Genomic DNA, 57,671 nt, shown 5'->3' with positions numbered 1-57,671 from the left:
ATTTTCATCATTAGTATCGAGTAAAGACTGGAACTTGAAGTGGAATAAAGTTATATTCGCTGTGTCTCATTAATATCGATGAAGTATCTGGAGCTCGTTTATGAAACGAACGTTTTCCCTTACTCTGCTTGGAATGACCATCGCAGTGCTAGGCCTGTCTTTGCAGGAGACAAGTAAGGCCTATGCAGACAAGTCAGCCGACAAAAGCGCTGAGAGCCGATGGGCCAAGCTCGCATCACAGGTTACCATAGCCCGTGACGCATATGGTGTACCGCATGTTAACGGCAAGACAGATGCTGCTACGGTCTTTGGTTTCGTCTATGCCCAGGCTGAAGATTACTTCTGGCAAATTGAAGATAATTATCTCCGTGCCCTGGGAAGAGCATCGGAAGTCTATGGCGAAAAATCATTGCCTGATGACTTACTCAATCGTGCACTGGAACTGACTACCATTTCCAAAAAGGAATATGAACTTTCTTCTCCCAAAACGAAAGAAATGATTCAGGCATCGGCAGACGGTCTGAATTATTTCCTGGCAACGCATCCGAATGTCAAACCCCGGGTGATTACACAATTCGAACCCTGGCATGCTCTTGCCTTCCGACGATTCGCACTCTACCAACTGTTCATTTACAACAAATCCGGTTTGCGGTCAGTTGACGTGCTCCAGGCACTCAAGTCGTTCCAACCGGCGAAAGCATCCAACCTGGAATTGAAACCGGAAGTGATGGCTGCCATTGAAGCGGAGCAAAGCGAGGCTGCCTTGCATGCAACGCATGTTGGTTCGAATATGTGGGCCATCAGGCCGGAAAAGTCCGAAACGGGAAAACCGATGCTGTTCATCAACCCGCATCAACCCTTTTTTGGCGCCGGACAATGGTACGAAGGGCATTTGATGAGCGATGAAGGCTGGAATCTTCTTGGCGCATGCTTCTTTGGTTCCCCTTGCCCCACTATTGGGTACAACGGCCATATTGCCTGGAGTCACACGGTCAACGATCCAGATATTGTTGATCTGTATCAAATAACTTTGAAGCCCGATCAGCCTGATCATTACCAGTATGGTGATGGAAGCAAACCCATCCAGTTCTGGGAAGACACTGTATCGGTCAAGACAGGAACGGGCGTGACACAACAGAAGTTCCGCTTTGCCAAGACACATCACGGTCCGATTGTTGCCAGCAAGAACAACAAACTGCTGGCGGTGCGATTGGCGAAATTCGAAAGCAGTGGCGGGCTGGAAGAATGGTATAACATGGGCAAAGCCAAAAGTGTTGCCGAATTCAAGGAGGCCATGAAGCCTTGCGAAATCCCCATGTTCAATGCCATGGTGGCCGATAATGCCGGAAATATCTTTTATGTTTACAACGGAGCTATCCCCAAACGCTCTTTGAAGTTTGATTGGAGCAAACCCGTTGATGGATCTAACCCGGAAACGGAATGGCAAGGCTATCATGCCTTTGAAGAGTTGCCTCAACTGGAAAATCCCAAATGTGGCTTCCTGCAGAACTGTAATCAACAGCCTTTGACAACGACTCCCATTGCCAGTGAATTAGCAGCGGGAGAAGTTGATGAAAACCCCAAGAGCAATCAGTTCCCGCCATACATGATTCGCGAACGTGATCGCGACAATGGTCGGGCACGTATTTCCCGACGCATTCTCAAGAGCACGAATAAATTTGATTTTGAGTCATGGGCTAAAGCTGGTTTCAATACGAAAGTCATTGAAGCAGAAACACGAGTGCCTGAGGTCATCAAGGAATGGGAAACTCTGTTGAAAAATGAGCCTGAACGCGCTAACAAGCTGAAAGACGCCATTGATCAGCTCAAACAATGGAATTTCACCAGCACAATTGATTCCGTGCCCATGACGCTCTTTGCTTTGACTTATCAACGTGCCATGCAGATGGTACAAAAGGGAGACATGCTGAACTCTCCCCGTATCCGTGCTTTGGAATCAACGATCAGTGAACTGACCAGGAATTTCGGCACCTGGAAAGTTGCCTGGGGGGAAATCAATCGCCTGCAACGTATTCATGGCTCAGAAATCGATGGGCAGGGTAAAGGAGCTTTTCGTGACGATAAACCCAGCTTGCCAGTTGCTGGATCTCCGGGCACCTTCGGCATCGTCTTTAACTTCTATGCCTTACCGCAAGAAGGACAAAAACGGAATTATGGCGTAGCGGGACATTCCTATGTCAGCGTGGTTGAATTGAGTGAAGCGCCCAAAGCCCGAACGGTTTTGCAATTTGGTCAATCTGGAGATCCTGAATCGCCTCACTGGTTTGATCAAGCTCCACTTTACGCCAGGGGCGAATTCAAGCATTCCTGCTATTCTCATCAGGACATAGCCCATCATTGCAAAAGGCCTTATCATCCTGGTGGCGTTTCCGAGCAGAATGGCCAGGGTAAGTAGATTGCATTCGAAGCACTTGAATTAAGCTGGATGCAAGCATCCAGCTTTTTTGTTTTGTTTCTGCCAGTACCATTTCACATACCAGGGCAAATTCACCTGCTTCTGGAATGGCTGTTGAAGAATCCATTCTTCCGCCTGATTGAAAGCTTCCACCGAAGGCTGACTTTCCAGCATCAATCTAAGTTCAATCTGATCCCGCTCGATTTGATACGCTGAGTTTACAGGCATCCCAACTCGAAAAAGTCGCTCATGTCGCCACCAATAACAATCCGATGCGGGAAGATGTTGTGGCCAGGAGCCTATTTCTAAAGGCATTGCCACTGAAACAGGCTTGAAGATGGAAAGGCATGGGTTGGAAGTTGCAGTCGCCCAGTGCCTGCAACCCTTGGATGACAGTTCAGATACCCAGGAAGCTGTTGTTTGTGTTGCTGCCAGCATTCCGCCTGCATGTGCACAAGGACCTGACAGGGCGCCACTGATCCACGAATATTTTAAGCCATCATGGCCATGATCTCTCAGTATTGCAAAGAGATCATCTGTTTTGCTTACCTGCTGCCCCAAGTGACAGGTTCGACTCTGCCTGATGGCTGCCCGGGCAACTCTGGTACGGATTTTATCCTGATATTTCTGTGCAAAGGACGGAATACTCAAACCGTTTGAGATGGACCTGACGCCTTGAATCTTCTCTGATACCCACTTATCACCTGCAGTTTCCAACACAAAAGCTGTTTCCGTATCTGCAATCAGAAAACTGTTGTGATAGGTGAAGGCAGGGTGGTCGTATCCACAGCCCCCTCCCTGTCCATGTAGTTGCAATAACTGGATGATGACATCGAGCGCTTCCTGAGCGGTTCGGGATCGTTCCAATCCCAGCCTGACCAGATCCATACCCGTCAGACCTGTTGCTCGATAGGGCTGGTTAGTAAAGACCGCTTCATTACCAATGCACACGCCGTGTTCATTGGCCCCCATCTCCGCCCCCCACATCCAAAATGGCCTGCTTAACAAAACCGCATGTGTGTGGATGACTTGCGGAATGGAAATATGTGTGCACTGCAGTGTACTGCCAGGGGCATGATTTTGAGCTGGCTGCCAATCCAGGGCCTGCGCTTCATTAGGATCGCGGTCAGAATTCTTGGCGAACCACACTTTGTCCTTGCGGACAATCACCAGCGTATCGCACATCGCATTAGTTCCGTGGCTCTACAAGTGAGAGCATTTCCTGGCTCACTCGTTCAGCAGATTGCAGTGCCCCTTCCATATAGCCGAACCATTCCGTCGCAGTCTCGGTGCCAGCCCAGTGAATTCTACCGCAAGGCTTTCGCAGAGCATGGCCATATCTGCTCAATACATCCTTTTTCAATACTCCAGCATAGCAACCGCCACTCCATTCATCTTCAATCCAGTTTTTTTGTGCAAATGCAATGGGGTGCCCAGCTTGCGCACCAAGGCATCTGGATAGTTCCTTTAACACAGCCTGCTGACGATGCTCAGAACTCTTCTCTGTGAGCTCACATGCAACATTGCCATCGCTGAAAGTAACGAGTGCTGGCTGGCCATCCGAGCTTGTTGCATCAAAGGTAGTGGTGCATGGCCCTTCATCCATGAATACTTCTCCCGAATAGCCAGCATCCCTCCAGAATGCCTTTTCATACCGGGCAACGTATTTGATGACTGAACCCATGCAGAAATGGGAAATTAACTGTTTACGATCTTCTGGAAGTGACGGTGAGAAATGGATTTCATGAATCAGGCCAGGGGGCACAGTGACCACCACTCTTTGCGCGTTCCATGCACTATTTGAAGTTTTAACAGTTATTTCAGTGCTATTCTGAGTAATAGCCTTTACAGGAGAATTCAGAACGACCTGACGCACCAGCTTTGACTGTATGCGAGAACATAACTGTTGAGTGCCTTCTTGAAAACGCAGTTGCTGGGCACCTCCTGGAATACTGATGAGTGTATTGAGGTCAACTCCTGATCGCAGGTACATAAGAAAATACAAAAATGAAATCTGATCAGGCTCAGAGGTACAAACTGCACGTGCCACCAGATCGAGAAACATCCGGGCACCGGCAGTATTGAAGTTTTGATGCTTCCAGTCTTCCAGCGAAATGTTATCCCATTGCTGGGCCAGGGGACAAGACCAAGGTGTTTCCGGTGAAACTTCCCGGGATAATTTCCCCAAGGATCGTTGCATCTTCCAGATTTCAAACATGGCGAATGGAGACAACCATGGTATTTCCCCTCGAAACCAGTACAGCTTGTTTTTCCAGGATAATATTTTGGTTCCGTGGTGGAATTGTGGAAATGTGGCAACACCCAGAGTTTGTGCCAGGTTGAGCAGGCGATGCTGTTGTGGACCAGCCCATTGTCCACCCAGATCCACATTACAACCAGATACAGCTTCCGTGAATAACCTTCCACCCACTCGTTCACGGGCTTCGAGAACTTGAACTGCCAAACCTTCACGTTCCAGCAGAAAGGCAGTCTGCAAACCAGCCAGGCCGGCGCCAATAATCAAAACGTCGAGCTGATGATTCATGTCACCAGTTTGCTCATCGGTGCATGAAAATGCAAGAAAGACATGATGCAAAAATAATTGGATCGAGAGAGGTAGCCAGCCAAAGCCGTCGCCCAGTCAGCTTCAGTAGTCCAGCCTCTCTCGATCCATTCGAAATCTAGTTCGTCGTTTTGATCTGTCAAATGAATCAGCAAACTTCTTACATTCGGTAAGCTCGCAACATACAGAATTGGTTAACTTATGGCCTTGCAGGAATTTCCTTATTCAATTCTGCCTCAACTAAAGCCAGGGTGTTTTCATGATTCGGCGTACCGAAATGCCAGACATCTTCAAACCGATAATTGTCTGCTCCAGTTAATTCCACGCCAGGAAGAACTAAGCCACCATCGAGAATATGAATAATCTTTCCGACATAAGAAGGACGAGTTGATTCATTATCCATCAATGCGATACCTGCTGTATAGACAACTAAATCAACATTAATTTGATGCTTATCGTGGAGGGTGTTGACGACTCCGCTGGTTGTCAAAGTGCCTGCACTGAATCCCAGTATCATGATGCGTGCTTCAGGGCAGGTTGCCTTGGCAAGAAGGATATCGTCAACGACATCTTCACCATGGTAGAACTGTACCAGTTTGGTGTGCGAATATCCCAACTGTCTGAAATGGCGTTCAAGTCCGGCCATATCTGCAATGTCAAAAGGATCCAAACCATGAATAAAGTACAAATAGGTCTTATCTTTCAAATGATTGTGGGCAGGTGTGTAAAAGGTTTCGTGAATGGCAGCAGTCACTACCCTTTTCTCAACTGATTGACACCCATTCAAGGAACCTAGGCAAGTCAAAAGCAATATGAAGATCGGGAACCTGGCGAGAATACCGTTCACTTGAATCGCTCGATTGTTGAAGCCGTTTTAAAGAGGTTAACTTTTCATTCGGCTAAGTTCTGCTTCTACTGCAAACTTACACCGAGAGATTTGAGTAATCAGTTTGCTGAATTTCCTTCCATACTGATTGGAGAAGATAGCAATTATTTCGCAAATTCTTTACTAATTTTTCAATTTGCTCACAAATATGAATGCTGTCAAAAACCTGCAGAAGAACTACGATAGTTGAATGGGAAAACTCAACACAGCGACATTCACGGTTCGTCCTGCGGTAGCCAGCGATGTTCCAGCGGTTTACGACCTGATCAAATATCACGCCCAATTGGGACGAATGATTCTGCGCGGTTACGATGAGATCTACGCAGATCTGAGATCGTTTATGGTCGCTGAAGCAGAAGGTGATATTCTGGGCTGTGCATCAGTGCATATTTTCTGGAGTGATCTGGCGGAATTGAAATGCGTTGCGGTCAAAGAACATCAGCAGAGAAGAGGAATAGGGCGATCGGTTGTTGATGCCTGCCATAAGGACCTGAAGAGACTCGGTATCAAAAAAGCCTTCGCCTTGACCGGTGCGACAGACTTTTTCACCAAACTTGGATATCAGGTTGTTGAGAAAGAAAGTTTACCCCGGTTTATCTGGGGTGAATGTGTACGATGTCCATCGTTCCCGGTATGCAACGAACAGGCGCTGGTATTCAATTTGATCGTATAGACCACCAGAACATTATGGCAGTGGCAAATCTTCGAAGCTGAATGGAATCTGATAATTCATGGTAATCCAATCATAGTAGATCAATTTGGCAGGCACGCCGCTGAACTGGAATGTTCCATTGATGTTGTTATTGCCGTTCATTCCCCAACTGCCACCATAGTTCTGAAGTTTGTTTCCCTTCTCGTCAAATACTTCTATTCTCTGTTGAATGGAATTCATCCAGGAATAGTCACTGGGGTTATTGGCAGCACCTTCCGTCAGCGACATTTTAATACCGTTCTGTCCACGTTCAGAAGTAATGTCATCGATGCGCAGGGTACTCGTACCCTGCTTGAAAGTCTTGCCTTTTGCTTCAGATAATTTTTCTACCGTGATGACAGGCTTGGTTTGTGCAACGACAGTTACAGGAATCGTTCCTTTCAGGGATTTGATTCTGCGTGCAGAATTAGACGGTTTGAGTTGAGCATTGACCTGATGCATGAAAGATCGATAACCATGCTGATAGTAGGGTGTTCGCTGCGGATTAACAGGCAACAGCAAGTTCTCGTTTGTTTCAGTAATCGCATCGGTGAAGATCGGCTGTTTAACACTCAGTAAAGGCAGCCTGGGTTCGACAGTCACAGTTAGATTGGCCTGCAGGGATTCATTGGATGAGGACGAACCGCCCTGGGCGGTGAATTGCAGGCTCCGATTGTAATGAAATCCTGTTACCGTCACTCGAAATGGTCCTTCAAGATATCGATAGCTGTTGTTTGATTCGCCTGGCATGAGCCGTATGGTCACATTATCATTTCCATACCAGCCTTCCTGGAACATGAGTCCGTGCTGATCACAGAGCGAATGGAGAGCCTGCCAGAAATGGACTTTATCCCATTGCAGGCTCACAGTTACTTTATCCTGCTTGCCGCCCATCATTTCAATTTTGTACTTTGACTGTTTTTCGATCTCCTTGATCACATCAGCCAGTGGCATGTCTTTACAGGTCAGTGTCAGCGTGGTTGGTGACAGTGCCGCCATCTGCTCCAGGCCAGGAATCAGAGAATTCAATTGCCTGATGACTTCAGGATTCTTTTCTTTTGCCAGTGCAGATTGTAGATAGGGAAGTGCAATGGGTCCGAGTTGCTCCAACGTACTCCTGGCATTTTGCCGGATTTTGTATTGTTTATCCCCTAATTGTGTGACCAGCAGTTCAATCTGTGCCGGGGTCAGTGTCGTTGTTGGGCCATCTTTAGAGCCGGTCATGGGTCGCACTGGATCTGACTGAACTGGAGAAATCCAGCAAATGCAAATCAGAAGAGTGGATAAAGCTGCCAATCGAAACATGGATTTGACTCAGATGATGAAAGAACTCGATTTATCGATGATAGTCTGGCCAGCATGGCAATACAATAAAATGTTACAGAGATTTCCTCAAGGAATGCACTTCTGATGCATGCATTACCGCGACTATTGATTACCTTGGGGGATGTTGCCGGGATTGGGCCTGAAGTATTATTGAAAAGCTGGACAAAGTCTGAACTGTTTGCCTATTCTCAACCGGTAGTTGTGGGCGATGTTGAGTGGCTTGAACGATTAAATGAAAAATACAGCATAGGAATCAGGATTAATCCCATTACCGATTTGACATCGTGGCCAGCATCAAATCGAAACATCATGCCGTGTCTACAAGGCACACAGGTCAACTTATGCGAGGTAACCCCTGGTAAAGCACAAGCTGGAGCGGGACAAGCTGCTTTCGACTTTCTTCAACTTGCAATTCAACAGACTCAACAAAAGATTGCGGACGCGATTGTCACGCTCCCTCTGCATAAGGAGGGGTTGTATCTTGCAGGATTAGATTACCCTGGACATACAGAAATTCTCGCTGACGCCTGTCATGTCAAAGAATATGCCATGATGCTTTATGCCCCTGCGAGTAAGCATGACTTGGAGAATACACACCTCGGACTTGGAGTCGCACATGTTACCCTGCATCAAAGTCTGCGATCTATTTTTGACTATATCACGCCTGCCAATGTACTCGAAAAGATTGTACTTACAGCGAATATCATGAAAAAGCTGATTGGCTCTCAACCAAGAATTGGAGTCTGTGCATTGAATCCCCATGCCAGCGATGGTGGGATATTTGGCAACGAGGAAGAAAAGAACATCGCTCCTGCAGTGCTAAAGGCTCAGAGACAGGGCATAACTGTCTCCGGCCCATGGCCCAGTGATACATTGTTTAAGCGTGCCCAACGGGGTGAATTCGATGGCATCGTAGCCATGTACCATGATCAGGGGCATATTGCTCTCAAGCTGATCTCCGGGTTTCATCTCGTCAACATTACTCTCGGATTGCCGATCATTCGAACCAGCGTGGCACACGGCACTGCTTACGATATAGTCAACGACTGGATTGCTGATCCATACAGCTTGCAGGCAGCTATTGAAGTGGCATGTCTTCTGCATCAAAACAGGGATGTATAAAATGACCAATCATTCAACAGATCGATGGAATACACTCAAGGCAAATTGGACGGGAAGAAATGTAAAAGTTAATCCAAATCTGCCAGAGATGATCAGGTTCGCAGAGAAAATGGGAATCGTAATTACAGTGAATCAAAATGGAAAATGCCTGGTTGATTTTCACGATGGTGGCTGGTATGACATTGAACCAGAAGCTTTAATCATCTGTAATGTCATGGACCAGCCCGCACAGCAGTCTGCTACTGCTGGGATTTCAATACCAGTTCGTCAAAAGTAAACTGTTATTGCGTTTCGTTAGCTGCCAGCCAGAGCATCCAGGTTATTCTCGATCGTATGGCAGCCTGCTGGAGTTGCTGTCTACGATAGTCTAATACTCGCCAAATGCCGTAAATGGCGCAGATGGCTAAAACGCCTAAAAGATTGATATCCATTTAACTGTCCCAAACTGCTGTGGGCTGCAGCTTCGCTTACTTCTCCCGTATAACCGAAACATAACACATAATCTGCATAATCACAAAAAATGATGCAGAACTATCTGGCATGATGTGATTGACGCTGGTGATTCTTGATTTGGTCAGGTGCGATATGCCAGCCACAATCATGACACGATGCTGCTTTGGTATAACAAGGATTGCAATAAAATGGCCCGCCATGAAAAAACTGTTCAAGACGTAATCGATCTTCAGCGTTCAATTCCTCGATGGAATTCGCGAGTACTGCTGCTTTATCGCCACATTCTTCACATGCTTTGTTGTTAAGCTTACTGACCAGCGGTGCAAAGTGATCATGGAGGCCTTTGGGAAGCATTCCGGCACCCGAACAAAGTGGACATGCCATATCCAACTGATTAACGATGGCTTTTCGAATGAAAGCACTTTTATTTGGTAATTGATTCAAAATATCAGCCAGCTCGGTTTCGACTTTGAAGGCGACGACAGAGGTTTTTGCGTGTTTTTTTGACATGTTTACGTGAACCTGCAATTTCTCGGTAATTTTATTTTACTCAACACTCTGATTATTACCAACTATTTGCCTGCTGCCTGCTGCTTAGCTCTTTCCAGAACATCAGATAACAGGACGACGGCTCCGTTGTTCTTTTTGCTGATATCTGCAGCATTCATGAATGCCAGTATCTCAATGGTTTCAGAAAGTGGCACTGGTGATTTGCCAGTTTTGAAGAATCTGGCAATCTCGACAACTAACGGGTCGTACCCTGTAAATCCACCAGTTGTATGGACGCCTTTGGTTCCAAATACCAATGCGCCAAACTCCTTGTGGCCATGGCGAATACCACGGAAAGTTCCTACGCGTCCATCGTTCCAGACACCGGTGACAATATCAGTTCCTTCGGTATAGGTACGCTGAACCGAGACACATCCTTTTCCCATGATGGTAAAAAGTGTTTCAGCGCCGTGAATGCCGTACCAATAAAGATCGGGATGATATTGATTCACGGCACATGGACTGTACGCCAGGCAACCGATTACATTACCTGTTTTTTCGTCATTCCTTGCCTTCGCGATACCTGGCGTAAATCTCAGTGCAGAACTGCTGAAGACCGGGGTTTTGGTTTTCTCAGCCAACTGTGCAATACGAATAGCATCTACCAGCGAACCTGCAAATGGTTTATCAACAAACACTGGTTTGCCAGCAGCCAGGATGGGTTGTACCTGTTCCCAGTGCGGTCTGCCATCAACACTCTCCAGGAGCACGGCATCGCACTTGCCCAGCAAAGCAGGAATAGAGTCGACAATTTCAACATGGAATTCATTTTTCAATTGCGCCACATATCCGGCAACACGATCTTGACTATCGGGCAGATCCGGACTGCCGCCAGGAAATGCGACAACAACCCTGATACCGTCAGCTTCCTGAAGGGGCTGTTTGCTGTTCAGGATTTTGGTGAATGCGATGACATGGGAGGTATCACAACCGATAATTCCCACTTTGATTTCACTCACATTTTGGGCATAACCGATACTGCTGCTCGTCAAAGCACATACTGCCATCATGAGCATCATTACCTTGATCATGACTGAATCTCGCTATTTGTTGCAGAAGACTAACTGGTAACAGCATACCGTGCGACGATTGCTTTGGAAGTACGTAAACCATCAACTGCTGCAGAAATGATTCCGCCTGCATAGCCAGCGCCTTCTCCTACTGGATACAGCCCTTCGATACCGGTTACCTGTCTCGTCAGTTCATCACGCGGAATACGGACCGGTGCACTACCTCTGGCTTCCGGCCCCACCAAGGTAGCTTCTTTGAGGAATTGACCGTTCCAACGTCGATCAATGATTGGCAACGCCTGGCTCAAAACCTGAGATATCGAAGAAGGCAGAAGCGTTTTTAACTGAGCATTGATGGTCTCACGTGGATAACTGCTTGGCAGTTTGCCGTTACTCGTTCTGTCTTCAAGAAAATCTTTTCCCCATTGGATGGGACAAGCATACCTTTCCCGGCTTAATTCATATGCCAGCGATTCATATTGTCGCTGCAGGTACATACCGGCCAGCGGATGCTCTGAGCCAAAGAAGGATGAATCGAGTGTAACTACCAAACCACTGTTGGCGAATGGAGAATCTCGCTTAGACATGCTCATGCCGTTGGTGCAGAATGCTCCCGGTTCAGACACACTGGGCATGACATACCCTCCCGCACACATGCAGAAACTGAACAAATCCAGTCCCGATCTCGACTTCTGAACTACTGAAAAACTGGCAGAACCGATTCGTTCTTCTAGTTTTCTTTTGCCGTAACAATGCCTGTTCGTATTTTCCTGCGGGTGTTCGATCCGCACACCAAATTGAAATGGCTTCTGAATCAGTGGAATTCCCCGCTGGTAAAGCATTTCATAAGTATCACGAGCAGAATGGCCGATCGCCAGCACTACAATAGAAGCTGGAATAAAACCACTATTGGATACTACTCCTTTGATGGTTCCCCGTTCGATGAGGATATCTTCTACTTTGCAGTGAAATTGAATGCTGCCTCCCATGGCTTCGATCTGCTGCCTCATCGCCTTGACTACAGCAGGCAGCCGATTACTTCCAAGATGAGGCCGATGGTCGTAGAGAATAGACGGCTTGCCTTTACATGCTGCATAGAGCTGAAGAATTCTGAAAACATCTGGACCTGTCATTCTGCAGGTCAGCTTGCCATCGGAGAAAGTTCCAGCACCGCCTTCGCCAAACAGATAATTGCTCTCTGGATTATGTTCACCACCTTCATCAAATGCCCGAACATCACGAATGCGTTCGCTGACAGGTGCGCCACGTTCCAGAACTAACGGCCGATAACCCTTCTCGGCCAGGAAATAGGCTGCTGCCAATCCTGCCGGACCAGAACCGATAATCACTGGCCGGTGTGGCAAAGGCTGATTACCAGGATGCGGAAACTCGAAAGACTGCTCAACAGATCGGGACACCTGAATGCCTGATTTACCATAACTGTTTTTCAGCAGGGCTGCTTCATCGTGTACGTTCACTTCTACCGCATAGACAAATGAAAGGTCGTCCGGATTTCTGGCATCCAGACTCTTGCGTATGATTCTCCATGGCTTCAAGTCATCGATTCTGGTACCGAGCGAATTCGCCAGAACTTCGATGAGTTCTGATTCATCTGCTGATATTCCAAGTCTTAGATTCGAGACACGCAACGACATAAAGACCACACCGAGAAGCTAAATATTCATCCCATAACGTATGTATTATTGTCAGAAGTTTTAACAGAACTGCTAGGCAAACGCTTCTCGATAAGGTAGATTAAACAAATCAAGTCATACAGCTTGAATGACGCTGTTAATGCTCAAGACGGATCGCTTAAGCAAACCACGGGAGAAGTGGGAAATGGGACAGCAAGTACCTAAACAGGAGCAAGCGTCAGCTTCGTTGCCAGCGCAGAATGTATTGGTTATCAACAACACTTCCAAAGCCAATAGCGAAACAGGCAGCCAATACAGCACAACTCATCAGGTAAAAGCAAGCCCGTCCAATCATTCACAAAATATGGCTACCATTATCACCGGTGGAGTTCCTACCAGTGCATGGGATAGCTCTGCAGCTGAACTTTCCACACTTCTTATCGGCAAACAGTTAGGATCGTACCTGATCGAAGATTCACTTGGCATGGGAGGAATGGCTGCTGTTTTTCGTGCCAAGGATCTTCACCTTGAACGACGAGTTGCACTCAAAGTGCTGCTACCCAAGCTTGCAGCAAATCAGGAACATGTACAACGGTTTGAGAGAGAAGCGAAACTGGCTGCACAACTGGATAGTGACCACATTGCACGCGTACATTCTTACGGGCAAGATCAAGGGCTGCATTACATTGCATATGAATTCATTGAAGGGACGAACCTGAAAGACCTGTTGGATCAGTCTGATGGTAATTTACCCATACAGACTGCCATCGACTTGATTACCCAAGCTGCTCAGGGAATTCATGATGCAGCATTACTAGGAATTACGCATCGCGACATCAAACCCTCCAACATGATCGTTACTTCCCAAGGCAGGTTAAAACTGCTCGACCTGGGACTGGCTCGACATCTGGATATTCTGGAAGCAAACACCCTGACTCACCCAGGCTCGACACTAGGCACGTTTGATTATCTCTCACCTGAACAAGCTATTGATCCACGCCAGGCAGACGTTCGCAGCGATATCTATTCGCTGGGTTGTACGTTCTATCACATGCTCACCGGCATGCCACCGGTTCCGGAAGGTACTGCTGCCCGCAAACTGCATTCACATCAACTGGAATTGCCACGTGACCCACGTGAATTGAATCAGGAAGTCAGCCAGGAATTGGTGGACATCTGCAGCAGAATGCTGGCAAAAAATCCTGATGACCGATATCAGACTGCCAGTGAACTCCTTACCGATTTAGCACAATTGCAATCTAAAGAAAGACGTTCTATCGAATCAATCAGGACAACATCCCAGGGCACTGTCAGCCCTGTTCAGGTCATCGCAGTCATACTGCTGATGCTGGTTGCGATCATTGTCTACGACAGATGGCTAGGAAGCGATGCTGGGCAAGGTGCTGATAATTCAAGCATACAGGCAAGCGGGATCACCTCGTCTCTCATTGAATCATCACCTGCTGATGCTAATGTCCAATCCAATTCAGAAAGAACTGTGAGGACTTCAACTAATTTCGAAGTATCGACGGATGCTGAACTGGACCAGATACTTCAGCGGGAATCCGGTGGCGTTATTCTGCTGAAAACCAATGTAATTGAAAATCGTGGAAATAAATCATGGCAAATCAACAAGAAATGGACCATCAAGCCGCAAAGTTCAACTACAAGTATTCTTCGACTGCCTGCAAACGCAATACACCCCTTGTTCACGATTGAGCAGGGCACACTAAATCTCGAAAACATCAGAATTGAACTGGTTGGAATAGCTGGCTCGGCTATTCACGCAAGGGATGAAAGCTCGGTATCATTATTACAGTGCGAATTGATTCGTAGAGAACCTGATACATCCCGACCGGAGCAAGTTCCCTTTTTCCACTTTGAACCTGTCAGAGCCAATTCCACGGGAATTTCGTCGTTGCTTATAAGAAAATCATTCTGGTATCCCTGCAATTGCAATGGAATTGCATTTAATACATCAGGACAAATCCTTATCGAAGACAGTTCTATCGGAACACACAATAGATTAATAACGTTGTCCGGAATGCATTCAACAAAGCGATTAATCCAAATGAAAAACACATCGCTGGCGACTGCTCGCTCCTCAACGTTTGCTATATATGATTCGTCACAAGCCACACTACAGCTCGACCAGTGCCAAGTGGGAATTCAAGAGACGCCTGAAACAGAAATAACGTCTAACTCAACCCTGCTTCAATTGAGCAAGACAAACGGCGTTTCCTTCGAAAGCAAAAATACCGTTTATTACGGCATCAACACCTATTGCACATTAACCAGTAATGGGGATCAATCTTCGTTTACTGCACGCAGTCTGGAGCAACTGGAGAGCTGCATGCAACAGTATCGCGATGAAGGATCACTGATTGCCAAGCGATCTCCCTGGGTGGAAACTTACCCCTGGCAAAAGTTTTCTGAGACAGGCTCTGCCAATGCCTTTCTAGTTCATGCTGAATTTCAGTTGATTGGGCAGCGGCAGGAAAGCAGCCAAGTAAGGGAAACACCAAATGGGAATGTCTTCAGTAATTCCAAAACAAAGAACCGCATGTCGAAAATGGTGACAGTTGACGAAAAAGGGATGGAGCCATCTCACTACATGAGTATAGTTCAGGCATTGAATGCAAACGCAGACGAAAAAGATCTGATCATTCTGCTCAAAGTCAACGGAAACACCCCGTTAAACCCCATTGACATTGGGGATCGCAAAGTCGTAATCAAAGGAGATGAAGGATTCCGCCCGGAATTATCCTTACAGCGTAGTATCGCCAGCACAGACTCGGATGAAACCTCGATGTTTCGAGTGCGTCATGGCGAATTGACTTTTGAATTTGTCCGCATCCGTCTGGAGCCATCTCGCGAGAATCAGAAACTCCTGGCGGTCGCTTCGTTGTCGGGTGATGGGCGTTGCATCTTTCGTAACACGGTAATCAGCTTACGCGGAACAGCGAACACACAGGTTTCTGGTGTATTGATAGAGGGCGATTCGCCTGCACGCACCCTGACTAACGCTGAACAGAATAATGGCAGCCGCATTGAATGTTTCGATTCCATAGTACGAGGCAGGGGAAATGTTATTTATTCTGCAGGCAGCAGATCGTTCACAGCCCACTTTCTGCAATCAGGTATTGCAGTTGATGGCTCTTTTGTCATTCAATCAATAAAACAGGTCGAACCTGCAATCTCTCAGGACATTTCCGCCATCCAGTTCGAGAGGTGTACCTCTTACACCACAAAAGGGCTTATTTGGATTCGTGATTTCAACAGTTTTACTGCAGGATTGTCCATGCGGTGCCAGTTCAGCAATTCAGTTCTGGCCAACAGCGATGCTCACCCACTGATCCGGCTTGAAACAAAGCAGAATGAAACTGATCTGAAACGTCTTTTCCATTGGGCAGGCAAACGTAATTACTATCTGACTGGCAACGGAATTGTGCTTTCCCATCTTCGGCTTGATCGCGATTCCATGGCGACGCTATTCGACTCCACCTTGTGGAGCGAAACCTGGGCGCAAGTTGATGAACAGGCACAACACATCAAATCTATTCCATTACAGGGCGTCATTCGTCAAGTTGCATTCAGCGATTGGGAATCATCCGATTTTCTGCTGAAGCTGGATGGAAGCCTCAGCGTCGGACTTCGTGAGATTGGATTTCCTGCAGAAACCATGCCTCGCGAAACAATGCCCATGCCTTAACGTTTTGCCAGTTCTTCCTGGAGTATCTGTCGCACCAAATCCATTGGAGCTTTACCTTTCGTTTCCCTCATGACCGGCCCCAGCAAAGCATCCATAGCTTTACTTTTACCAGCTTTGACATCCTGAATTGCCTTGGCATTGCCTGCCAGCGAATTCAAGACCATACGTCGCAGATCGGCTTCATCAAAGGTAACGTTTAAACCGAGCTTATTGACAATATCTTCTGCTGATGCTTCCGTACTCAGGAGAAGATTGAATGCATCGCGAGACCGCTGCATGTTGATATTGAATTTTTTGACCTGCAGCAGCAGCGAACCCAGTCGTTCGGGAGATACTGGGAACTGGGAAATTGAAATGTTCTGATCATTCATTATCTGCATGATCTGGTTGGTGCACCAGTTGCTTGACAGCTTGGCGTCCTGTGTCGCTGCATAAACCGATTCAAAATAACTGCAAAAATCGGCGCCTAAACTGGTCAGTAACCGGGCGTCGTAATTGGGCAAGCCAAGAACTACCTGGTATCGTTCACGTCTTTGTGAGGGAAGCTCTGGCATACTTTGTCGTATTTTTTCGATCCAAGCATCGTCCACTTCAACCGTAACCAGATCTGGCTCCGGAAAGTAACGATAATCAGCAGCTTCCTCTTTGCGTCGAATAACCTCTGTTCTTCCTTCTTCATCAATCCACTTGGCAGTAACCTTGTTGGCAGGGCTCATCTCAATATGATCCCGCTCAAACTGTTCGTATTGCCGTTGTGCTTCGTATTGAACAGCTCGTTCGACAGCCCTGATGCTGTTGACGTTCTTGACCTCAACAATGGGCGTTGCCACTTTGCGTCCCAGGTACTCAAAGTTCACGTTCACATTCGCATCGACACGCAAGCTGCCTTCCTGCATTTCGCAATCGGAAACCTTCATTTCCCTCAACAGAAGACGGATTTCATCGAGATAAGCTTTGACTTCTGCTCCCGAATTAATGTGCGGATGCGATACAATTTCCAGGAGCGGCGTACCTGCCCGATTCAAGTCAACATGGCTTGCTCTACCATGCCCGGTTTCATCATGCAACATTTTCCCGGCGTCTTCTTCCAGATGCGCTCTGATGATGCCTATTTTCTTGTTACCTTCTGCAGTTGAAATCTCCAGGTAGCCTTCCTGGCTCATGGGCTGATCAAACTGGCTGATTTGATAATTCTTGGGTAAATCGGGGTAGTAGTAATTCTTGCGGTCCCATTTCGTATGCCTGGTGACTGCGCAGTTTAATGCCAGAGCCGCGGTCATGGCGAGTTCGAATGCACGACGGTTCATGACAGGCAATACGCCGGGCATGCCCAGGCAGATCGGGCATGTTGCAGAATTAGGCGGCAATCCGAATTGGGTTGAACAACTGCAGAACAACTTGGATGCTGTCATCAACTGAACGTGCACTTCCAGGCCGACAACTATCTGATAAGGAGCAGTGACCGCGTCCATATTTCACCCTCAGGATTTCATGACTGGTCGTCGATGATGCCAATCGGTAACCCGTTCAAACATCCTGCCTGCTCTGAGGACTTTTTCTTCTTCGAATTCTTTTCCCAGAATCTGCAAACCAATGGGTAGCCCGCCTGTGTTCTGCCCACAATTTATGCTTAAACCGACGATGCCAGCCAGGTTACAACTGATGGTATAAATATCGGAAAGATACATGGACAATGGATCATCGCTTTTTTCGCCCAGCTTGAAAGCGGGTGTTGGAGTAACAGGCCCCATAATGACATCACACTTCTTGAAGGCTGCATCATAATCTTGCTTGATTAACCTTCTCACCTGCAATGCCTTTTTGTAGTAAGCATCGTAATAACCACTGGAGAGGGCATAGGTCCCAAGCATGATTCGCCGTTGAACTTCCTTGCCGAAACCTTCACCCCGGCTTTTTGAATACATGTGAATCATACTATCGTACTGTCTGCTTCGATAGCCGTAATGCACGCCATCGTAACGAGCAAGATTACTGGATGCCTCAGCCGTCGCCACCAGGTAATAGACTGAAACGGCGTATTTGGTATGGGGCAGGGAAACAGGAACAATTTGGGCTCCATGTTCCTGATAAACTTTGAGTGCCTCACGCACCGCGTGTTCTACTTCTGCCTCAAGACCTTCCTTGAAAAACTCATCCGGAACACCGATCACCAGGTTTTCGATCGGTTGATTGAGCGTGGCTGCATATGATGGGACGTCGGTATTCACTGAAGTCGAATCGCGATGATCATACCCAGCAATGACTTCAAGCAGCAATGATAAGTCTGATAAATTAGAAGCCAGCGGCCCGATTTGATCGAGTGAACTGGCAAAGGCAACCAGTCCGTAGCGGGAAACTCTGCCATAAGATGGCTTCATCCCGGCAATGCCGCAAAAGCTAGCGGGTTGCCTGATTGATCCACCGGTATCGCTGCCAAGAGCAAGAGGAGCAAATGAGGCAGCAACCACTGCTGCAGAACCACCGCTTGATCCACCGGGGGTATGCTGCACATTCCATGGATTACAGGCTTTCTGGTATGCACTATTTTCTGTCGATGAACCCATGGCAAATTCATCGAGATTACATTTGCCGAAAAGGATCGCGTTTTCGCGTTGCAGGCGCTCCACGACATGAGCTGAATAGGGGGGGCGGAACTGCTGAAGCATTTTGCTGGCACAGGTTGTGACCTGGCCATTCACGCAGAGATTGTCTTTCAACGCAACAGGAACACCGGCCAATCTGCCCAAGTCCTCGCCCTTTTGTCGCTTGCGATCAAGAACTTCTGCCTGCTGTAAAACATCATCTTCGTTCAATGATAGAAAAGACTTTATCACACTATCGTATTGTCGAACTCGTTCAAGAAAGTGTTTTGCAATCTCAACTGCTTTGAGGTTGCCAACCTGAAACTCACTCTGGATATGGCATGCGGATAGTTCGTGAATAGGCATGGTATTTCTAATTACTCGAGAACTGCAGGAACGCTGAAGTACTCACCATGACGTGACGGTGCATTACTAAGTGCCTGATCCTGAGTTAGCGATGGATCAACCCTATCTTCACGGAACACATTGGTGAAGGGCAGGGCATGAGCCAATGGCTCTATGCCCGTGGTATCAACAGATTTTAGCTGATCGACATATTTCAAAATGTTATTAAACTGCTCGGTGAAATGCTCAAGATCAGACTCGGCAAATTCAAGCCGAGCCAGATGTGCTACCCAGCGTATATCGTTGGCACTGACAGCCATAGTGCGGTTACTTGGTTACAGTGAATGCTTTACGAACCGTTGGACGCTTTACTAATCCTGCACGAATGGCCTTCACGCTGACACGCACGCGTTTTACTTCACCGTCAATTTCAACACGAATTTTCTGCAGGTTTGGCTTGAACTTTCTCCTGCTGACACTGGTAACCTTCTTACCGATACCACCCAGGTACTTCGCTTTACCACGTCTTGTAATCTGATGACCCAGCGACGGCTTCTTGCCTGTAATCGCACATTGCATACCCATATCAGCACCTGCTCCTGTCATTGAATCCGAAAGATTCAATCAGAGTTAGACAAAATTGCTTTAAACCGCCCCATTGGGCGGAAAAAGACAATATAGATATTTTTTCATATTGTACAAGTTTCTTAGGAAAGCAGATTGCAGTTTTTCTCTGAAAAACAGATCATATTGAAGGACATTCTGACTTTTCCTCAGCTTCGATTCACGACTCCATCTCTTCATGAACCGTTTATCACCAGTTCTGAACCCGGAAGAATACATTGAGCAAGAGTATTTTTTTCGCACATTTAGAGAACGACATCAGGATGGCAGGCCTTCTCAGGAAATTCTTGACAGAATTCACGAAGAATTGCTCTCAACCACACGGCTTCCCCTGGCTGTTCAGTTTATGGCTGTCGAATTGAAACATTCCGGGCTACTCGGCACTGCCATGACACATTTGTCACATTATTTCAATCCCTTTCAGGCCTTCATCATTGCCAAGGCAGAAGAAGAGGGAAAACGTTTCAGCATGGATATCGCGTTGAAAATCCTTGAAGATGAAGCCCGATATCGCAGCTACCAGCCAATTCCTGAAGCCTTGTTCGTCTTCCAGTTTGAAGTGTTGTGCAGAAATCGTCTGGGGTATGATCACGGCATGAATGCGATGATGCTGGACAGCTTTTACGACCAGGAATGGCGTGAGTATCTCGAAACGGTACGCAGGAATATCGGCGAAATTGAATTTGCCGATCTTGTTTTTGTTCGTTCAGAAGCTTACGCAGCGAAACATCGGCAGAAATATCCCGAGAAACCGTTGCCACGGGTATTGTTCGGTGAAAAAGAAGGGAAAATTGCTCGCGCCAACCGGGGCCGCGATCCGCTTTACCTGTTCGCTGCGCTTCAGCGACATCTCGGCTATCCACCGGTTCCCTATATTCGTGCAAAAACTAATCCGCTTGAACAGCTACCTACGCTCGTGGCCAAGCTACGTGAAATGGAACAACGTGTCAAACTCATCGAAAATGACTTGCGAGAAAGACGTAGTACCAGCGTGCCATTAGCCGAAAACAATGATATACGACCAGTTGAACTGGATGATTAAGCAGTTGGCCGATACGTTTTGAATGATTTGAGAACTTCGTATAAATCTTCGCTAATCACCACTTCATCTTCTTCAAAGTCGTTCAGCCACACATAGTTGCCACGATGAGCCTGTGAAAGCAGGGGGAACAATTCGCAAAGACTGATGTGAACCGAAGGACCTTTAACCCTTGATGGCAATTCCTGAGGGTAAACGCGAAGATGGGCAGGCATGTACAACTCCGTTGTTAGTCAGATTCAGCTCATCGCGCGGAATTTTCCACACACTTATATCGACCAGTTGTAGCGGATAGCTTGCATGAATCCGAGGTTTCTCGCCTCGCAGACTGCCTGTACGAGTGATAAAATCAGGATAATGCAGACTACTTATCAGAATTCAGCAGACCATGATTTATATAACATGAAGTTGCGCAAAATAGGAAAACTTGCTGTCATCGGTGATGGTGCTATGGGCACTGCCTGCGCCATCATGGCTCATGCACGAGGAATCCAGGAAATTACGCTATGGAGCGCGCGCGCAGAAAGTGGCGTAGAACTATGCAAGCATCGCGAAAACAAAGTCCTTTTACCAGGAATTATCATCCCTGATCAAATTACTCTGACTCTAGATGTAGAAAACGCCATCCAGGATGCAGACCTGATTCTCGTTGCTGTGCCTACAGTCTATTTACGAACCACTATTAGCCGCTTTGTTCAACAAGTATCTGCAAATACCATTCCGGTATTAAGCGTCGTCAAAGGTCTGGAGACTGGTACCCTACTGCGACCATCGGAAATCATCGAAACTGTCTGGGGAAAAAGGCCGATCGCAGTGCTGAGCGGGCCATGCCATGCAGAAGAAATCACCCGTGGGAAGCCGACAGGCCTGGTTGTAGCAAGTATTGATGGTCAGCTAGCCAAACTGGTTCAAGAGAGCTTCCATGGTGACAGTATTCGCATTTACACCAGCAACGACATTATTGGAGTCGAGTTGGCAGCTGCTGTAAAAAATGTCATCGCTATTGCTGCAGGAATCAGTGATGGTTTGAATCTGGGAGACAATGCCAAATCAGCATTATTGACACGTGCCCTGGTTGAAATGATGGAATTCGGAATGGCCCATGGAGCTGACGCGCAAACATTCGTCGGCCTGGCTGGCCTTGGTGATCTGATTACCACGTGCATAAGTCCTCATGGAAGAAATCGCTCGTTGGGAGAGAGACTTGGCAAAGGCGAAACACTTGATCACATTCTTGCGAGCACGCCAAAAATTGCTGAAGGAGTTACAACTGCAAAAAGCCTGTATGAACGCTGTCAGGAATTATCACTGGATATGCCAATTGCTCGCTCTGTTTATCAAGTGCTTTACGAACATCTAGTACCCAGGCTGGCAGTAAAAGAACTTTTGTCACGTGAACCCAAAAGTGAAATGCTCTTCGATTTTATCTTCAAAAGGCCTTAATTATGCTGTTTCCTGAAATTACCCCTGCAGTTGAAAGAGCTATTCTTGCCAGCCTTGCCTGGCAACAAGCTTTGCATGCTAACGAACTGCAATCTGCTCACCTGCTGCTGGGGCTGCTGCATGAAGAAGATGGAATACCTGCCATCGAATTGAAAAAGCAGGACATTACCCTGAATGCTGTACTCAATCAATTGAACGTGCCAACTGCAACGGTAGTTTTGTCTGAGACACTACCTGCTGCATTGCCTTCACTCATCGCAACACTGATTTATCAAGCACGTGATCTGGCATTGCAAAGTACTGGAAATGCTGTTGTTCACGGTGAACACCTGCTGCATGCATTGCTGCGAACCGATGCCGGGCTTATCAATTCCTTGCCTTCGTTAGAACACGTAAAACGACTTCTTACTGAGCGGCTTCCCGATGTCACATCTTCCTTGCCCATGGAACAGATGGTTGAACCAGTTGAGAGCGTTCAAGTGCATTCACTGCATAGAATTCTGGATGCCAATTATAATCGTGCCGGAGAAGCACTCCGGATACTCGAAGAGTATGCAAGATTTCATCTGAATGATGCATACCTCAGCAGACAATTCAAACTATTACGGCACGAGGTTACTACTGCCTATGCAGAGAATGTTACGTATATAGCAGGTCTCAGGTGCCGGGACACTTCGGGTGATATTGGAACATCCATCATAACTGAAGCAGAGTCACTGAGAGCTTCTTTGTATGATGTTTTTCGTGCCAACATGGCCCGGTTACAGCAGGCACTGCGAGTACTCGAAGAATATGGCAAAGTCGTTTCAAGCCGGTTTGGGTCGATGATCGAACGTCTGCGATATCGAGCGTACGTTTTGGAAAAGGCATGTCTTTTCGCAGACACCAATCAGTCACTAATAGCAAAAGCTCAATTGTACCTGCTGGTGTCAAAATCATCCTGCGCAGCATCGATAGAGTGGACTATTCAAGAAGCCGTTGCCGGTGGTGTCTCAGTTGTACAACTGCGTGAAAAAGGAAAGGAAGATAAAGAATTGCTGGCAATTGCAAGAGAGGTTCGTTCAATTACCAGCAAGCTTGGCATTCTTTTCATCATGAACGATCGGCCTGATATTGCTCGTATTGTCATGGCAGATGGTGTACATGTCGGGCAGGACGATCTGCCAGCCAATGATGTTAGAAAAATCATGGGTTCCAAAACGATTGTAGGCATCAGCACCCATCATCAGAACCAGTTGGAACGTGCGCTGCAGGATGGCGCTGATTACGTAGGAATCGGGCCGGTTTTTCCTAGTTCAACCAAATCGTTTTCCAAACTGGCTGGATTGGCCTTTGTCAGACAAGCCTCAAACTTGACTTCAATGCCCAGATTTGCCATTGGTGGCATTGACGCATCCAATGTCTCAAAAATAGTACAGGCAGGTATCAAGCAGGTTGTCGTTGGTCGCGCAATAACCATGGCAGACGACCCTCGCAGCGTTGCCATGCAGATGATCGAAAAACTGAATCAATGACTCGCCAATATTTCCCGCAACTCTGAAGCAAGTCGCTTGCCGGCTTTGGCAGCCATATACCGCGCCGCCTTGCCTGCATTCTGTGCATAATGATCAGGCAGTACTGGCAAATCCTTCTCAGAAGGCTTATCCTCGATATTCACAGGCTTAAAGGCACCGTTCAAGTAGACATACCATCGTGACATCTCCACGCTTTCGCGTGCCCAATCTTCAAACTTGCGGTTTTTGGAAAGTTCCGGATCAATATTGGCTTTCTTCTCGAGATAATACTGCTCAATTTCGAGTACCATGCTTCCAACCGAAGACAAACTGTCTGATGATCCCAGAAGATCGTCCCAAAACTCATGCAGAATGATGGCACTGCGACCTGGAATCCTTGCCTTGGCGAGATTACCTCCTTTGTCACCTTTGGGGAAACGGGAGCTGAAGTAATTGGTGCAATGCAGAGGCTGATGAATGTCTCCCACGAGGTGAAATACCCAACAGAGTTGAATGGCACGATCTTCCTGATTGCCATTCCTGGCGATTAATTTGGAAACATGAAGCTGGCTGATGATATTGTGTGCAGCAGGTGCAGGAACAACGCCCGTAAAACCTGGCTCTGTTAACGGCAGGTTGATGAAGTGGGCATTCGACATATGGAATTTTCGCCGGGAAAGAGGCCCGCCTCGCACCCAGTCTGACCAGGTAGCTGCGCGCAGAAATACCCATTCATCTTCTGAATAGCCATCCGGTTTCCTGGCACGGAGAAATTCTTCGTAATGCGGATGACGCTGAAGGATCTTGACTATGCGTTCACGCTCATTCGGTGTCAGTTCTTTCCAGGCAAGACGGGCGATGACCAGATGCCCCTTATCATTCCACCCGTGGCAAACACTCCAGGGAAAACAGATCATCAACAACAACCATATTATTTTCATACTGAAGCTCTATAGTGCGTATCACCTCATTGTAGCTCTCAAACTCGCAGAAAGATTTTGCGGGAATACAAAAACCATAATATCAACCACTCGAGAATGACGATGCCGGTAAGTATGATGGCAAGATTCAATTCTTTATTCATTGCAACTACAGCAACATCTGACACTGAATGCACTCCATCAGCGATGATTCTTGCCATTCCACCAAATAATTGCTTGCTCAATGGCTGCAGATCGATGAAGTGACTGATCAGATAAATGGTGATGGCATTGGCTCCGATGGGAACAAACACCCAGGCCCATGCTTTGAAGCCCAAGCCGTCTATGAGACCATAGAACAAGGCGAGCAGTAAGAGACTCCAGCCACCTGCCCAGAGCACAAATGAACTGGTCCAAAGATTCTTAATGACAGGGAACACTCCATAACGATCATGCAGGTTCCTGATATCACTGAACCCGCCTGACCAGACATAGCCTGCAGCGAGCATGAACAAGCCAGCGACAACCAGGCCTGAGAATTTCCTGCCCTGGGCATGTCCCGTTTTCAACCAGCACCCCGCCAGCACACCCAACAATGCTGTCACCAGGGATGGAATGGTAGAGAGTAAACCTTCGTTATCGCCGAAGCCGTAATACTCTTCATAGATTTTGCCTCCAAACCAATCCTGCAATACCAATCGATCGACATACCCTGCCAGGTTGCCTTCACGGGTGATGTCACCTGCTTGCCCAGCTGGCACTGGTATGATGAGAAGTATCAGGTAGTAGCCCACCAGGAGAATACCTGATAATCCTGCAATGGCGCGAGGCTTGAGATAGAGCGCGACGAGAGCTGCAAAGCCATAACCTATCGCCAACCTTTGTAACACGCCTGCGTATCGAAAATCCTGAAAATTGAATTGCAGCAAATCGTTGTAGAGCAATCCCAAAATAAAGAGCAGCAACGTGCGCCGCAATATGCGAAAGACAATGGCACTGTGGCGAATACCTGCGTTCTGCATTCGGAAGATCGAAAATGGAATTACCAGACCGATGACGAACAGGAACAGGGGAAAGATGAGGTCATAAAAACGAAAGCCTTCCCACGGACAGTGCTCGAGTTGTCGATACAGTGCCATTTGCCAGGTGCTGGTATCTGCCGCTGCATGGGCGGAGCTAAGATGGGAGTATTTCAGCCAGGATTGGATAGCTACATCCCCGCCAATGATCCAGAACATATCAAAGCCACGCAGCGCATCGAACGACATGAATCTCTGCGCGGGCATAGAGTTCAATTCAGTTACTTTCGAGGCTGTTGACATGAAAATATTCTCTGAGCATTCTATTCCTGTGCAGTTTCATTTCATGTTTTCTAAGGAGCGGCCTGTGCCTGAACTGCATTGAGACCATCCTGAATACTCTTGTTCAATTCTCGCTGCTTCTCTGCTGACAGAACAGAGTGAGGCAGAATTTTTCGTGCCTGCTGAAATGCCTGCAGAGCCAATTGATGCTTTTGCGCTGCCAGGTAAGCATTTGCCATATGTACTGCCACACGTGGTTCACTTTGATACCGAGACATGGCAGATTCGAACAACTCGATCCGCTCTCTGATCAAATCAGGCTTGCTCAGCTTCTGATAGATGATTCCCATGGTATCCAGCAGTTCCAGTGACATGCAGGCGCCGGAAATAGGTTCCAGATATCGATTTCCCTTACGCACTTCCTGCATGATGCGATACGCTTCCTGCGGTTCATTCAATTCCTGAGCCATCACCCATGCCAGATTATTTCCCGACAAGGGATGTCCCTTATGCTGTCTGTAATGTTGTGCATAAGCTGAAACTGCCTGTTGAGCAAGCGTCTTCCTTGCAGAAGTATGAAGCGATTCCTGTTTTAACTGGAGCACACAGATATCTCCTCGCAGCAGGTTAGCGACATCATGATCCTCACAGAGAGTCAGTGCCCTGGAATTCATGTCACGGGCTTCCTGAAGTTCTCCTGCGCGAATCAGCCCCTGAGTCAGCAGGCACAATGCGTCCGCTTTCTGGCGACCGACAGTCTTCGCTGTTTTGTTGAACCCCACGGTTTGAATGGTACTGGTATTGCCAGGTTCGAGTTGAGTCAAAAGCCTGTCAGCCAGTACCTGATATTCGGATTTCCTGCCTTGCCGGGCAGCCAGTTGAATTTCATACTGGTAAGCCATCAAGTCTTCGGGAAGTGCTTTTTTCCAACGCTGCAATACCTGCTGACAAGCTGAGTAGGCCTCTCGGTTGGCCGATTCCAGCAGCAATTGGCAACACGCCTGATACACACGAGCATGCCGTGGCTGCAATTCCATGAGTTGTCTATATCGTTCAAGAGCTTCATTGATATTTCCTACCCGCGCAGCACAACGCCCAAGCCAGTACAGCGATTCAGCAGCTTGCGGAAATTCTTTGCGATACGCTTTTGCAGTCAATTCGGCACTTCGAGTACTTTGGGGAGAATTCTGTTCCAGTTCGAGTTCTATCGCCAGAGGATAAGCAGCTTCGTGCTGAGGATTCAGCTCAATCACTTGTTTAAGTAACCGAGCAGCATACTCGTGCATATCGACTTGCATCCACATGTTGGCTGCAATCCATACAGCTTCCCAGGGACTTCTATTCTCGAGCAGATAAGCCTGTTCGAGTGCCTTAAGCGCGGTCGCCATATCCTTGACTTGATTACTGGTATCCTGCGGGTCGCCCCACGAACCGAGCTGTTGGCAGCAGACGGCAAACCCAAGCAAAAGACAGGGTTCAGCAGGATAGAGTTGAAGGCTCTCAATTGCACGTTTCCTGGCTTCCACCGGTTGCAGTTGCGACCAGGCAGAAAATGCATCCATGATTCCCTGACGTACCAGTGGCCGAACAGAAGTATATTCCAAGCACTGAATAAAAGCCTTACATGCCTCGGCATGATCGCCTTGAGCCAGTTTCAATGCTGCCGACCAGGCCTTCATCAAACCTGCATTCTGATTGGTCTGGGAAATTGAGTTGACCAAGTCCTGCTGTTCCTTGAATGAACCAGCAGCGAGCAACAACACCACGTCCATTTGCGGGTCGCGTGGCAGCAGCTTCACAACTTCATGTACCTTCTCGCGTTTATTCATGAACAGAAGTGCCACCAGTTTGAGTTTTTGCGCTTCTTCAGATGGACCAAAGAAAGCGGAATCTTGAAGCAATTGCTCGGCTTTGTCGCTTCGATTGGTATAGGTGAGCCACTTGATCCAGATGAGCTTGCACGCCTGCTGTGCTTTGGCATGTGTCATGTGCAGTTGAATCAATTGATCCATCTGAGCAATATTTTCACGTGGCAATTCGGCCTGCGCTGTAGCGGCCGATTGTTTGGCGAGGAAATATCCCATCTCCAACTGGAGGACTGCAGCCTGGCCAGTGTATGACTCTTTCAGCGTCTTCAAAATCGGTTCAACTTCTTTCAGACAGTCCCACTGCAACAAGTAGCGGGCATATTGAACCATGGATGCATAGTAGCGCAGTCTGTCATCTTTCAGGCTTTGAATCGCGATTTGCATAGCTTCTTCATGCAGTTGCAGTCTGGCAATCGCAGTCGCCTCGGTTGGTGCTATTCTTAGTTGCTTTCGAGCATCGTGGGCAGCCAGTATGTGGGCTTGAATTTTTTCGGACAACCATTCTTTTCCCGAGCGCAGGAAAACATCGTACCAGGCGAGATCTTCCTTCCGCTGGTTCTCCAGTCTGCTAAATTGCTTTGAGACAACATCAATTGCATGCAGGGCGTGTTCAGCTTTTTCCAATGCAAGGTAGACCGGAATCAACTGTGTTGTTGCTCTCCGATACAAATCCAGTTGTTTAGAAGCGGCCGCTTTTTCCAATAAGAACTGGGCCTGCTGCAACCGCCCTTCACGGTGTGCGAGCAGTCCCGAGTAGAATTGCCCAATTGCCTGGGCGGTGGGATGACTGACTTGATTGATCAGTGCGATCTGCTGCTGAATCGGCTGCGTAGAAGCGTTCGATTTAATCAGCAGTTTCAGCTTTGCATCATGTAAAGCCAGTTGCCCCGGCATTACCGTACCGGGCTTACATGCTTTGATGCCGGTATCAATCCAGAATTCGGCATCATGATACAGTTTATTACATTCTACAGTTTTTCTGTGTGCCTCCAGCCATTGTGCGTCGCGCACGAGAACATCAGCAATTTGCAGACTGTGCATTGGCTGCCAGGCATTTTCCAGCATAGCTTGCCTGCAGAATGCGACCGCGTGATCACGACATTTGCACCATTTGTCGTATTGGTCGGTAATCAGCGCTGGCATAACCTTGAGGCAGGCGTTTACGTAATTAGAAGCCACCAGCGACCTGCGACCGGCAATGTTGACTTTCTCTGAGATGGCGGTAAGTTTCTGCATGGCATCCTGTATTTCAGCAATCCTCGGAGTGCTCGACTGCTTACCAGACATCTCCCACAACTGGTTACGTGAAATGATGGCCTCCAGTTTCATCTGATGTAATCCAAACAAGCCAGTTATATCAAAGTGACTCAAATCCTTTATTTCCTTTTCTACTTGCAGCCTGGCATCAATCCCTTCTGCATCATGGAATAGAATTGCAGACAGGCGGGAAATATATGTGTCTTCAGCAGTATTCCTTTCCTGACGCTGGCTCAGCCAAGCTAGAATTTGTGCCTGCAGATAGGTCGTTCTCCATCGCGCAGGTTTTTCCACTGTATTTAACTGGTCCAGATACTTGAGCGCAGCTTTCATCTTTTCTCTGCTCCGCTTAACCAGTGGAGCTGGAACTGTTTTCAGAGCGCCATCGGCATTCACCGTCACAAGTTGCTCGTAGGCCATCTTTGCCATTAGGTATAACGTTCGTGCATCATCCGGTTTGAGTTCGTGCTGGGTGGTAGTAAAGGCATGCAGATGATCCCAATGCAGTGGTTCCAGTTGTATCTCCACTGAGATCGCTTCATCCAATACTTCTGACTCCATCCTGAGACGGTACGCAGCATCTCGCAAGGTCAGAATGGCATCCCGACGGATGGTATCATCCGCAATCCGCAATGGGGATAGTTTCTGGATGTCGGCTGGCGGTTTCGACTTATCACTGTCTGCTGGATATGCAGTCATCTGCTTAACCAGTGCAGACGATTTCATGGCTCGATATTTGAGCCACAACCCCTTACCCATAATCAGATGTTGATTTGGAGAAGTGGAATTCTGCGCTGGATTCTGTGCATTTGTTTCCGTTAGCTGTATTAACTTTTCAGCTGAAAGAAGCGATTCCTGAAAATGTGTCTGTGCGTTGCTCCACTCCTGTCTTTCACAGGATCTGGTGCCAGCCTGAAAAGCAGCTTCACCGCGATTCAGCAGTTCAGCAGGGCTCTGTCTGAAATAGAGAACTCCTGCAACGGTCATTCCTAGCAGGCAACCCACGATCAAACTGCAGAATGTAATTGAAACCCAACGAGTGGTGCGACGCATGAGATCCATCTCCGTCGAGGTCATCCATGATTACTAAACTATGATGTAATCCTAACGATTGCTGTTTGCATTGTGAAGTGTTATCTGGATAAACTTCATTTCCTTTTGAAATCTATCTGAATCAGCTCTTCGATGGGTTCATATCGCAAATTTAACTGACTAACGTTGATGATTCGAATGCCGTTCAGATTATACTCGCCTCGCGCTTCGTGAATGTGGCCACAGACTACCAGTTGCGGCCGAATCTGCCTGATGCGTCTGGTCAGGCTCGCGCTCCCTGTATGCTCCCCTGAGATGTTTCTGTCACCGTAACCATGTGGAGGACCGTGCAGAAGAAGAATACACGTATCCGATGGGATCAGCTTCCATTTATCCGCCAGGTCTTGCTCATCCAGATTGAACGCCCAATCGAAAAAGACAGGTTGCCAGGGTGTTCCATAAATTTTGACACCGAGTACTTCCATTTCTTGGTCTTGCAGGTAATGCCAGGGCAGTTTCGGTACCAGATACGGATGGGTCTGAAATACCCAATCATGGTTGCCTGCAACTGCAACCACTTCTTTCGCCTTTGAACTTCTCAACCATGGACGAAACTTATGGTCCAGCCAGTCTGCCTGCATTTGCGGACTGCCATCTGGGCATATGTCACCAGCAATCAGAAGCAAATCGCATTCCTGTACTTCGGGCAGGTAGCCATGAAGATCACTGGTTAAAATGACAGACAACGGCTTCGACAAGGAGTTATTCCTTTTTCAACTTATCCTTGAATACTTCCTTGAACTTGTCCAGCTTGGGTTGAATGACGTAGGAACAATAGGGCTGTTTGCCATTCAGATTAAAATAGTTCTGATGGTAATCTTCCGCAGGGTAGAAGGATGAAGCTGAGGTGATTTCGGTGACAATAGGCTTGGAGTAGATGCCTGCCTTATCGAGTTTGGATTTGTACTCCTGAGCCGCCTTCTGCTGTTCCGAATCATGATAAAAAATCACTGACCGATATTGTGTACCTACATCATTGCCTTGTCGATTTAAAGTGGTTGGATCATGTGTCTTCCAGAAGACCTCCAGCAACTCAGGGTAACTGATAGTTTTGGGATCATACGTAATCTGTATGACCTCTGCATGTCCCGTGTTACCAGTACAGATATCCTTGTAAGTTGGATTTTTGGTCTGGCCTCCCATGTACCCAGAGACAACACTTTTTACACCATTCAGGCGTTGAAATACAGCTTCCGTACACCAGAAACAGCCGTTTCCAAAGGTTGCGGTCTTGTGTTCCGTTTTGGTTTTCTCATCTTGTTTGTTTTGTTCGGTCAACATGTCAGCTCCATGAATCAATTGAATAACCGCCAGAATCGTGACGCAAGCAATGATTGAAACTCGATGTGTCATTTCCCTTTACTCCGTGGGCGTTGCTCGTTCCCATCATTTTATAGCTCTACATTGAACTAAAGAAAAATTGAACCATTCGTTAATGAGAAAATCTTAACATCACACTCCAATAGTGAGTTGCCTGATGCTTTTTATTGGACATAAGTTAAAATAACCGCTAAGTTTGGGTGTATTCTGAACTGGAAGAAACGTCGCATATAACACATGCCATTTGCTGCCGGGACATCACCTGCGACGGTTGAGAAGGAACCATGCAAGATTCGTCAGCCTGGTTCACAGCCCATTATTGGCTATCAGCTTATTCAAATCCTGGGACGAGGCGGCTTCGGTGAAGTCTGGAAATGCGAAGCGCCAGGCGGCATTCAAAAAGCTATCAAGTTCATTCGTGGCAACTGCACCACCCCGGTTGGCAATCAACATCAGGCAGCGCAGGAGTATCGTGCCCTTAAACGGGTCGTCGGAATCCGACATCCGTTTATCCTTCAGATGGATCGAATCGAGGAAGTCAACGGTGAATTGCTGATCGTGATGGAACTCGCCGATCGCACGCTGCACGAATTACTGGAAAGCTACAAGCAATCAGGGTACTCTGGTATTCCTCGTGATGAACTTCTCAGCTATATGGCTGAGACTGCAGAAGCACTTGATCACATGAATCATGTGCACGGACTGATGCATCTCGATATAAAACCAGGCAATCTGTTTCTAGTATCAGGTCACGTTAAAGTTGCAGATTTCGGACTGGTGACTGACCTGGGACACTTCAACGACGGTACCCAGACAGCTACTCAAGCCAGCGAGCAACTGTCAGGAATTACACCTCTGTATGTAGCTCCGGAAACATTACAGGGAAAAATACATCCTAGTAGTGATCAGTACTCTCTCGCTATTGTCTATCAGGAACTGTTGACAGGTGTTCTGCCATACAGTGGAAGGAACCCGCGGCAACTAGCCATGCAGCATATGATGGCTGAGCCCAATCTTCAGCCTTTACCTCCGAACGACATTCCCATCATAGCCAAGGCATTGAGCAAAGACCCTGAGAAGCGATTCGAAAACTGTATGTCGTTTCTCCATGCCCTGATTTCGGGAGATATCAACAGTGCAGATAAAGGCGAAATGCGATCATCGCGATTGATTCGCAAACTGCAGGGACTGGATACCGCCAAGGAAATCAATCTTTCATCTACAGAGTTGTCCCATCAGGAACAGATGAAAGCAGTTACCAGGCAACCACGACCGGTTCCTACTTATCAACCTGTACCGAATCGACCTTCCAGCCTCATTCCGCCATCTTCTGTACCGCCTCCAACGATTCCCCGAAACGCCATTTCCAGGTCTCCCACGATATCCCGTTCGAATATCATGTTGCCTGCGATGGCACCAGGAGCGGATACCGATGCATTGCCGGGATTTGTATTCAGGGAATGCATAGGCCGCAGCCCTCTGGGTGAATTGTGGCGAGTAGAAACGCCCGATGGCGACCCAGCCATGGTCAAGGTGATCAGTGGCTTTGGTGGCCAGGACCCGGATGATGAAGAGAAGGCGATCAATTTCCTTCGCTCAGTCAAGCATCCTGGGCTATTGCCTTGCGAAATCATTCAAACCGGCCCTGGACGAATCTGTCTGTTATCCAGTTCCGTAGAAGAAACTTTGTGGGAGAAATTCCAGGAACATCGTTCCAAGCGCATGCAGGGTATTCCACGTGCTGACTTATTACCCCTGCTAAGACAGGCAGCGACCACACTGGATGATCTGTACCAACGATTCGAAATACTTCACCTCAGCTTAAACCCCCGGAATCTGCTGTCGCCACCGGAATTGGAATTGTTGATTGCGGATTTCGGGCTGGTTCATTTGTTATGGGCCCCAAGCGGACAGCCTCTGGCTCAGTTAAATTCCCGCTATGGCGCCCCCGAACTGGCAGATGGCATTATCCATCGCACCTGTGATATCTTCAGCCTCGCACTGGTGTATCAGGAATTGGCAATCGGTGTACATCCACTGCGTGCCCAGACGATCAGAAACTCCGTGCGAACCGCCGGGCCCCGCGCGAACACCACTGCACGTGTACTCGCCCCTGATCTGGAATTACTGCATCCTTCTGAACGTCCTGTGATGGCACGCGCTTTCGACCCAGACCCCGATCAACGTTTTCAATCGTGCATGGAACTTATTGACGCACTGGAACACTGCATCACCGGCATTTCTTCCTACCGCTCGCACAAACCACAACACGTTGTGCCTTCAGCATCAGGCGCACCACAAACCGGCTGGCTGGAAATCAACCCTCAATCCCAGGGTGGAATGCCGCCAACGCAAGCCGTTTCTGATATTGTCGGCACCATTGTCGCAGCGTGGCCTACAGAAACCGTCAATTCCATCCGTTACATTCATCGTCGCGGTGAAATGATTCATCATCGCTGCGGTGCAATGCTGATGGCAGGTATTGCACAAGCCAAGCTGGATGGATTCAGACTATCCATCGGTGCAGAACTGGTACGAAATGAAGATAATGTCTATGTTTATCGTATCCCAAGGCCAGTAAAGTCTTTCTGGAAGAGCCTCCGCTCCCAGCAACAAGGGCTGGAAATCACTCTCCATCTGGCACGACCGCACAGTCGCCAGGCTATGCTGACAGATGTAACTGTACAGGTTCGTCCTTATGGGATTTCGGAGGTTGATGAAGCTGAGGAAATGCTCAAGGAAGCCGGCCCGCGAATTGTTGAAACGCTGCGTACATTCCTGCAAGCAACTCCCGACCGAAGAGCCCAGGAACGCTTTGAATACAATGTGCCTTTGAAAGCCTACGCACTGTCAGCTCGCGGAGAACGCGGTCCCGCGGTGCAATGCCAAGGTAAGGATATTTCATTAAGCGGCATTTCGGTTTATACGCCGACGGCCATAACAGGTACACAACTCAAAGTGGAACTCGTTCATCCACGCCAGCCAGAGCCTGTTTCGGTGCTTGCACAGTTGATTCGCTGCGACCAGCATACTCAAGGCGGCTGGTTTGAAATTGGTGCTCGCTTTGTCTTCGATAACCAGGCTGTTAAGCCTGCCAATTACTATCGTTAACCAATTCCAGCCAAGCCCAGTTTCCTGCCATATCGCGAAAGTACCGCAGCACGAATTCCACTGTGTTCAGGCTTCTGTAACCCTGGATCAGCTTTGATTAACTCAAGTGCGTCGTGGCGTGCAAACTCCAGCATTTCGATATCCCTGATCGGATGCGCGATCTTCAGTTCACTGGCACCATGTTGCCTGGTTCCAAAAAATTCACCCATGCCGCGAAGTTCAAAGTCTTTCTCCGCTAACAGAAAACCATCCGTCGTGGAACAGAAAAACTTGAGTCGATCCTGCGACTCAGGCGACGCTGTGTTGGCAAACAGGTAACACTGTCCTGCTTGCGTGCCTCGGCAAATTCTTCCACGCAACTGATGCAGTTGCGACATGCCAAATCTTTCCGCGTGTTCAATGACCATCAGCGTAGCATTGGGGATGTCCACTCCTACTTCAATCACGGTGGTCGCTACCAGGCAATCCAACTGCTTCGTTTTGAATTGATTCATGATCTCGTCTTTCTGATCATCCGACATGCGGCCATGTAATAAACCAACTTTGCAATCTGCAAAGTAACCATCCTGCAACAGCTTCGCGGTATCTATCGCACCTTTCACATCATTATCTGCAGATTCTTCCACCATCGGACAAACCACGTAGAGTTGTCTGCCACTCTTCATTTCGTTCACTAAGCGTGCCATTAGATTATGCCGGTCTTCCTCAGCTACCCATGCTGTCTGAACTGGCTTTCTACCTTGAGGCAACTCACGAATGACAGATACATCAAGATCTCCAAAGACCGTTAATGCCACCGAACGAGGTATAGGGGTAGCAGTCATTACCAGATAATGCGGATCAAGCCCTTTGTGTCTGATGGTAGCGCGCTGCTGTACTCCAAATCGGTGCTGTTCATCAATCACTACCAGCCCCAGATTGGCAAATTCAATATCGTTCTGAATCAAGGCCTGTGTACCCACCACCAGATCAATTGTTCCATTCTTGATTTCGGATAAGGCAATCCGCCGATCTGCTTCAGACATCCCCCCCACCAGGAATTCCATGCGGACTTTGCTGTGCATCAGATACTTCTGGAAGGTCCTCCAATGCTGCCTGGCAAGAACCTCCGTTGGCGCCATGAGTGCCGTCTGATGTTTGTTGGCAACAGCAACCAGCATGGCATAGATGGCAACTGCTGTTTTCCCCGCGCCTACATCTGCCTGCAGGAGTCGACGCATGGGTCGTTCCTGTACCATATCCTCGCAGATCTGATGAATAGCCTTTACCTGCCCGTCTGTCAGATCAAAGGGAAAAAGTCGCCGAATGCGTTCATCAACCATTCGTGAGCGTGGCAGCGGACTGGCTTTCCCTTGTACCTGCTGATCGCGTCGTTGCAATCCGAGTGCGACCTGCAGCACTAGCAATTCATCGTATGCCAGCCTGCTTCTGCCAAGCTGTGCTTCAGCAAGCGTCTGAGGCAGATGCACTGCACGAAAAGCCTCAGTCAATCGAGGTAATCCACGACGAATGACCAGTTCAGGTGGCGTGATTTCCCTTAATGCAACAGCATATCGTTCAACAATTTCCTTCTGAATTCTTCGCATGGCATCTGCATGCAATCCCTCGGTCAATCCATAAAGAGGCATGACTGTTGATTCGCCATCTATGACTGACTGGTCTACCGGCCTTAACTTCGGATTGTTCATCTGCCAATGGCCACGATATCGCCGAGGCTTGCCAGTACAGGCGACCGTCATTCCATAACTCAAACGGTTTGCGACAAAGGGCTGATTAAAGAATGTTGCTTCCAGCACCATGGGATCACCATCACTGATGACAATGCTCACCAGATCTTTTCCGCTGTGCGTGGTTCTCCCCTCGATTTCAACTACTTCGCCAACAATGGTTTGAGGTTCATCATTAGCTTTGAGATCGGCAATCTTCGCACGGTTGGTCAGCGATTCATAGGCACGAGGCAGGTAGAAGAGCAAGTCGCCCACGGTTACCAGTCCCAGTTTCAGGAGTTTTTCATATCGTTGTGGCCCCACACCTTTGACGAATTGCGCAGATGAAGCCAGCGGGTTCTCTGTACTGGGAGATAGTGATTCACTCATGTTGTCATAAACTAAATTGACAGTGTGGCTAACATCATATTAGTGCCATACTGGACACAAGCGAGGATCAAATATGTTTTGCCGGTTTCCTGGAATGTGCTTCCTGCCCCTGGTTATGTGCCTGGTTCTGCAGGATAAAGTTCGAACTCAGGAAACAAGATCATTTGTCATTCCATCCGCAGCACTTCACTTATATGACTCACTGCGTGAGCATACCTTATCGAATGGATTGAAAGTATACCTTCTGCCTGTCCCCGGCTCACCCATCGTGACCATGATGACTTGCTTCAAGGTAGGAGCCTGTGACGAAGACAAGAATGCCACCGGGTTATCGCATTATCTGGAACATCTCCTGTTCAAAGGCACGGCCCGTTTCAAGCCAGGCGATATCGATCGAATGACTCAACGGAGTGGCGGGTCAAATAATGCCTACACCAATCACGATATCACCAATTATCATTTTGATTTCGCAGCGGATCGCTGGGAAACGGGACTTGAAATTGAAGCTGAACGCATGCGAGGCACGCTGATTGATAAACAACATGAATTTGAACAGGAAAAAGGAGCTGTCATCGAAGAATTGGCACGCAACGAAGACACTCCGTGGGATCTTGAAGAGAAGGCCATGCTGCAGCTTCTTTTTGGCAAAGAATCACCTTATGGCCATCCGGTGATTGGCGAGCGAGAACATGTGCGGTCTGCAACGGCACCTTTGATAACCACCTATTACAACAACTGGTATCATCCCAATAACGCAGCGGTGGTGCTGGTTGGTGGTTTCGATCCTGATATCGCACTGGCCAAGATCAAATCTAAACTGGAGAGCATCCCCTCTGCCAAGTTGCCTGAACGCCACAAGTGGACTGCAATCACGCCCACCAAACAGTTGCGACATGAATTCACCTCCAAATTCCCCGTGCCACGCATGGTGATGGCCTTTGTCACCATACCTCAAGGCCACGAAGATGAAACAGCGCTCGACATGGCCAGCATGGTACTGGCATCAGGTAAAACCAGTCGACTTTACAAGAAACTGGTACTTGAAGAACGCATCGCACTCGATGTATCAGCCTCTCATTTACCTGGTAGAAATCCTGGCTGGCTGAACATTCAAGTTGAATTGATTCCAGGCAAAGAACGTGCTCAAGCCGAAAAGCTCATTGTTCATGAACTCAACAGACTTGCAACTGAAACAGTTTCTGCTGAGGAAATGACTCGATATCAAAGACTTCTGATCACACAAACCATATTCAGTCGTGAAAGCATACATAGCCTGGCGGATAGCATTGCCAGCTCCATTCACATGATTCCCGTTTCCAAACTGAAAAATCAGTTCAGCCTGTGGGCCATTGTAAAACCTCAAGATATTCAAAGAGTAGCCCAACAGTATCTGCTCCAGGATAAATCTGTTATTGTTTGGTCTGTCCCCAAAGCCGAACCATCACTCGGTTCGGTAGGCTCAGCGGTCAAGCCAGAACGTCGTTCACATACGCAATCAGAAGGCGGCCGCTCACCAGTCAATCTGCAACAAACTAAAAAAGTAGTGCTTCCAAACGGCCTGACTCTTCTGATGTTGCAGAACTCAAGAATGCCAATAGTTGTCGCAGCTACATCACTGAAGTATGTCAGGGAGTATGAAGATGCGGCACAATCAGGTCTGGCTTTACTGACTGGAAGCCTGCTCGAAGAAGGAACTGAGCAGCGTACACAGAATCAGATTGCAGAAACAATAGAAAACGTTGGAGGTTCACTGAGCCTTTCATCAGGAGGTGGCGTTGTAAAGGTACTGAAAGATAATTCAAAGCTTGGACTCGATTTGCTTTTTGATTGCCTGCTACATTCCAATTTCCCTGGCGAAGCTTTTGCCCGTAAGAAGGAAGAGCAGAAATCTGAAATTGCCCAGGCGAATGAAGAGCCTCTTTCACGAGCATTCATGGCTTTCCAGGAAAGTGTGTATGGTACCCACTTCAAGGGCAGGGTATCGAGAGGTACATTGCAATCGGTTGAACAGCTAACCCGAGAAGATTGTCTGCAGTTTCATCGGAAAATCATGACACCTGAAAACCTGACAATCGCAGTGGTCGGTGATTTTGATTATGAAGAAGTTACCAACCACATCAAAAGTCTGACAGCAAAGTGGGACAGCAAACTGCAACTACTGAATGCTCAACCAGAAATTGCCTTCACCAAGGAAGGCAGCACACGGATTATCACGATGCCACAGGCTGCACAGTTGCAGTTTTTGATGGGGCATCTGGGAATCACACGAGATAACCCCGACTATTTCAAGCTGCTCGTTATGGACAATGTGCTTGGAACAGGTTCCGGCTTCACTGATCGACTTTCTTCACGGCTTCGCGACAGGGAAGGGCTGGCATATACCGTTACAGCAACGATTACGGACTCCGCTGATCTCCAGCCTGGAACATTCATGTGTTACATCGGTACTGATGCCAGAAATTATCAACGGGTTAAACAGCTTTTCCTGGAGGAGATCGAAAGGCTTCAAAAGGAAGTTCCCAGTGAATATGAAGTTACCAGTACCAAGCAGTATCTGATAGGTAAACTTGCCTTTTTAATGACAACGAATGAAAGCATCGCCCAACGGTTGCTCTATCTGAATCGATTCGGTTTCGGGTTGGATTATTATGACCGGTATAAAAACAGTGTTGAATCTGTAACTCCTGAGCAAATTCGGGAAATGGCTAAAAAGTACATTCACACTGGGAAATTTACAACGATTGCAGCAGGTGCAATTGACCAGCAGGGCAAAGTCCTGCCTCCAAAAGCGGAAAAATGAACTATAGTTCCTTGTGGAATGAAACTGCCGTGTTTCACTTTTCAGGGATTCGAAATGCATCCAGTCGCCGAACAGGAACTCATCACTCATATTCAAGACAGTCCTGTAAAGAGGACAGACTACGAACTCAGTATTGTCATGCCCTGCCTGAATGAAGCAGATACGGTAGGCACCTGTGTACGAAAAGCCCATGCAGCCATCGAAAAGATGGGAATCCGAGGCGAGATTATCATTGCGGATAATGGCAGCACCGATGGTTCACAAGCCATTGCACAAGAGCACGGCGCCCGTATTGTTGCTGTGAGTGCCAAAGGTTACGGTAATGCACTCATGGGAGGCATTAATGCTGCTCATGGCAAATATATCATCATGGGCGATGCTGATGACAGTTATGATTTCGGAGAGTCAGACAAGTTTGTGAAGCAACTGCGTGCCGGTTATGAACTGGTTCAGGGTTGCAGGTTTCCCCGAGGCGGCGGAACCATCAAAAAAGGAGCCATGCCATTTCTACATTATTGGCTTGGCAACCCTCTCTTTTCATTTCTGAGCCGGCTCTGGTTCAAGGCTCCAATCAACGATATTTATTGTGGCCTACGAGGCTTCACCAAAGACTTATACAAGCGACTGGATTTACGCAGCTACGGAATGGAATTCGCCACTGAAATGGTGATCAAGGCCAGCCTGTTCAATGCAAAAATTGCTGAAGTGCCAATCACACTTCACCCTGATGGTAGAAAAGCTCATCCACCGCATCTGAAAACCTGGCGCGATGGCTGGCGTACTCTTCGATTCTTCCTGCTCTACAGTCCGCGCTGGCTCTTTCTGATTCCTGGCCTGTTCTTGATCTTCCTGGGTATACTGGGATATGCATTGGCACTGCCTGCAGTGAAGTTAGGCGGAATTACGTTTGATGCCCACAGCCTGTTGTTCTCCAGTCTTTTCCTGATGGTTGGTTATCAGGCAGTTCTTTTTGCCTTGTTTACCAAGCGGTTTGCGATCAGTGAAGGAATGATACCGCCTGACCCCAGGCTGACACGTTTTTTCCAGTGGGCAACACTGGAAAGAGGGCTGATTGTTGGGATACTTGCAGGGCTGACGGGTCTGGTATTATTGATCGGTGCCATTAATCAATGGTGGGAAGCCGGGTTTGGCGTGTTAGACTATGCAGTTACCATGCGTTGGGTCATCCCCGGTGCAACGCTTTGCATGCTGGGCTTTCAAACTCTCTTTGGCAGCTTCTTCATCAGCGTTCTTGGGATGCGACGATCATGAATGCGACTGCAGAACCACCTGCTCAGAAATCAGATGCAGAATTTGATCGCTTTGCAACAAACTACGATGAAGCATTGCAACAGGGGCTAGCCGTCTCTGGTGAATCAAAAGAGTATTTTGCTACAGGTCGAATCCAGTTTCTGAAGAATTGTCTGGAAAAGCTCGCATTTACACCGAGTCTTGCATTCGATTTTGGATGCGGAACTGGGACCAGCGTTCCACTCCTGCATCAACTACCGGGTGTCAAGAAAGTCACCGGAACTGATCTATCAATTGAGTCCATAACGCAGGCTCAGCAACTTCATGCTCATCCTGATCGACAGTTTGTTCCTCTGACTGAATTCAAGCCAGAAGGTGATTTTGACCTGGCATTCTGCAATGGTGTATTCCACCACATTCCCGTTGCTGTGCGCCCCGAAGCTGTTGCAACTGTTTTCCGCTCACTCAAGCCTGGTGGGATTTTCGCATTCTGGGAAAACAATCCCTGGAACCCAGCAACGCGCTATGTCATGAGTCGCATTCCATTTGATAGAGATGCCATCACTCTGACACCCAGAGAATCCAGAAATCTTCTGAAGCAAGCTGGCTTCGAAGTTCTCAGAACAGATTATCTGTTTATTTTCCCGAAATTCCTGAAATGGTGCAGGCCACTTGAAACAGTCATTTCATCCTGGCCGCTAGGCACCCAATATCAGGTTCTGTGTCGCAAACCACTGACTACTTAAACAAGTCGCCGGGAATCTGAACGGTTGAGTGTTCCAGTTTTCCACCAATCGTTGCAGCTAGTCCAACCGCAGCCAGTTGAGGCGACACGCGTTCGCGTGATACGCCAGCATTCACCTTACTGCCGTAAAAGAGCAACGGCACATGCGTGTCGTACTCATGCGGCGAACCATGCGTGGTGCCTGTTTTATAGGTGCTCAGAAACCAGTAGGGCTGCAGTACCGGAAATACATCGCCTGACCGCTCAGCATGGAAACAAAGTCGAATAGGCTCGCCAAAGCCTTCCAGCGGTGCAGTTGACATGATTTCTGTGCGTGTAAACACTTCCTTGACATAGTCCTTTGATTTGAACCAGGCAGCTATCTCTGTTTCCATCTGTTTCTTCTCGATACCTGCGTGCTTCAACGATTGGTGATTGATGTACAGTCCAGCACCAGTTGCCGCATCAATCCACTTACCATTGACGGGGTACTTGCGTGCCAGATAGGTTTCCAATTCTTTCAATGTCAATTTGACTTCAACCCGGCCAGGCTTGAGTCCCAGTTTCTGCTGTATTTCAGGAATGGGGCAGACGCCATGATCAGAAGACAATGCCAGCACATAGTTGTCTTTGCCAACCCGCTCATCGAGATAGCCGATCATTTCCGCTATCAGGCGATCGCTTCGGAGAGTAATATCCAGAATCTCTTGCGAATCAGGCCCCCAGATATGTCCTACAGCATCGTTGGAAGAAAAGCTGATGGCCAGATAATCGGTTTCATCATCCATTCCCAGTTGCTCGTTCTCAATAACTACTTTAGCTGCAGCCCAGGTTAAATCGTTGCCAAAAGGTGAATTGTAGACTGCATCATAAAATTTGGAACCGGGTTTACTCAATCCGCCGGTCATGGAATGCGGAAATACTCTACCCTGGCTTGTTCCAGTACCTTCACCTGTCTGATCATCCGGTCCGGAATACTTTTCGTAATCAATGTCGGTTCGTAAACGCTCCCAGTTACGACCGAACCATTTATCTGCATACTTCTGCTGATTGAACTGCTGCATGTAACTTGGCAGTCTATCTGTGTAAAAGCTAGATGTAACAAATGCTCCCTCGTTGTTATCGTACCAATAACAAATATCGGCTTTCTTACCCGTAGGTAGAACACCACCTCGATCCTTCATGGAAATACCGATTACTTTGCCTTTGTTGCTGGTAGCTGCTTTAACCACATCGCCTAGTGCAGGCACCATTAACCGATCAGGCGCACCACCTGAGTCCTTTCCTGCTTTACTGCGAGCACCTTCAGGAATCATTTTGTAACGATCATACATGGATGCACAATATGCTTCAGTACGAGTTGATCTGTCATACCAGTCATTTTCAACGATGCCATGTTGCGCCGGTGTACAACCTGTCCCAAGCGTGGCATGCCCGGCTCCTGTCACCGTCATCGAATATGGGTAATGGCAATTGGAATACCATCTTCCTTCCTGCATCAGCTTTTTGAATCCATTCTCTCCGTAAAGCTCACTCCACCGCTGCAGGTAATCTCCTCGCAGTTGATCAAATACTACCAGCAGCAACAACTTGGGCGTTGCTCGGGATTTGACAATGGTTTCTCGGGAATAAGAAGGATGGAACGCTAGAACACATGTCAGAATGACCAAACCAGGAATACAGAGTGGCAATTTACGCATTGTCTTAGCACTCAATGACGGGTTGCAGCGTTACAATCAGTATGCTTTCGAATTCGCATTAGACAAGACAGCGTAACAGTACTTTCACAAACCCTGCGATGGCTTGATTTCATTAAGGCCAACCTCCCATTGTCCCAGACCAGCCTTGATAACCACAATCCCTCGTGAGCGATCCACACGAACGACAGTTCCAGGCTGATCAAATCGATCAACTGACACAGTCTGTCCTGGTCGCAATGAAATTCGGAACTGATTCAACATTTCTTCGTACTTTTTCTGCTTTTGCAGCTCCTGCTGTTGCAGTTCATACTCCTTTTTCAGTTGCAATGCATTTACTTCTGCCAGGTGTGCTTGATGCCGTGCCAGTTCAGCTTGCTCTCGGGCCGCCTGTAATTTCTCCATCTCACTGTGGTTGCGTTGCTTGCGTTTTCGAAGATAATGCCTGGCACGCTTCATCAACTCCGCTGGCAATTCCAATCGCTTGGCTATTTGTAGTGCACAACTGCGCCCAAATTGACCAACGAGCAACCTGTAGGTCGGCTGCAGGCTGGCAACATCAAATTCCACTGCGGCATTTTCAGCTCGGGCATTGTGAAATGCATAGGTTTTCAAGTCGCCAAGGTGTGTCGTTACCAAAGCGAGACATTTTCTGCCAATTAATTGATCCAGTATGGCCCTGCCAATGGCTGCACCTTCAGAGGGGTCGGTACCTGCACCCAGTTCATCCAGCAGAATCAGCGTATGTTCATTGCAGACTTTGAAGATATCCCGGATTCGGGATATATGGGAGCTGAAGGTACTCAGTGATTGCTCCAGGCTTTGCTCATCGCCAATATCGGCAAGTACATGCTGCAGCAATGGAGTCGTGCTGCCGGGCAGGGCTGGTATATGCATACCCGACTGAGCCATGATGCAAAGCAGGCCAACGGTTTTAAGCGTAACAGTCTTACCACCGGTGTTTGGCCCAGTGATTACGAGAATGTCGTACTCTGAGCCTAGTCTGACATCAATAGGCACAACCTGCTTCCCAGGCAATTCTGTAGATGCAGTCCGAAACAGTTGCAACAAGACGGGATGACGAGCATTATGTAGCCATAGCGTATTCTCCGTCGTGATGTTGGGGCGATGCATGTCATAATCGATGCTGTATTTCGATTTTGCCTGAATCAGGTCCAACTGTGCTAAATGTTCCAGGGCTACCTGTAGCAGTTTGGCCACCTGGGCGATCTGAGCTGTTAGATGCCGGAGGATTCTGGAAATCTCTTTTTCTTCCTCCACCTTGATCAAAGACCGTTCAGCGTTGTAGTTCGCCAACGATGCTGGTTCGATGTAAACGGTATCGCCACTGCTGCTGGTGCGATGCACAACACCGGGCACTTTTTGCCTGTGATTGATGGCTACGGGTAATACATGATGATCGCCTGACAGAGTGGTATTTGGAAACCGCAATGCCGAACGAACAACCGGGTCTCGCAAGATGCGTTTTAATTCCAACTGAATGCGTTCTTCGAGTTCATGCAACCTGAATCGGATGCTGGACAAAGCCGGGCTGGCCATGTCGAGAACTTGACTCCGAGCATCGATTGAGCCTTCAATCGTTCTGGCCAGATTGCCCATATCTTCGATTTTAGCCAGCAGATTAATCAGATAATGCCAGCGTGGTTCCAGTTTCATTCTGTACCGAAACACAGCGCCGGTGGCTTCCAGTACTTCCTTCACCTTGTTGATTTCACTCGCACTCAACATGCTGCCAATCGAAGCACGGCGAAGCAACATGCGAATATCTGAAACGCCACTCAAGGGCGGTGACAGTTTGGCATTCAACGCCTCCGTCATCTCGGTTACCAGTGTCAATTGGCGATCAATGACGCTGATTTCAGATAATGGTGCGATTTGTCCTGCAAGCTCCTGACCAAGCGAAGTAATGGTACGTGCAGCAACAGCCTGGCGTACCTTATCAAATTCCAGCAGTTCCAGGGTACGTGCATCCACAGCCAGCCCTTACAGAATTTTGATGAATCTTATTGTCATTTACTTTCGATACGCCAACTGGTTCCAGTTGGACGATCTTCCAGCACAATGCCCAATTCATTTAATCTAGTTCGAATGATATCTGTCTGTTGAAACAGGGCCTGCTTGGTGGGATTAGCCTTGTCAGCAATTTTCTTAGCTTCGCCCCTGAGGTTGTTTCTTAGATCGATCATTAACTGCATTAATCCATCAACAAGCTGATTATCCTGTTTTCTGTCATTGCTTCCAGGTGTCTGGTAAAACAATCCTAGTAACCTGCCCAGATCGAGCAGGACGTTTGATCCCAGCTTGAATATGTACAGGTTTTCTGCACTTGGCGAGGTCGTACTTTCCAGTTTTGCCTGGTCTGCAAACTTATTCAGAAAGGTCAATACTTCAAATAGTACGGCAGTTGCGCCACCAGTATTAAAGTCGTCGTCCATGTGCTCATGAAAACGATTGACCAGTGATTGCAGCTCAGGAATATACGCAACATTGGCTAACGTGTCAGAAGCTGTTTTCTGTTGGTACAGGTTCTCACCTGTTATACGCTCAAACCGTTCTGCAAAACGGATAAAGCCCATGTATGCTTTTCTGGCGCTTTCCAGTGCCGTGGGTATCGGTTGAGATGGGTTCTTCGGATCCCATTCGCCCAGATCAATCGGCGAACGATAATGGGTATTCAGGATAAAGAACCGCAACACTTCGCCACTGACATGCTTCAATGCATCAGCAACGTTGAGGACATTCCCAATCGAGCCCGCCATCTTACCGCTGCTCAGTTTCAGCAAGCCATTGTGCATCCAGATTCGTGAAAAAGTTTTTCCTGTGTCCGATTCAGATTGTGCCAGTTCATTTTCGTGATGGGGAAACTGCAGATCGAGACCGCCGCCATGAATATCCAGGGTCTCGCCAAGAAGTGCCTGGCTCATGACCGAGCATTCAATATGCCAGCCTGGTCTGCCAGAACCCCAGGGGCTATCCCAGGCTGGTTCACCTGGTTTTGCAGCCTTCCAGAGCGCGAAGTCTCCCGGATTCCTCTTCTTGCCTGTCACTTCGATTCGTGCGCCAGCTTCCAGTTGCTCCGGATTCCGGTTGCACAGTTTTCCGTAATCTTCGTCTTTGGATATGTCAAAGTAGACATCCCCCTCGGCGGCATAGGCATAACCTTTGTCAATCAGCCTCGTCATCATGGCAATCATGCCATCGATATGTTCCGTGGCTCGTGGAAATGCATCAATGCTGGTAACATTCAGTTGTTCAAGGCATTTCTTGTAATCTTCGGTCATTTCTTCAGCCAGGGCTCTCACCGTGGTATTCTTTTCCTTGGCTCTGATGATCAGCTTGTCATCGACATCGGTAATATTCACTACCCATTTGACGTGGTAGCCTCGGAATTGCAGAAAGCGTTTGACAGCATCGAAGATGACTGGCCCTACCATGTGGCCAATATGGCTCTGCTTATAGACCGTTGGGCCACAGACGTACATGGTAACGGTTTCGCCAGGCGATTTGTGAAATGTTTCTTTCCTCCTGGAAAGGGTGTTGTAAATGCTTAACGTCATTGCTGATTACACTTGTGGAATGTAGAAAACTGTTAGAACACTAATACCTATGCAATAATTCCGACAATTTGACAATGGTAATCAAGGCAGCTTTTCATTTGAATTTTGTCCAAATATCGATTGGAGAAACCATCTCACGCCAGATGCTGGAACAAAAGACATACAACCTGCAAGCATGATGGCGCCAAATCCACCCAGTCCCATGAACAAACCTATTCCGACATGCAAAACAACTGCCCCAAATAACACCCAAGGCCTGAGATAACGATTCCAGATGAGAAAAGGAAAACAGATTTCAAATGCCAATGTTACATAGGTCGTTATGAAGCTGAAATAATGCCAGAACCACTCGCCCAATCTGGTATCAGTCAGCCAACTGATATCCAGCCCTTCATTGAAAAGTGGCGAGTTCATAGTGATCCAAGTTGCTATGCCATTCCACCAGGTGCTGCCTTGCAGCTTGGCAATACCTGCAATGAAATAGACGATGCACATATGGATTTGCATCAGTCTCAACGCTACCGTAGCTGACCACAAAGGCTGTTGCGAATTCCATTGTGCACGACTACGGCGATAAGCAAGCAACGTATCGAGTGAAAGTACTTTGCCACACGGGCTGATGCACAGATAGAGCATCATGAAACTGATCATGGCATCCATGCCGAACCAGATCATCATAGCACGATGCATGTAACTGACATGGAAGGCCCACGAAAGGATTCCCGTGAAGCGTGTCATCCATCCAACAGTAAATAATGCGACACAACCTATACCTGCAAAATAGGTAACTTTTATCCAGAATGGATCGGTCACCACATACCAGAGTGAAAATCCAAAAGGCAACATACCCACACGCCGGACTGCCTGCTGATCCAGATCACTCTGTGATGGCTCTTTAGCATTCAGTTTGTACTTATCATGCTCAGGCAATGCACGTATCTCGGCATAGACATCTTCATCAACCCAGGCTTGCGGCCCGATGAAATCAAGCACTACAGGAACACAGGAAATATGAATGTAGAACAGGATGGAGCCTACCAGAATCCGGATGAATCCAAGCATGATGGGATCTGTGGGGGTAAAGAAAAACCGATCCCAAGCACGAACCATTGCGCCAGGCAGGCGAGAAAGATAATGAAACAGAGATGTTAGAACTGCAATCATGTTTTACATCCATGGTAACACGAACAGACTTTCTGACTATTTCAATGAGCCTGCTTTATCAATGGCCGTATCCGATGTTTTCTTTTCTGGTGCTGAAGGTTTATTTTCTGGCCAGTCTGCTATCACGGGCTTATTGATATCTTTATCATCCCGTTTAATGATTTTGGCATATCGTTCACGCAGGCTGTCACGGTCTAAAGGCTTTTTGAAAAATTGCGTTTGCTCCTCAGGTACGAGCTTGGCAATTGGCTGAATCAATGGGTAGGGAATGCCATAATCTTTCATAACCTGCATAATGGAACGTTGTTCGCCCTGCGGTAAATTCGCATTTGCTTCGAGTAAGGGAACAATTTCATTCTGCATGAGTTCAATAAAGAAATCGTCCGGGATTCTATCTTTGAAGCCCAGAGAATGATTGGACATAGTTCCCGATGGACTGAATGTTGCAACGGATTGAATCCTGATCATTCGCGGATCATACATATCAATGGCCATCCGCATGTGATACGGCGTTCGTGGAATGTATTGAACCATGTAGCAGTCCATCGAGACGAGGGATGCTCCGGTTTGTGGGTGTTTTCCATGCACTCTGCCAATATGTCTGGCATAGGATCGATAATAAATCTCTCCACTAGGAGTCAGTACCGTTCGCATCGTCGGGCGATTATTGACCAGAATACTAGCGGCTGAAGCTGGATCATCTTTGGGGTTCACTACTTCCTGCTCTGTCATCATGGAAGCCAGCAGAGCAATGGACATATGACGTTGAAAGGGCATTCGTAAATAAAACTGGTCGCGATCAGGAACCTGTGTCCAGCGTGTTGAACCATCGTCATATCGCAAGTGATACCAGAGTACTTCTGTAGGCCCTGGATCAGGAGCATAAAAGCGATAGGCATTGTCCAGCCACATGGTCTTCAAATATGGCCGATAGAAGGCGGACGCCTGCCTCATGACAAACGGACCACCGCCAGATAATACGTGCGAAATGATTGCTGATAAATGAAACAGGATAATTGCACTGATGACTAGCTTAATCCAGAGTTTGGGTGCTTGTGATTGCTTTCCACTATTCTGGCTCATGACCAATCTCTTCTGGATCAACGGGTCTATTTTGAATCAAAATCGTGATTTGATGCAATAGCAATACCTGTGCCCAACAAGTTGCTGCGGGCAATCAGAGTTGATTTAATTCAACAGCTTCTATTTCTTGGCTGGCGCAGTTTTGAACGGTATGGGCTTCAATTCAATTTTCTTGATGGTTTGCAGATACTCGAGGACAGGTTCAGCCTGCTTGCCTCCTGCCTGAGCGTGAAAATGCAACGAAAAGCCATGCGGGCCTTTGGCATCAATCAAGCGGGGTTGCATGGTCAACAACGCTTTGACAACTTCGAGTTGCCCCAGCATGGCTGAACAGAAGAGATCTGGTCTCGCCCCCTTCTCCAGTAGAAATTCAACAATATCCCGTCTACCCATATGTGATGCACCACCCAACCCAGTCTCCCAGTCACCAGCACCCCAGTCCATGGCAGCATTCAGAAGTGCAGATTCCGTTTCGAGAAGTTTCCTGACCATAGCCAAATCGGAGTGTGCATAGATGACAAAGTCCTGAACCAGTTGACGGTTCAACTGCTGCTTTTTCCAGGATGGCTTGAATGATGGAGCCGGGTAATCTCGTGTGAATGGCGCTTCAACCGGGCCACTATTCTGCTTTTGCTTTGGTTCATCGCCATGGATTGCGCAAGGCAACAACGAACCACCCAGGCAGTACATGGTGAACGATCTTCTTGTTGCTGGTAGCATATTTATTTTTCCTTGGCATACTCAACGGTGATAACAGAGCTGATGCCGCCTCGTGGTGTAAATTCACCCGTGAGAGTCAGTTTACGTGGCTGAATGACTTGAACAAAATCATCCAGGATGCGATTAACAACCACTTCGTAAAATATTCCTACGTTTCTGTAGGCCTGCAGATAAAGCTTCAGCGATTTCAGTTCGACAATGACCTGATCCGGAATATAGCTGAAATTCAACGTGCCAAAGTCAGGCTGACCTGTTTTGGGACAAACCGAAGTAAACTCAGGGCACCGGATGTTTATCAGATAATCACGCTGAGGATACTGGTTGGGAATTGGATCAAGAATAGATCTGGATGGCGGTTCAGTCGTTGGTGTCATGGTGAATTTGCCTGTCTAGATACTTACATCATACCGATCTGCAAACTGTTGTCATGCAACAACTTTCAGGTTATTCTGTTGTGCATCAGCTAATCAATGAGTTCCAAGCAGATTGGGAGAACAGCATGCACCGTCGAACTTTCCTTTCAGCTACAGTTGCTACGCTAACTGCCGGTACATCAGCATTTCCAGAAGGTACCAACAAGTCAGGCACTCGGAACCCGATCTTTACGGCTGGCGATCGACGGTATGAGTGCATTCACGATTGTTATACCTTACCTTCCACTCATCAATGGCAAACCAGCCATGGACTCTGCTTCGATAGTTCTGGCTTTGCTTACGTAATCATGCAGGGGCATGGCGGCACTCCTGCCCAAGACACTGTTCATGTTTTTGATCCACAAGGCAAGTACGTTCGATCCTTTGGCAAAGAGTACCATCCAGGTGGACATGGCATTGATGCCCGCAAGGAGGGAAGTGAGGAGTTTCTCTATCTCTGTGACGTTCATCACAATCAGGTCATCAAAACCAATTTGAAAGGCGAACAGGTCTGGAAGTTGAATGCACCTACGGAACCCAATGTCTATGATGGGAAAAAGAAGTACAAGCCTACCAATGTTGCATTTACTGATGACGGTGGCTTTTTTATTGGTGATGGATACGGCTCCAGCTACATACACCATTATTCCAAAGATGCGAAATGGCTGAGGACCTTTGGCGGGAGCGGCAAAGACCTCAACGGCTTAATGACCCCGCATGGCTTGTGGATTGACAATCGACCAGGCCGAAAAGGATTGCTGGCCATCGCCGACCGGGGCAACAATCGCATTGTCTACACCAGCTTAAACGGCGATACCATCGGCGTAGTCCCTGGTATTGAAGCGCCTTGTAACATTGACTTCCATCAGGAACTGGCGGTTATTCCAGAATTAAATGGCCGCGTGACTTTGCTGGGCAAAAACAACGAAATCCTTGCACGCTTTGGTGATGATGCAGCCTGGATTGCAGAAGTCAAAAAACACAAAATACGTAACGACCCCAAGCAATGGGTTTCTGGAAAATTTGTGCATCCACATGATGCATGCTTTGATGTACATGGGAACATCTACGTGGTAGAGTGGGTGCAGACAGGCAGGATAACAAAACTCAAACTTCTGTAGCCTCGTAATTGTTTCCGGATGTAATACTTACCATCATCAGGGTGATTCACTTTCTGTAGGTGCGGGAGTCGTGTCTACAGTTTCCAGTGGACAGTGTTTTTTCACGCTGTCCAGAAGTTTATCCATCGAAAATGGCTTTCTCAGGTATTCGTCTACTCCCAGCATCTCTGCATAAGCACGATGCCTGCCACCTTCGTTGGCGGTGATCATGATCATCTTGGGAGTCCAGTCCCGGCCTTTTGCCTTGAGTCTTTCCAGCACAAGGAAGCCGCTCTTTTTGGGCATCATCATGTCGACAATGACCATATCCGGGCGTTCACGTTCCGCGACATTCAGGCCAGCATTACCATCACTTGCGGTAATTACACGGTAGCCACGACTTTCCACGGCAGCACGTATTGCAAAAAGAATATCGTGGTCGTCATCGACTACCAAAACAGTCTTGGTTCCGGGTGGGTAGGCATTCACAGGCATGTCATTCCTTCTGAACTGATTGCGTATGTACTGTTCTTGCTACCTGTACAGACACAGGCTGACAATGGGTAGCGGCGGGTTGTAATAGTACTACCAAGAATCGGATGCATTTCAATTGATAGAGAAAAAGACTGTTGCGATCTATTGCTTGTTGATATCGTAATAGGATATCTGGCAGGAGCGAGATCATGTTGCGCGTGGCAGTCATTCTCAGTGGAGCAGGGGTATACGATGGTAGCGAAATTTACGAAACAGTTCTGACTTTGATTGCCCTCGATAAGGTTGGAGTCCAGGTACAATGCCTTGCTCCTGACAAAAATTTTAAGCCAATAAACCACGTAAGCAAAACACCTGAGCATGCAGAACGCAATGTCATGATTGAAGCGGCCCGAATCGTGCGTGGCAATATCAGTGACTTGGCAAAGGCAGATCCACACGAATTCGATGCCGTCATTCTCCCTGGAGGCTACGGCGCGGCCAAGAATCTTTGTGATTACGCAACCAGGAATGCCAATTGTGAAGTAGATCCGGCTCTTCGTAAATTCCTCATCGCTATCAACCGGGCCGGCAAGCCCATTGGTGCAATCTGCATCGCTCCGGTGATACTTGCCAAAGTACTCGGTATGAACGGCTCACCACGACTCACCATCGGAACTGATCCAGAAACCGCTAATCACCTTGAAGCCATGGGAGCCGAGCACATCAGTTGCCCTGTGGATGATGTTGTGATTGATGCTGATCAGAAGATAGTAACAACACCAGCTTATATGTTGGCACACCGCATTGGTGAAGCAGCCCTGGGCATTAACAAGCTGGTTTACGAAGTACTCAAATTGGCGCAGGCCAATACCCCGCGCAGATCATCATAAAACCACGTTTATCACATGCCCGCATCTGCACATAAGCCTGAACTGCTTGCCCCTGCAGGCGATTGGGATTGCATCAAGGCAGCGGTGGCAAATGGTGCGGATGCTGTCTATTTCGGTTTGACAACCTTTAACGCCCGTCATCGTGCCCATAATTTCGAACCTGATGAATTACCCAAGCTGATGAACTATCTCCATGAACGGGGAGTTAAAGGGTATGTCACCTTCAACATTCTTATCTTTTCTGATGAATTCGAAGCAGTTCTCGAGTTGCTGGAACGCATCCAACTTGCAGAAACCGATGCAGTCATCGTGCAGGACGTTGGCCTGGCATGGGCTTTGAAGCAATTGATGCCTGCACTTCATGTACACGCATCAACGCAAATGTCGCTGACTGATTCATTGGGTATTAGCCTGGTGAAGTCTCTGGATATTCAGCGAGTGATATTAGCCAGGGAACTCTCAATTGCTGAAATCAGCAAAGTGCATCATGCATCAGATATACCAATCGAAGTATTTGTGCATGGCGCCCTCTGTGTCGCCTACAGTGGGCAGTGTTTGACTTCCGAAACCCTTGGCGGGCGAAGCGCCAATCGCGGACAATGTGCCCAGGCGTGTCGCATGCCATATGATCTTTATGTTGATGGCAAACATCGAGAACTGAATGCGAAATCCTATCTACTCAGCCCGCAAGACCTGGCTGCCTATGATCTCGTTCAATCGCTGGCACAACACGGTGTGGTTAGCTTGAAAATCGAGGGGCGGCTAAAACAGCCTGACTATGTTGCTGCGACAGTTAAAGCCTATCGCAAGGCCATTGACAGCATTGTTCAAGAGGATAAATCGAGCACGGCTACCACAATTCAGGACGTACTGACACGTCAAGAAGTTCTAGAGCTGGAACAAACATTTTCACGCGGGTTATCACACGGCTTTCTTACTGGCATCAATCACCAGACACTGGTGCCTGGACGATCTCCCAAGAAACGAGGCGTCAGGATAGGCAATGTGCTTGGAACAACATCTCATGGCGTTGTTGTTCAATTGTCAGATGCCAGTATCCCTACTGATTGGCTCGTCAAACCTGGCGATGGTGTGGTTTTTGATGAAGGTAAACCTGAAGAAAATGAAACCGGGGGACGGGTATGGAAGATACTAAACCCCCATGCGAGAAGAAGCGATCTTGTTGAACTCCAATTTGATCGTGAATCAATTAATATCAGTCATATAGCAGCAGGCACCATTGTCTGGAAGACAGATGATCCAGCACTACGCAAGAAACTCGAAAAGAGCTTTGCAAGAGATAAGCCCATAGAGCGAAATAGGGTTCATGCTCATCTCGAAGGCAGATTAAACTCATATGTAAAATTAACCTTAACCACTGACGATGTGGAATCTGCATCAGCCACTTGGCCAGGGCCACTCACACTGGCGCAGAAACACCCTACCGCACGCCCAGTGGTGTTTGATCAGCTTTCTCGCCTGGGCGATACGCCATACAAACTCGAAGGACTGAAGCTTGATCTGCCCGATAACGTCATGCTTCCCAAAAGTGTACTGAACGAATTACGCAGACAAGCTGTGGTTCAATTGCTGTTAAATCGTGAAATGAAGAATAAGCCTCACCAGATTAGTGTCATTCCAATGAAGAAGCGACTAGCTGAATGGCGTCAACAGCTATTTAACTCATTTCAACCCTTACAGACACACCCTGATGCTCAATTATGCCTACTGATTCGTTCTCTGGAACAACTCGGTATGGTTGTGGAGTACATCAGTTCTCATCCAGACCATAAACCCGCGATCGTGTATTGTGACTTTGAAGATATCAGAAAGTATCGTGATGCAATTCAACAGGCACGGATTGCGGATATCCGCATCGGTGTCGCGACTCTTCGTGTCATCAAGCCTGGTGAAGAAAGCTGGCTGAGGTTGATTGCAAGTTATCAACCTGATGTGATTTTGGCTAGAAACCTTTCAAGTATAGCCTATTTCAAACGATATGCTGCTCACATACCAATCATTGGCGACTTTTCTCTCAACATCGTCAATGACGCAACTACACACTGGTATCTCAAACAACAACTCCAGCGCATTACGCCTGGTTACGATCTCAACTGGGTGCAGATACAGTCGTTATTGCAGCGAGTCAGGCCGGAATGGTTTGAAGTGGTTGTGCATTATCACATGCCCATGTTCCATAATGAGCACTGCGTATTTGCTGCACTGCTTTCGCAGGGTAAAGACTGGCGTGATTGCGGGAGACCGTGTGATCGGCATCGGGTTGAATTGAAAGATCACCTGGGAGCAAGGTTCCCTGTGATGGCTGATGCCGGTTGTCGGAACACGGTGTATCACGATGTGCCACAATCAGCAGCAGAATATATCCCCTCAATGATCAAGCTGGGAGTCAGACAATTCAGGATTGAACTACTGCACGAAACCCACGAACAACTGGAGACCCTGCTCGAAACCTATTTCAATATTCTGCATGGCAGAGAAGATGGCAAGCATGCCTGGCAGAAACTGAAAGCAACTCAACAACTCGGAGTTACCCGCGGCACATTGCAACTGGTTTAGTTTTTGATGTGCAGCAATACGCTACTTCCACCTCGTACCTTGTCTCCGATTTTTACCTGCAGATCAATATCCAGGTTATGTGGCAGATACAATTCCGTTCTCGATCCGAGTTTGATCATGCCAAACTTCTGGCCCTTAATTACTTTCTGCCCTGTTTTCAAATCGCAGACAATCCGCCTGGCCAGTGCACCGGATATTTGAGTCACCCGTAACGGAAAGTTCAGTTGATCATGCTGCATATCGATCCATAACTGCTCGTTCACACGAGCGGAGACAGTCTTCATGGCATTGAGAAAGCGACCAGGAAAATACCGCAACTTCGTAACGGTTCCGGTAACCGGAGAACGGTTGATGTGAACGTTAAATACCGAAAGAAAAATACCGATTCGGAATGCCTTACCCTCAGGAAAGCCCTCAGCATCTACTTCAGAAATTTCCACGATGGTGCCGTCTGCTGGACTAACAACAGCGAAATTATTCTCTGGGATCTTTCGCGGAGGGTCACGGAAGAACCAGATGATCTCAAGCCAAAAGAGGAATATAAGCACAGACAAGGTGATGGTTAGCCAATACGGTGTTTCAGCATATGCCAACAAACCCACTGCACAGGATGCCAGCATGCATCCCAGCGTGAACATAATAAGTTCTGCCAAGCCCCATCTGGCGAAGAACAGTTTCTCACGCCAGGCAAAACGATGATGCTGCTGATCTGGAAATGAGTAACCGCAAACGGTATTGAAGTACTTGAGATCACGGCAATCGATAACTTCTCCGGTACAGCCCTGTGCACGGCCTGGACAAGTGCTGCAATCACCTTGTCTGGAAGCAGCTTGCTCAGTTACATACATTCTGCAGAAACGTTTCAATATCCAGCGACGAAACTTGCCCCATAACAGTTCAACTGACATACCCCAACCACCGCCGGGTTGAATACTATGAATAGGCGATTCCTGGCCAAAACCAGGGTATGATTGCTGTTCCGGTTTCATTGCTGATTAGTGTTTACCCTGCGATTTAGTGCCAGGCCCAGGTTTATTAGTTTGCGTGTTCGGTGGCGGCCTGCGTTGTTGCAGCAATCGCGAACGTAATTCATCCATGCTGACTCCACTCTTGGGTGAAGCATCTGCAATGGCTTGTACACTTGCTGCCGGCAACCTCACTGGCATGGGCCTGGCTTCTTCTTCCATTTCTTCTGCTTCCTCGTTCTCTTCATCCTTCTTAGCCTTGGCAGCCATCGATTTGCGCACACCACCTATCAAATCACCAAATACCCTGAATAGAATCTCGTCTTCAACGGGCCTGCTGAAGAACATAAGTTTGATTTCAGTCCATGGAATCATAAAGATTCGTTCGCCTTCATCCGAACCGCCAAGTCGGCCTCGCAGCAACAACATTTCTTCACCCTGCTGAAGCAATCGCTGCGTATATACGTCAATTCCAGTAGATAACGAGAAAACTACTTGATCATGTAAGTTCTCGGGCACTTTCTGAAGTATCGCTATCCAATCTTCTCGTTTCATGGCAACTCAATAATATGCGGAATCTTTGACCTGAATGTAAGATACATCGTAAAAGTAGCAAGGACAATTATCACTCTTATCCTGTTCAAATTATTGCGCATTCTCCAGTCTCTGCAATCTGAATCTGGGATGAGTCACCCGAATTTAATGCGTATTGCAAGGCCAACATGGATGTTTCTTCGCCATGCACCAGTTTGATTCGGGATCCTGTCTCCACATGGGGCAACAGCAGTTGCATCAAGTCCCCCTGATCTGCATGTCCTGAAAACCCCTGTAGTTGTACCACTTCTGCCCATTTGTTCCATTCACGACCAGCAAACCTGACGGTCGGCCCCGGTTGCAACAATCGGCTGCCTAATGAACCTGAAGATTGATGACTGACAAGAATGATGGTACAGCGAGAATCATCAATAGCATGTTTCATATGATTGATGATTCTTCCACCCTCACCCATACCACTTGACGCCACGATAATGCATGGCTGACCATCTTCAGCAAGCGCAGTACTCTCATTTGCTTCGAGAACATAGTGAACATTATCGGCCTGAAGAAACTCCTCTTTGGTATTCCATACATCACTGATGTTTGAAGCAAAAAGATCAAGATGCTCTTTCATGATCTGCAGAATTTCAATTGCCAAAGGACTGTCAACATAGATTGGAACTTTATCCAGCTTACCCTGTCGGATCAACTTCATCAGGGTATGCACAATCAACTGTACCCGTCCAAGGCTGAATGCGGGAATCAGAACCTTGCCACCCTGTTCGATTGTTCTCTGTACGACTGATGCGAATTTGGATTCCAGAGAAGGTTGATTATCATGGAAG

45 protein-coding genes (1 of these 45 only partly in view) are annotated in these 57,671 nt (G+C 47.7%); 15 read left to right on the top strand and 30 right to left on the bottom strand.

Annotated elements, in window-relative coordinates; all coding sequences use genetic code 11:
• Nucleotides 1–100: 100 nt before the first annotated feature.
• Nucleotides 101–2,416 (top strand): penicillin acylase family protein, encoded by a 2,316-nt coding sequence (locus JNJ77_06700; GenBank protein MBL8822262.1) that lies wholly within the window; start codon nt 101–103, stop codon nt 2,414–2,416.
• A 21-nt stretch (nt 2,417–2,437) separates the two neighbouring features.
• Here JNJ77_06700 and JNJ77_06695 read toward each other — a convergent pair whose 3' ends face one another.
• The 3 genes from JNJ77_06695 to JNJ77_06685 all read right to left on the bottom strand — a co-directional run bounded on the left by JNJ77_06695 (nt 2,438) and on the right by JNJ77_06685 (nt 5,685).
• Complete coding sequence (locus JNJ77_06695; GenBank protein ID MBL8822261.1) at nt 2,438–3,601, bottom strand: C69 family dipeptidase; 1,164 nt, start codon at nt 3,599–3,601, stop codon at nt 2,438–2,440.
• Nucleotides 3,602–3,605: 4 nt separating this feature from the next.
• Nucleotides 3,606–4,961, bottom strand: coding sequence for an FAD-dependent oxidoreductase (locus JNJ77_06690; protein MBL8822260.1), 1,356 nt, complete (start codon nt 4,959–4,961; stop codon nt 3,606–3,608).
• A gap of 217 nt (nt 4,962–5,178) precedes the next feature.
• A complete protein-coding gene (locus JNJ77_06685) occupies nt 5,179–5,685 on the bottom strand; it encodes a hypothetical protein (GenBank protein MBL8822259.1) in 507 nt (168 codons plus the stop codon).
• Between the two features lie 370 nt (nt 5,686–6,055).
• Between JNJ77_06685 and JNJ77_06680 the strand changes: the two genes are divergently transcribed.
• On the top strand, nt 6,056–6,538 hold the full coding sequence (locus tag JNJ77_06680) for an N-acetyltransferase (GenBank protein ID MBL8822258.1): 483 nt from the start codon (nt 6,056–6,058) through the stop codon (nt 6,536–6,538).
• Nucleotides 6,539–6,550: 12 nt separating this feature from the next.
• Here JNJ77_06680 and JNJ77_06675 read toward each other — a convergent pair whose 3' ends face one another.
• Nucleotides 6,551–7,780 (bottom strand): hypothetical protein, encoded by a 1,230-nt coding sequence (locus JNJ77_06675; protein MBL8822257.1) that lies wholly within the window; start codon nt 7,778–7,780, stop codon nt 6,551–6,553.
• 186 nt (nt 7,781–7,966) lie between these two features.
• On the opposite strand from JNJ77_06675, the gene pdxA reads away from it, so the two are divergent.
• Both pdxA and JNJ77_06665 read left to right on the top strand, forming a co-directional pair.
• The gene (pdxA, locus tag JNJ77_06670; GenBank protein ID MBL8822256.1) at nt 7,967–9,004 is read left to right on the top strand and encodes a 4-hydroxythreonine-4-phosphate dehydrogenase PdxA; all 1,038 of its coding nucleotides are present in this window, start codon (nt 7,967–7,969) and stop codon (nt 9,002–9,004) included.
• Nucleotide 9,005: 1 nt separating this feature from the next.
• On the top strand, nt 9,006–9,281 hold the full coding sequence (locus JNJ77_06665; protein ID MBL8822255.1) for a hypothetical protein: 276 nt from the start codon (nt 9,006–9,008) through the stop codon (nt 9,279–9,281).
• A 4-nt stretch (nt 9,282–9,285) separates the two neighbouring features.
• On the opposite strand, the gene JNJ77_06660 is transcribed toward JNJ77_06665, so the two are convergent.
• From JNJ77_06660 to JNJ77_06645, 4 genes are all read right to left on the bottom strand, one after another.
• Entirely contained in the window at nt 9,286–9,435 is a 150-nt protein-coding gene (locus tag JNJ77_06660; GenBank protein MBL8822254.1) for a hypothetical protein, read from the bottom strand.
• Between the two features lie 100 nt (nt 9,436–9,535).
• Nucleotides 9,536–9,967 carry a hypothetical protein gene (locus JNJ77_06655; protein ID MBL8822253.1) on the bottom strand — a complete coding sequence of 144 codons (432 nt, stop codon included), beginning with the start codon at nt 9,965–9,967 and terminating at the stop codon, nt 9,536–9,538.
• 62 nt (nt 9,968–10,029) lie between these two features.
• Nucleotides 10,030–11,013 (bottom strand): Gfo/Idh/MocA family oxidoreductase, encoded by a 984-nt coding sequence (locus JNJ77_06650; GenBank protein ID MBL8822252.1) that lies wholly within the window; start codon nt 11,011–11,013, stop codon nt 10,030–10,032.
• 53 nt (nt 11,014–11,066) lie between these two features.
• Nucleotides 11,067–12,671, bottom strand: coding sequence for an FAD-binding protein (locus JNJ77_06645; GenBank protein MBL8822251.1), 1,605 nt, complete (start codon nt 12,669–12,671; stop codon nt 11,067–11,069).
• A gap of 139 nt (nt 12,672–12,810) precedes the next feature.
• On the opposite strand from JNJ77_06645, the gene JNJ77_06640 reads away from it, so the two are divergent.
• On the top strand, nt 12,811–16,362 hold the full coding sequence (locus tag JNJ77_06640; protein ID MBL8822250.1) for a serine/threonine protein kinase: 3,552 nt from the start codon (nt 12,811–12,813) through the stop codon (nt 16,360–16,362).
• Here the strand turns inward: JNJ77_06640 and gatB are convergent.
• Genes gatB through rpmB form a run of 4 tightly spaced genes read right to left on the bottom strand, consistent with a single transcriptional unit; the run spans nt 16,359 to nt 19,874 of the window.
• Nucleotides 16,359–17,834: an Asp-tRNA(Asn)/Glu-tRNA(Gln) amidotransferase subunit GatB gene (gatB, locus tag JNJ77_06635; GenBank protein ID MBL8822249.1), complete on the bottom strand. Its 1,476-nt coding sequence runs from the start codon at nt 17,832–17,834 to the stop codon at nt 16,359–16,361. The two genes, JNJ77_06640 and gatB, sit on opposite strands and share 4 nt — an antisense overlap.
• Before the next feature lie 9 nt (nt 17,835–17,843).
• Complete coding sequence (gene gatA / locus JNJ77_06630) at nt 17,844–19,310, bottom strand: Asp-tRNA(Asn)/Glu-tRNA(Gln) amidotransferase subunit GatA (protein MBL8822248.1); 1,467 nt, start codon at nt 19,308–19,310, stop codon at nt 17,844–17,846.
• Nucleotides 19,311–19,321: 11 nt separating this feature from the next.
• Nucleotides 19,322–19,609 carry an Asp-tRNA(Asn)/Glu-tRNA(Gln) amidotransferase subunit GatC gene (gene gatC, locus JNJ77_06625; GenBank protein ID MBL8822247.1) on the bottom strand — a complete coding sequence of 96 codons (288 nt, stop codon included), beginning with the start codon at nt 19,607–19,609 and terminating at the stop codon, nt 19,322–19,324.
• A gap of 7 nt (nt 19,610–19,616) precedes the next feature.
• Nucleotides 19,617–19,874, bottom strand: coding sequence for a 50S ribosomal protein L28 (gene rpmB / locus JNJ77_06620; GenBank protein ID MBL8822246.1), 258 nt, complete (start codon nt 19,872–19,874; stop codon nt 19,617–19,619).
• 217 nt (nt 19,875–20,091) lie between these two features.
• On the opposite strand from rpmB, the gene JNJ77_06615 reads away from it, so the two are divergent.
• Nucleotides 20,092–20,955, top strand: coding sequence for a hypothetical protein (locus tag JNJ77_06615; protein ID MBL8822245.1), 864 nt, complete (start codon nt 20,092–20,094; stop codon nt 20,953–20,955).
• Here JNJ77_06615 and JNJ77_06610 read toward each other — a convergent pair.
• Nucleotides 20,952–21,167, bottom strand: coding sequence for a hypothetical protein (locus JNJ77_06610; GenBank protein MBL8822244.1), 216 nt, complete (start codon nt 21,165–21,167; stop codon nt 20,952–20,954). The two genes, JNJ77_06615 and JNJ77_06610, sit on opposite strands and share 4 nt — an antisense overlap.
• 187 nt (nt 21,168–21,354) lie before the next feature.
• Between JNJ77_06610 and JNJ77_06605 the strand changes: the two genes are divergently transcribed.
• On the top strand, nt 21,355–22,395 hold the full coding sequence (locus JNJ77_06605; protein MBL8822243.1) for an NAD(P)-dependent glycerol-3-phosphate dehydrogenase: 1,041 nt from the start codon (nt 21,355–21,357) through the stop codon (nt 22,393–22,395).
• 2 nt (nt 22,396–22,397) lie between these two features.
• Entirely contained in the window at nt 22,398–23,909 is a 1,512-nt protein-coding gene (locus JNJ77_06600; protein ID MBL8822242.1) for a thiamine phosphate synthase, read from the top strand.
• Here JNJ77_06600 and JNJ77_06595 read toward each other — a convergent pair.
• The 5 genes from JNJ77_06595 to msrA all read right to left on the bottom strand — a co-directional run bounded on the left by JNJ77_06595 (nt 23,903) and on the right by msrA (nt 31,679).
• On the bottom strand, nt 23,903–24,829 hold the full coding sequence (locus JNJ77_06595; GenBank protein MBL8822241.1) for a S1/P1 nuclease: 927 nt from the start codon (nt 24,827–24,829) through the stop codon (nt 23,903–23,905). The two genes, JNJ77_06600 and JNJ77_06595, sit on opposite strands and share 7 nt — an antisense overlap.
• A 38-nt stretch (nt 24,830–24,867) precedes the next feature.
• Nucleotides 24,868–26,076, bottom strand: a complete 1,209-nt coding sequence (locus tag JNJ77_06590; GenBank protein ID MBL8822240.1) for a DUF5009 domain-containing protein — start codon at nt 26,074–26,076, stop codon at nt 24,868–24,870.
• Between the two features lie 104 nt (nt 26,077–26,180).
• The gene (locus tag JNJ77_06585; GenBank protein ID MBL8822239.1) at nt 26,181–30,287 is read right to left on the bottom strand and encodes a hypothetical protein; all 4,107 of its coding nucleotides are present in this window, start codon (nt 30,285–30,287) and stop codon (nt 26,181–26,183) included.
• Between the two features lie 95 nt (nt 30,288–30,382).
• Nucleotides 30,383–31,024 carry a metallophosphoesterase gene (locus tag JNJ77_06580; protein ID MBL8822238.1) on the bottom strand — a complete coding sequence of 214 codons (642 nt, stop codon included), beginning with the start codon at nt 31,022–31,024 and terminating at the stop codon, nt 30,383–30,385.
• Nucleotides 31,025–31,028: 4 nt separating this feature from the next.
• Nucleotides 31,029–31,679 (bottom strand): peptide-methionine (S)-S-oxide reductase MsrA, encoded by a 651-nt coding sequence (msrA, locus tag JNJ77_06575; protein ID MBL8822237.1) that lies wholly within the window; start codon nt 31,677–31,679, stop codon nt 31,029–31,031.
• A 204-nt stretch (nt 31,680–31,883) separates the two neighbouring features.
• On the opposite strand from msrA, the gene JNJ77_06570 reads away from it, so the two are divergent.
• Nucleotides 31,884–34,757 carry a protein kinase gene (locus tag JNJ77_06570; GenBank protein ID MBL8822236.1) on the top strand — a complete coding sequence of 958 codons (2,874 nt, stop codon included), beginning with the start codon at nt 31,884–31,886 and terminating at the stop codon, nt 34,755–34,757.
• Here the strand turns inward: JNJ77_06570 and recG are convergent.
• A complete protein-coding gene (gene recG / locus JNJ77_06565) occupies nt 34,754–36,853 on the bottom strand; it encodes an ATP-dependent DNA helicase RecG (GenBank protein ID MBL8822235.1) in 2,100 nt (699 codons plus the stop codon). The genes JNJ77_06570 and recG overlap by 4 nt on opposite strands.
• Nucleotides 36,854–36,947: 94 nt before the next feature.
• Here recG and JNJ77_06560 point away from each other — a divergent pair, with 94 nt between their 5' ends.
• The 3 genes from JNJ77_06560 to JNJ77_06550 are packed head-to-tail and all read left to right on the top strand — an operon-like array spanning nt 36,948 to nt 41,650.
• The gene (locus JNJ77_06560; GenBank protein ID MBL8822234.1) at nt 36,948–39,653 is read left to right on the top strand and encodes an insulinase family protein; all 2,706 of its coding nucleotides are present in this window, start codon (nt 36,948–36,950) and stop codon (nt 39,651–39,653) included.
• A gap of 54 nt (nt 39,654–39,707) precedes the next feature.
• Nucleotides 39,708–40,925 (top strand): glycosyltransferase family 2 protein, encoded by a 1,218-nt coding sequence (locus JNJ77_06555; protein ID MBL8822233.1) that lies wholly within the window; start codon nt 39,708–39,710, stop codon nt 40,923–40,925.
• Nucleotides 40,922–41,650: a methyltransferase domain-containing protein gene (locus tag JNJ77_06550; GenBank protein MBL8822232.1), complete on the top strand. Its 729-nt coding sequence runs from the start codon at nt 40,922–40,924 to the stop codon at nt 41,648–41,650. Before JNJ77_06555 ends, JNJ77_06550 begins: the two co-directional genes overlap by 4 nt.
• On the opposite strand, the gene JNJ77_06545 is transcribed toward JNJ77_06550, so the two are convergent.
• The 7 genes from JNJ77_06545 to queF form a co-directional block, all read right to left on the bottom strand.
• A complete protein-coding gene (locus tag JNJ77_06545; GenBank protein MBL8822231.1) occupies nt 41,643–43,328 on the bottom strand; it encodes an alkaline phosphatase family protein in 1,686 nt (561 codons plus the stop codon). The genes JNJ77_06550 and JNJ77_06545 overlap by 8 nt on opposite strands.
• 84 nt (nt 43,329–43,412) lie before the next feature.
• Nucleotides 43,413–45,320, bottom strand: coding sequence for a DNA strand exchange inhibitor protein (locus tag JNJ77_06540; protein ID MBL8822230.1), 1,908 nt, complete (start codon nt 45,318–45,320; stop codon nt 43,413–43,415).
• Between the two features lie 35 nt (nt 45,321–45,355).
• Complete coding sequence (locus tag JNJ77_06535) at nt 45,356–46,903, bottom strand: cysteine--tRNA ligase (protein MBL8822229.1); 1,548 nt, start codon at nt 46,901–46,903, stop codon at nt 45,356–45,358.
• 81 nt (nt 46,904–46,984) lie between these two features.
• Nucleotides 46,985–48,067 (bottom strand): HTTM domain-containing protein, encoded by a 1,083-nt coding sequence (locus tag JNJ77_06530; GenBank protein ID MBL8822228.1) that lies wholly within the window; start codon nt 48,065–48,067, stop codon nt 46,985–46,987.
• A gap of 36 nt (nt 48,068–48,103) precedes the next feature.
• Nucleotides 48,104–49,150: a hypothetical protein gene (locus JNJ77_06525; protein MBL8822227.1), complete on the bottom strand. Its 1,047-nt coding sequence runs from the start codon at nt 49,148–49,150 to the stop codon at nt 48,104–48,106.
• 120 nt (nt 49,151–49,270) lie between these two features.
• On the bottom strand, nt 49,271–49,696 hold the full coding sequence (locus JNJ77_06520; GenBank protein MBL8822226.1) for an ankyrin repeat domain-containing protein: 426 nt from the start codon (nt 49,694–49,696) through the stop codon (nt 49,271–49,273).
• A gap of 176 nt (nt 49,697–49,872) precedes the next feature.
• Complete coding sequence (gene queF / locus JNJ77_06515; protein ID MBL8822225.1) at nt 49,873–50,244, bottom strand: NADPH-dependent 7-cyano-7-deazaguanine reductase QueF; 372 nt, start codon at nt 50,242–50,244, stop codon at nt 49,873–49,875.
• Between the two features lie 125 nt (nt 50,245–50,369).
• Here queF and JNJ77_06510 point away from each other — a divergent pair, with 125 nt between their 5' ends.
• Nucleotides 50,370–51,404 carry a peptidase gene (locus JNJ77_06510; protein ID MBL8822224.1) on the top strand — a complete coding sequence of 345 codons (1,035 nt, stop codon included), beginning with the start codon at nt 50,370–50,372 and terminating at the stop codon, nt 51,402–51,404.
• 36 nt (nt 51,405–51,440) lie between these two features.
• Here the strand turns inward: JNJ77_06510 and JNJ77_06505 are convergent, their stop codons facing one another.
• Nucleotides 51,441–51,878, bottom strand: a complete 438-nt coding sequence (locus JNJ77_06505) for a response regulator (protein MBL8822223.1) — start codon at nt 51,876–51,878, stop codon at nt 51,441–51,443.
• A 188-nt stretch (nt 51,879–52,066) separates the two neighbouring features.
• Here JNJ77_06505 and elbB point away from each other — a divergent pair, with 188 nt between their 5' ends.
• Entirely contained in the window at nt 52,067–52,747 is a 681-nt protein-coding gene (elbB, locus tag JNJ77_06500) for an isoprenoid biosynthesis glyoxalase ElbB (GenBank protein MBL8822222.1), read from the top strand.
• A 15-nt stretch (nt 52,748–52,762) separates the two neighbouring features.
• On the top strand, nt 52,763–55,324 hold the full coding sequence (locus tag JNJ77_06495; protein ID MBL8822221.1) for a U32 family peptidase: 2,562 nt from the start codon (nt 52,763–52,765) through the stop codon (nt 55,322–55,324).
• Here JNJ77_06495 and JNJ77_06490 read toward each other — a convergent pair.
• The 3 genes from JNJ77_06490 to JNJ77_06480 form a co-directional block, all read right to left on the bottom strand.
• Nucleotides 55,321–56,313 carry a phosphatidylserine decarboxylase family protein gene (locus tag JNJ77_06490; protein MBL8822220.1) on the bottom strand — a complete coding sequence of 331 codons (993 nt, stop codon included), beginning with the start codon at nt 56,311–56,313 and terminating at the stop codon, nt 55,321–55,323. The two genes, JNJ77_06495 and JNJ77_06490, sit on opposite strands and share 4 nt — an antisense overlap.
• 6 nt (nt 56,314–56,319) lie before the next feature.
• Complete coding sequence (locus JNJ77_06485; GenBank protein ID MBL8822219.1) at nt 56,320–56,844, bottom strand: hypothetical protein; 525 nt, start codon at nt 56,842–56,844, stop codon at nt 56,320–56,322.
• A gap of 85 nt (nt 56,845–56,929) precedes the next feature.
• Nucleotides 56,930–57,671, bottom strand: the 3' portion of a protein-coding gene (locus tag JNJ77_06480) for an MBL fold metallo-hydrolase (protein MBL8822218.1). Its footprint extends 653 nt past the window's final position; only the last 742 of its 1,395 coding nucleotides appear in the window; the start codon falls outside the window, past its right edge — the gene reads right to left on this strand; it ends in the stop codon at nt 56,930–56,932.

This window comes from Planctomycetia bacterium, from assembly GCA_016795155.1.
In the GTDB taxonomy this organism is placed as follows: Bacteria; Planctomycetota; Planctomycetia; order Gemmatales; family HRBIN36; genus JAEUIE01.
The sequence above is the reverse complement of the archived record's forward strand: the minus strand, read 5'-3'. Positions and strand labels throughout refer to the sequence as shown.

Bases quoted from the DNA above. Each gene is read 5' to 3' on its own strand.
- JNJ77_06495 (MBL8822221.1), top strand. From the start codon at position 52,763: ATGCCCGCATCTGCACATAAGCCTGAACTGCTTGCCCCTGCAGGCGAT.
- pdxA (MBL8822256.1), top strand. From the start codon at position 7,967: ATGCATGCATTACCGCGACTATTGATTACCTTGGGGGATGTTGCCGGG.
- JNJ77_06555 (MBL8822233.1), top strand. From the start codon at position 39,708: ATGCATCCAGTCGCCGAACAGGAACTCATCACTCATATTCAAGACAGT.
- JNJ77_06600 (MBL8822242.1), top strand. From the start codon at position 22,398: ATGCTGTTTCCTGAAATTACCCCTGCAGTTGAAAGAGCTATTCTTGCC.
- JNJ77_06680 (MBL8822258.1), top strand. From the start codon at position 6,056: ATGGGAAAACTCAACACAGCGACATTCACGGTTCGTCCTGCGGTAGCC.
- JNJ77_06645 (MBL8822251.1), bottom strand. From the start codon at position 12,671: ATGTCGTTGCGTGTCTCGAATCTAAGACTTGGAATATCAGCAGATGAA.
- JNJ77_06560 (MBL8822234.1), top strand. From the start codon at position 36,948: ATGTGCTTCCTGCCCCTGGTTATGTGCCTGGTTCTGCAGGATAAAGTT.
- JNJ77_06640 (MBL8822250.1), top strand. From the start codon at position 12,811: ATGCTCAAGACGGATCGCTTAAGCAAACCACGGGAGAAGTGGGAAATG.
- JNJ77_06525 (MBL8822227.1), bottom strand. From the start codon at position 49,150: ATGAGCCAGAATAGTGGAAAGCAATCACAAGCACCCAAACTCTGGATT.
- JNJ77_06605 (MBL8822243.1), top strand. From the start codon at position 21,355: ATGAAGTTGCGCAAAATAGGAAAACTTGCTGTCATCGGTGATGGTGCT.
- queF (MBL8822225.1), bottom strand. From the start codon at position 50,244: ATGACACCAACGACTGAACCGCCATCCAGATCTATTCTTGATCCAATT.
- JNJ77_06655 (MBL8822253.1), bottom strand. From the start codon at position 9,967: ATGTCAAAAAAACACGCAAAAACCTCTGTCGTCGCCTTCAAAGTCGAA.
- JNJ77_06570 (MBL8822236.1), top strand. From the start codon at position 31,884: ATGCCATTTGCTGCCGGGACATCACCTGCGACGGTTGAGAAGGAACCA.
- JNJ77_06695 (MBL8822261.1), bottom strand. From the start codon at position 3,601: ATGTGCGATACGCTGGTGATTGTCCGCAAGGACAAAGTGTGGTTCGCC.
- JNJ77_06610 (MBL8822244.1), bottom strand. From the start codon at position 21,167: ATGCCTGCCCATCTTCGCGTTTACCCTCAGGAATTGCCATCAAGGGTT.
- JNJ77_06550 (MBL8822232.1), top strand. From the start codon at position 40,922: ATGAATGCGACTGCAGAACCACCTGCTCAGAAATCAGATGCAGAATTT.
- JNJ77_06675 (MBL8822257.1), bottom strand. From the start codon at position 7,780: ATGACCGGCTCTAAAGATGGCCCAACAACGACACTGACCCCGGCACAG.
- JNJ77_06595 (MBL8822241.1), bottom strand. From the start codon at position 24,829: ATGAAAATAATATGGTTGTTGTTGATGATCTGTTTTCCCTGGAGTGTT.
- JNJ77_06615 (MBL8822245.1), top strand. From the start codon at position 20,092: ATGAACCGTTTATCACCAGTTCTGAACCCGGAAGAATACATTGAGCAA.
- JNJ77_06690 (MBL8822260.1), bottom strand. From the start codon at position 4,961: ATGAATCATCAGCTCGACGTTTTGATTATTGGCGCCGGCCTGGCTGGT.
- JNJ77_06530 (MBL8822228.1), bottom strand. From the start codon at position 48,067: ATGATTGCAGTTCTAACATCTCTGTTTCATTATCTTTCTCGCCTGCCT.
- gatC (MBL8822247.1), bottom strand. From the start codon at position 19,609: ATGGCTGTCAGTGCCAACGATATACGCTGGGTAGCACATCTGGCTCGG.
- JNJ77_06545 (MBL8822231.1), bottom strand. From the start codon at position 43,328: ATGCGTAAATTGCCACTCTGTATTCCTGGTTTGGTCATTCTGACATGT.
- JNJ77_06485 (MBL8822219.1), bottom strand. From the start codon at position 56,844: ATGAAACGAGAAGATTGGATAGCGATACTTCAGAAAGTGCCCGAGAAC.
- JNJ77_06590 (MBL8822240.1), bottom strand. From the start codon at position 26,076: ATGTCGTTCGATGCGCTGCGTGGCTTTGATATGTTCTGGATCATTGGC.
- JNJ77_06490 (MBL8822220.1), bottom strand. From the start codon at position 56,313: ATGAAACCGGAACAGCAATCATACCCTGGTTTTGGCCAGGAATCGCCT.
- JNJ77_06535 (MBL8822229.1), bottom strand. From the start codon at position 46,903: ATGACGTTAAGCATTTACAACACCCTTTCCAGGAGGAAAGAAACATTT.
- JNJ77_06650 (MBL8822252.1), bottom strand. From the start codon at position 11,013: ATGGCAGTATGTGCTTTGACGAGCAGCAGTATCGGTTATGCCCAAAAT.
- JNJ77_06585 (MBL8822239.1), bottom strand. From the start codon at position 30,287: ATGCGTCGCACCACTCGTTGGGTTTCAATTACATTCTGCAGTTTGATC.
- gatB (MBL8822249.1), bottom strand. From the start codon at position 17,834: ATGGACGCGGTCACTGCTCCTTATCAGATAGTTGTCGGCCTGGAAGTG.
- JNJ77_06505 (MBL8822223.1), bottom strand. From the start codon at position 51,878: ATGCCTGTGAATGCCTACCCACCCGGAACCAAGACTGTTTTGGTAGTC.
- JNJ77_06700 (MBL8822262.1), top strand. From the start codon at position 101: ATGAAACGAACGTTTTCCCTTACTCTGCTTGGAATGACCATCGCAGTG.
- gatA (MBL8822248.1), bottom strand. From the start codon at position 19,310: ATGCCTATTCACGAACTATCCGCATGCCATATCCAGAGTGAGTTTCAG.
- JNJ77_06660 (MBL8822254.1), bottom strand. From the start codon at position 9,435: ATGGATATCAATCTTTTAGGCGTTTTAGCCATCTGCGCCATTTACGGC.
- rpmB (MBL8822246.1), bottom strand. From the start codon at position 19,874: ATGGGTATGCAATGTGCGATTACAGGCAAGAAGCCGTCGCTGGGTCAT.
- JNJ77_06510 (MBL8822224.1), top strand. From the start codon at position 50,370: ATGCACCGTCGAACTTTCCTTTCAGCTACAGTTGCTACGCTAACTGCC.
- recG (MBL8822235.1), bottom strand. From the start codon at position 36,853: ATGAGTGAATCACTATCTCCCAGTACAGAGAACCCGCTGGCTTCATCT.
- JNJ77_06665 (MBL8822255.1), top strand. From the start codon at position 9,006: ATGACCAATCATTCAACAGATCGATGGAATACACTCAAGGCAAATTGG.
- elbB (MBL8822222.1), top strand. From the start codon at position 52,067: ATGTTGCGCGTGGCAGTCATTCTCAGTGGAGCAGGGGTATACGATGGT.
- msrA (MBL8822237.1), bottom strand. From the start codon at position 31,679: ATGACACATCGAGTTTCAATCATTGCTTGCGTCACGATTCTGGCGGTT.